This window comes from Domibacillus robiginosus (assembly GCF_000966195.1).
GTDB lineage: Bacteria > Bacillota > Bacilli > Bacillales > Domibacillaceae > Domibacillus > Domibacillus robiginosus.
This window is the reverse complement of the sequence record NZ_LAHL01000004.1, coordinates 1-57671: the sequence shown is the minus strand read 5'-3', so window position 1 is coordinate 57671 and position 57671 is coordinate 1. Positions and strand designations below refer to the sequence as shown.

The window sequence follows — 57671 nt, the reverse complement described above, 5'->3', positions numbered from 1 at the left end:
CCGTTCAACATATTCCCTATTCAGCTCCAGTAAATGCTCATACTCTGCTTCTGACAGCCCGTTTAACCCGGCACCTTTTTGCTCACTTTCGGAAAAAGAGGTTACTTTTTTTCTCGTTCCTAAATGGGGATGAGCTTGAATGAGATTCATTTTTTCGTCTTCACTCGCTGCTTGAATAACCGCAGCGATTTTTTCATGAAGGTTTTCACGAGAATTAAATGGTCTTTGTTTTTCTGCTCTTTCAATCACCCAGGGAGAATGCTCCACCAGTTCTTTTAATTTTTCTACAAACGCTAACTTCGACATTTCATTTAACGTACTGATGGTTACCATTTATCCATACCGTCCTTTTCTTTTCTTATGACACCCGTGCATTGCCCGCTTCGTTTTGATGAGCAGTGCCGGGAGCTGAAATATCTCGAAAATTAAAAAATATATTTAAAAAAATAGCTGTCAGGCTGCCGGTAATGACGCCGTCACTTACTAAAATGCGCAGGGCATGCGGCAGCTGGCTGAACAATTCAGGTACTACAGTGGCCCCCAGACCTAATGAAACCGAGCAGGCGATAATAAGTGCATTCTGCTGATTGCTGAAATCGACTGATCCCAGCATTTTGATGCCGGAAGATACAACCATTCCAAATAGGACAACTGTGGCACCGCCAAGTACAGGTGCTGGAATAATTGTCGCCAGAGCGGCTACTTTCGGAATTAACCCAAGGAAAACGAGAATAAATCCTGCTGCTACGACCACATTTGTAGATTTATTGCGTGATAGCTGCACAAGTCCTACGTTTTGGGCGAACGTATTGTATGGGAAAGCATTAAAAATACCACCAATCATAATCGCCAGACCTTCTGCCCGGTATCCACGAGTAAGGTCTGCCTGCGTAACGGGCCGATCGCAAATTTTACCTAAAGCGAAAAACACACCTGTTGATTCCACAATGATTACCAGGCCGACAATGAGCATTGTTAGAATTGGTCCTATTTCAAAAGTAGGCATGCCGAAGTAAAAGGGCTGCGGTAAATGAAACCAGGAAGCTTCTGCTACTTCCTCAAAATGAACTCTCCCCATAACCGTTGCAGCCAGTGTGCCCGCCATAATACCAAGGAGCACAGACAGGGAGCGAACATACCCTTTGAAAAAACGGTTCGCCACAATAATGACGGCGATCACACCCATAGACAGCATTAAATTCTCCAGGCTTCCAAAATCAGGGTTTCCTGCACCGCCGGCCATGTTTCGGATGCCGGATGGAATGAGGGATAAGCCAATAATCGTGACAACCGTTCCTGTTACAACAGGCGGGAACAGCTTAACCAGCTTCCCCAGATAGCGGGCAAAGATGAGAATAAAAAGCCCAGCTGCTATAATGGCGCCGTAAACGGCCGGAATGCCATACTCAGATCCGATTGCAATCATCGGTGACAGAGCCACAAAAGATGCGCCCAGTACGACCGGCAGACCGATGCCAAAGTATTTGTTTTGCCATGCCTGAAGCAGTGTAGCAATCCCGCACGTTAATAAGTCAATTGCGACCAGGTAAGCTAATTGCTCTGCGGAAAGGTTTAGAGCTCTTCCGACAAGCAGCGGAACGAGGATAGCTCCTGCATACATCGCCATTACATGCTGAAATCCTAATGAAACCACTTTTGAATTCATGTTTACTCCCCTTTTCTATAAAAAAAGCCGCAGAAAAAGAAGAGTAACTCTTCTTTTTCTGCGGCTCTTATATGACGTATAACGACATGTAAGCTTCCGGCTCTTTCAACGTAAACAGTTGAAGGAAAAATGATCAATCATCTTCCCTCCAGCAGTCACGCTGCTCATATTATGAATCAAGCGGCTCCTGCACATAAATGACTGTACAGGCATGCTGGCTTGAAGCATCGTAGTCTTTGAAAATGGCTGTCACTGTCAGCCCAAACTGCTCTTCCACATGCTCTTTTAACCGGCGTTTGTACTCCATGGCCAGCGCCCCGTCAACGGACAGCGTCAGTTCTGGATACCGTTTTCCTAAAACAGAAATTAAAGGAGAACGCTTTGTTTCGGCAAAAATAACGATGCGGTTTTCTGCAATATCAATTTTTTGCTTGCTCACGCCTATGCTGTAAATCTCTTGATTGACTTCATTGTACAGCTGAGACAGCTGTTTTTTAAAAGAAGCATTCACTGTTTGCTCACCTGCTGTTCATTCTTTCATCCATCGTATAAAAATTCCGATAATTCGTCATCCTGCTTGTTAGAAAATCTAACATATTATTTTCCGCATGATCGCTGAAACAGGGGAAACCAGATGAAAAATAAGGCTCATCGTGTATATCCCACAAAGGATAAAGAAATCATGAAATTAATGGATTATTTTATACGAGCAGCGTGATCGTGGAAAAAAGGATCAGCTGATTTAAATAAAGGATGTGCTTAATGTGGATTTTTTTCACAGACAGGAAACGCTTTCTCTCATTGAATGGATGCTCCGGGCAGCTGTTACTTTTTTCTTTTTAGTAGCGGTTGCAAAAGCTTTAGGACAGCGGGCTATCTCCCAATTAAGGGTTATAGACTTCGCAATCGTCCTCGTGATTGGGAATATCGTGGCTCACCCTTTGTCAGATGAAGGGTTGGGGCTAAAAGGTTCCTTTGTTACGACACTGGTGATGTTGTTCTTCTACCTGGCGAGTGTTTTTATGATTTTAAAATGGCCATGGTTTAGAAAGCTGGTAAGTCACGCTCCTATTACCGTTGTTCAAAATGGAGAAATTCTTTATGCGGGGCTGAAAAAAGCAAGAATCTCCCTTGATGTGTTATTAGAGGAGCTTCGAGAAAAAAAAGTCGATGATATAAATAAGGTCGCCCTGGCTATTTGGGAAGCAGATGGAAAAATCTCATTTTTTCTAGATCCTAAATATGAACCACTTACACCCGGATCTCTTCAAATGAAAACAGAGCCTTTTGATTTACCGAGAACAATTGTGAAAGAAGGTAAAATAAATACCGAGGAATTAAAACACCTTTCCAAAGACGAAAGCTGGGTCGCGTCTCAGCTGGCAGCTTCGTTTCAAACGGACATAAAAAATGTCCTGCTTGCTACCCTTGATACAAAAGATAACCTGAAGGTTTTTTTGTACAAATAGATGCGTAAAAGAGGCTGGGACAGAACCAGCCTCTTTCTTTATAGTTATTTAAACGGTTAGATTCTTCTTGGATCCCTTTAATTTACTCTGATTCCAGCTGCTTCAGCTCAACCCGGTACAGGTCACGGCGCCGGTCACGCAGCTGCCGGACGGATCCAGCGTTTCGGGAGCGTCTTAGCTTTTCAAGGTCAACATCTCCCACTACAACTGTATCGACGTTTGCGTCGCACTCTCCTACAATGCCATCTCTTGCAAATCCAAAATCTGATGGAGAGAAAATCGCTGACTGGGCGTACTGGATATCCATATTTTCCACATGAGTCAGGTTGCCAACTGTTCCTGCGATGCAAATGTAAGCCTGATTTTCAACAGCCCGCGCCTGAGCACAATAACGGACCCGCAGATACCCCTGGCGATCATCTGTACAAAACGGAACAAAAATAATATTGGCTCCCTGGTCAACCGCAATGCGGGCAAGCTCAGGAAATTCAATATCGTAGCAAATTTGGATCGCAATTTTACCACAGTCTGTGTCAAACACTTCAATTTTATTTCCTTCTGCAATCCCCCACCACTTTTGTTCATTTGGTGTGGCATGAATTTTTTCCTGCTTTTCAATCGTGCCGTCGCGGCGGAATAAATATGCTACATTGAAAACATTCCCTTCGCTTTCGACAAAATGGGAGCCTCCGATAATGTTAACGTTATACCGTACTGCCAGCTCCGTAAACAATTCGATGTACTGGTCTGTGTATGTAGCAAGACGGCGTACAGCACGGTCTGGCCGCTTTTCTTCAAGAAAAGACATCAATTGTGTTGTAAACAGCTCAGGAAAAACAGCGAAATCAGAGCCGAAATCAGCGGCGACATCTACGTAGTACTCTACCTGGCGGGCAAAATCCTCGAAGGAATCAATTTTTTTCATCATGTACTGAATGGCGCAAATTCTCACCGGGAAAGAAGCACGGTATACACGTCGTGACTTCGCTAAATAATCAATATTGTTCCATTCCATTAATGTGGCAAAAGAATCGGATGCTGCATCGTCTGGCAAGTAGCGCGTATTAATACGCTTAATCGTAAATCCTTCAAGCAGCTGGAAGGATAAAACAGGATCATAAATGCTGTGCTTCTCAACAGCCGCTACATACTCACGCGGTGTCATATCGGTTTTGTATTTATGATAATTTGGAATTCGTCCTCCAATAATGATACTTTGAAGATTTAACTGGCGGGCGAGCTCTTTCCGCGCTTCATAAAGACGGTGTCCGATTTTCATCCGGCGGTATTCGGGGTCAACCATTACTTCAATTCCATATAAGTTGAATCCGTCGGGATCGTGGTTCGTGATATATCCATTGTCAGTAATCGTGTTCCACGTGTGCTGGTCGTCGTACTCATCAAAATTGACGATCAGGCTTGAGCAGGAGCCGACAATTTTATCTTCATATTCTACACAAAACTGCCCTTCAGGAAAAATGCGGATGTGGCTTTCCAGCTGATCCCGCTTCCACGGCTCCATACCCGGAAAGCAGCGGCCCCATAGCTGCATAATTTCATCAATATCTTCAAAGCGTATATTTCGAACAATGATTTTTTTCTCGTATTTTGACATATCGGTCTCTGACACGTTTCCACGTCCTTTTTCAGTCTATAACGCTTGTAAGCCTGTCCTTGATTGAGTAAAATAGGCCTGTCTTTACCTACCCTCTTTTCTGTGGACATAAACTTATATTCTCTTCGGTTTTCACAAGGGAATTTACGCTAAAAGAGACTGACAGCCCACTCTTTTCTTTTCTCCGTCCTCCCTTTCCATCCCTTCTCTTTTGAGCAAACTATTTTCCTTTCGCCTGTTCATTATTTATACTGATCATCATCATAATTCATTCACCCCCGGGCACAATACGTGGGTAAAAAACATGCTATAAAAAGGAGTATTCAAGTATATGAGCCATTCTTCTATTACCCATCAGGACATTTTAAAGGCTTTCGAATTTAGACATGCAACAAAAGAATTTGATCCAACGAAAAAAATCAAAAAAGAAGATTTTGAGCTGATTTTAGAAGCAGGCAGACTTTCACCAAGCTCTGTCGGATATGAGCCTTGGAAATTTTTAGTGATCCAAAATCCGGAGCTGCGTGAAAAACTGCGTGAAGTTTCCTGGGGAGCGCAAGGGCAACTGCCGACCGCAAGCCACTTTGTCGTGATTTTGGCAAGAACGATCAAAGATACAAAGTATGATTCAGACTATGTAAAGAATCAAATGCTGAACGTAAAAAAATTTCCCCCTGAGCTCTTTGACAAAATTAAAGAGCGATATAAATCTTTTCAGGAAGAAGATCTAAATCTTTTAGAAAACGACCGCACCATGCTCGACTGGGCTGGGAAACAAACGTATATTGCCCTGGCCAATATGATGACAACGGCCGCCCTGATCGGGGTTGACTCCTGTCCGATTGAAGGCTTTCATTTTGAAAAAGTACAAAAGCTGCTCGAAGAAGAGAATCTGCTTGAAGACGGGCATTTAGCTGTTTCCGTTATGGCTGCCTTCGGTTACCGACAAAAAGAGCCGCGTCCGAAAACGAGAAAAGAGATGAATGATATCGTTCAATGGATTGAATAAACGTAAACCGCTTGAAGGTTTTTGCTTCAAGCGGCTTATTGTTTTTGCGCTCTCGTGTTCTTTTTACAGGCTGGAAGCTGCCTTTAAAAACAACGCGCTTTTTTATTCAGCTTTGAATAAACATTGATGTGCTTCCTCACAATAAGTTATCTACACGCTTTGTAAGAATGAGGATGCTTTTAAAAATAATGTGGTGAAAGGAGGGATAAGTATGGCTGTAGACCTTGGCCTATTGATTATTCGCCTCGTCATTGGACTGACCTTCGTGGGACATGGTGCTCAAAAGCTTTTTGGCTGGTTTGGGGGTACAGGAATCGCGGGAACCGGCAGCTTGCTCGAGTCTATCGGTATTAAAGAAGGCGCGAAAGTCTGGGCAACGCTGGCAGGACTATTTGAATTCATCGGCGGTCTTCTTTTTGCTGCCGGCGTTCTTACCCGGATCGGCGCAATCATGATTGTCATCGTGATGATCGACGCGATTTTTACGGTTCATGGTAAAAACGGCTACTGGGCAGACAGGGGCGGATTTGAGTACAATGCCGTTTTGATTGCTGTTGCCATTGGCGTAGCCTTGATTGGACCGGGCAAATTTGTATTGATTTATACACCATGATAAAAACAGCTGGGGATTTAAAAAGAGATATATTTTTTTGAGTGCTTTTCTCCAATTATGCCGGTTTTAGCAGCAGCAAAAAAATAATAGACGTAGAAGCGAACAAAAGATATACTATCTTCTTGTGGTCAAGTTACCCTGTGCAAAGAATAGTGGCAGCAAGTAAAAAAGGAAAGCACAATACATTAACTTCATTACCGTCCTTCAGGCAAGACTCCAGCGTATCCTTTTTACTTATTAAAACTTGCTGTTCTATTTCTATAGATGTCATCTACATACACTATCTTTTAATCGTCATTGAAACAATTGGTTGTTTCTATATGTCTAGTATTATGTACAAATACAGATCTTTCAGGAGAAAAAAGATGCGAAAAATACTCGTTGTTTTACTAACTATTCCAATTTTCTTTTTATTTATAATTGGTCTAGTTTTGTTTGACTATGTTTATTTTCCACTAATTAGCTCTAAAGCCGAAAAAGCTGCTGAAAAGCATCTTGAAGAAAAATATAATGAAGACTTTGTTATTGATGAGTCAAGCTTCTCAAAACCACTAGGCGATGACATGGGTACTTATCAGATTGATTCTCACCCTGTGAAAGACCCGAAATTAACTGTTCGTATTTCAGTTACTGAAGATATGCAGCCAATTTCCGATAATTACTTAGACATGAAATGGCGTGCGGAGCTTAACGAACAATTTGGTTCAATATATAAAAAGCTATATGAATCCCTTGAAAATTACTCATATATGGTCAATGTCTCATTTCCGGATGAAACTTATACTAAATACAACATCTCTAACACCTATCAAGAAATCATTGAAAGAGAGCATAAAGGAATTGGAAATATTATATTTGCCAATGTACTTCTTAACACTTCCAATGAAATGGACTACCAGCTAAATAAAGTTTACAAATTGATACAGTACTTGAAGAACCAAGAATTAGAGTACTTCACCATTAAAATTGAATACTTTAACGAAAACCTTGAACAAGAAATCTCTGACAAAGATAAAAAGCTTGATTACAACGATTTTTCAAACAAACACCTAAAAAGCAGAGACTATCTCTTTGATTTTTCCTATGATTCTAAAGATGAGTGGTCTAAAAAGAAGATGGAAGATATAAAATCCTCCGATGACCTAAAGCAATACTTACAAAAAGTAAAAGCTATGAATTAATTAGCTTACTAACACAAATGGTTGCTATGAAGATATTAAAATACTTACAAAGAGTCTTAATTTTGTTTCAAAGCTTATTGGGTCTCTTAATATAAGAAGCACTCTTATTTTCTAGGAATGATTTTTAATCCGTTAGTAAATATACGTACCATTCAAAAAAAGAGGAAATGATGCTTGTCACACTAAACCTATTGATAAAATTGAGGACAACTGAATGGGACAATACCACAAACCATTCGATGGGGGCTTTCCCCCCATCTTTTAAGGTCATCAATTACACAAGTGTAGAGCGTAAAAACAAATTATCTAGATACCCTGCCAGTAATTTCAATTAAAAAACTTCATTTACTTATGGTACGGTTCCCCGCGATTAATGCGAAAGCTCCGATACACCTGCTCGACTAAAATCAGCCTCATCAGCTGGTGTGGAAAAGTCATTGGAGAAAACGACAGCTTATCATCTGCCCGCCTGAGTACCATATCACTTAAGCCTAGTGAACCGCCGATGACAAAGGCGATTTTGCTTTTACCGTAGGTAGCGAGCCTGTCAAGATCGGCGGCGAGCTGTTCGGATGATTTCATTTTTCCATTGATGGCCAGAGCGATAACGTACGTGTCCTGTCCAATTTTAGCAAGAATCCGCTCGCCTTCTTTCTCCTTTACCTGTTTCATTTCCGCTTCGCTTAAAATTTCCGGCGCTTTTTCATCTGGTACTTCGATGATGTCGATTTTTGCATAAGCCGATAAGCGTTTTACATATTCATCGATACCTTGCTTTAAATATTTTTCTTTTAATTTTCCTACTGTTACGATCGAGATATTCACAATTTAACCCCACTTTGCAAACAATTTACAAACAGTTTATCCACAGAAGTTATCCACATATTAACAACCATTTTGTTTATATTTTACCATACTATCCACATGTTAATATTCAACCTTTGTCTGGATCTTTTTATATTTTCCGGGAAAAAAGAAGGAATTTTCCGTCTTTTTTGTTAACTTATTTTTCGCTTCATATTCCGTTAACAATCCCCTGCCAAAATAAAGAAGCAGTTTATTTTAGGAGGGATCTTGATGAAAAAAACAAAAATCGTTCCACTTTTTTTAGCTTCCGGCCTTTTATTACACTCACCCAATTTCCTGCCAGCCCCTGCACTGGCTGCTGAGCCTGTTTTACTGGAATCTTTTGATGCAGCCTCGCTGCCGGCTGGCTGGGAAGTGATTCAGGGGCAGGCTTCTGTTCAAAACGGCGCACTTGTGCTTTCATCGCCTTCTACGTCAAAGCCTGCACGCGTCCTCGCGCCTCAAGCTATTTCTAATGGCGATTATGTGATTGAAGCAGATATGACGTTCCTTTCCGCTGTTGAAGATACGCGCTGGGCCTCTATTATGTATCGTGTTCAGGGCGGCGACTATCCTTATTATCAAATGGCTGTCCGTCGCGGTGCTCAAGCCTTAAATGGCGTTGAATTTGCACTTCGGAATGCAAACAATCAATGGTCTGTGCTCAACAAAGCCCCGTACAGTGAAGCTTTTTCCTACAATAAATCGTACAAGCTGAAAATCGTTTCAAAAGGCAACCGGGTGCAGCAATACATAAACGGCCAACTTATGATTGATACCGATGCGGCATCGGCACTTACAGGAGGCCGAATTGGTTTTCAAGCAGCTGGTGCCACCGTTCAATTCGATAACATACGCGTGACTGAACAAACGGAAGAACTTCCATCTTTAGCCGAAACGGGTGCTTTTCTCGGTGATCAGCCTCAAACCAATCTGCTCAATGCTCCGACGATTATTTCAGCTGTGCCTCAGCTTGAACAAATAGACGGTGTTTCTTCTATGCTGCTTCGGCCCGAGACTGATTTGCAAGTACAGGGTATACCGCTTCGCACCTACCTGGCTGAAATGTCGGGTACAACAATTCCGGTTATTCAGCTTGAACAGCTGGAAACAGCCGAAAAAACAGCCGATCTGCTTCAAGAAATGTCCATTCAGGACGTACACATCGTTTCTACCCAGCCGAATGTACTGAAAAGGGTTCAGGAAACGATCCCATTTGCACGCGGCGCACTCGTTTATAATCGATCTTCACTTAATAAACATGACGTGAATCGCTTTATTCAATCAATTCACGCAGCCGGCGCTAAAACTGCCGTGCTGCCTCAAAAATTGCTTTCAGCTGATCTTATTCACGATTTTCATCGCCGGGCTGTTGCTGTATGGGGTGAGATAGAGAGCACTTCAGAACTCGATGCGCATACGCTTATTCATACCGGCGTCGATGGTATTATAGCCAGTGACACCAAACCAGTAACCACTGCCTTCAGTCGTTATCCAGAAAACACGCTTGTACAGCGGCCTATAGTCGCAGCACACCGCGGTATTCCCTCGCTGGCACCGGAGAACACAATGGCTGGCTATAGGCTGTCTTATGAGCTTGGCGCCGATTTGATTGAAACAGACGTTCAGCGTACAAAAGACGGCGAAATAATTATTATGCATGATTATACGGTTGATCGAACAACTGATGGAACCGGCAATGTAAAAGATTTAACGCTCGCGGAGATTCAATCTCTTGATGCCGGCTCCTATTTTAGTGAACAGTTCGCAGGTGAACAGGTACCAACATTCCGTGAATTTCTACAAGCATTCAAAGGGAAAGATGTGATACTGCTTGTTGAATTAAAAGCAGACGGCATCGCTGAAGACACCATTCGGATCATTCAGGAAGAAGGAATGACGGATCAAGTTGTACTGCAAAGCTTTCATTTAAACAGTGTCGCACAGTCGGTGGCTTCTGCCCCTCATATACCGTCCGGCTACTTGTATTCAGCATCCGTTGCAAGCGGGGAAACAGCGCGGCTTAGCGATGCAAGCAGCATGCTTCAATATGCAACGCGCCTGAATGCAACACTGAATTCAAGCTACAACAGCTTGTCACCGGAGTTTACATCTTATCTCCGCCAGCGCGGTATGATTAGTTTTCATTGGACCTTCCGTAATCAAGCCGATTTTGGAAGCCAGCTTCAAAACGGGATGATCGGGCCGATTACCGATTATACACAATGGCTGACAGACGCGCCAATCCGGATTGAAACACCGATTAAAAAACGACATCTACAGGTCGGACAAACAGCAGCTATTCAGGCGAAAGCGTTCCTGAATTACCGTACAAAGAAAAAGGAAAATATTGAAACTGCCCTTTTTTCTTCAAATGACGGTGTAACGATTAATGGGAACACGATTCAGGCAGTTGAAAAGGGCACTTCTTATGTATTTGCCCAGCATACATTCGACATGCTTGGACAGAAATGGACGATTGTTTCCCAGCCAATTGAAGTAGTGGTAAAATAAAGAAAAAAATTCCCGTTATCAACATGTTGATAACGGGAATTTTCTGACTTTATCCACATACCCACAGATTTCATCCACATTTTGCCCCTACTTATTCATTACCCACAACATATATAGCCGGATTCTGACAAAATTCGCAGGACGCAGCTTTTTCTATACTTTTCATAACTGGTGCTGTTTCCCATTCGTCTACTGCAATATCCAGGGCCAGCTCCACATGCTCAAGACAGCATGTTAATGTTTTTTTTTCCATTACAAATCACTTTCCGCGACAAGCGTCATTTTCGTTTCCCGCTGCTTTCCGTCACGATAGTACGTTACGGTCACTGCGTCGCCTTCACTTTTATTGTTATACATATATTTGCGTAAAGCGATCACATCCTGAACAGGTTCGCCATCAAGCGCTGTAATAACATCGTACTCCTGCAATCCTGCTTTGGCCGCCGGAGAGTTTGTCAACACCTGTTCGATAATCACGCCTTCTTTAACGTTCTCAGGTAGCTTTAATGTTTCCTGCTGATGGTAAGATGGAAGCTCACTCACATTTTGCAGCGTAACACCCATAGCCGGCCGTTTTACTTCGCCAAATGACTCAAGGTCTTTGATAATAGGCAGAGCTGTGTCGATTGGGATAGACAACCCGATTCCTTCCACAGCACTCTGGGCAATTTTCATAGAGTTAATCCCGATTACCTGTCCTGTAATATTTACAAGCGCACCGCCGCTGTTACCAGGATTGATGGCTGCATCAGTTTGCAGCACTTCTGCCTGCCAGTCGTTTACCATGTCGCCGTTTAAATCGACTGGAATGGCCCGCTCCAGTCCCGATACAACCCCTTGCGTAACAGATCCTGAAAATTCAAGGCCAAGTGGATTTCCAATGGCAATAACCGGTTCTCCAATTTTCAATGCGCCAGAGTCTCCAAACTCAGCCGTTTTCTTGACATTGTCTCCTTTAATCGTCAGAACAGCAAGATCTGTCCACACGTCACCACCCAGCAATTCAGCCGGCTCTTTTGTCCCATCTGCCAGTGTTACCTCCAGCTGCTGGGCACCCTCAATCACGTGGTAATTTGTCACAATAAATGCGGTATCGCCGCTTTTTTTATAAATAACGCCACTCCCGCTTCCAGCCTCCTGCGGATCGGATTCTGTGCCAAAAAAGTCCATTGATGCTTGAATATTGGTGATTCCTACTACCGCATCTTTTGCTCTTTCAACAGCCTGTGTAACATCAGTTGTTACATCGAGTGACACCTGCTCTGCATTACGGGCGGTTTCATTCTCTGAAACAGAAACACCTTCGTTTTTGTTTTGATAGTCTACAATCGTTGGAAGCGTCCCGACTACAAGTCCGGCTCCAATGACTACACCGGCAAGTCCTGATAAAAAGTAGCCGCCTTTGCCACTTCGCTTGTTTCTTCCTGTACGCCCTTCATCATAATAGCCCAATACCAATCATCCTTTCTGCCAACTTATTGTTTCACCATTTCTCTCATCTATTCTAAAAAATTATACGCTTTTGCCAAAAAGAAGGGCAACTCATATGCCGCGTATTATATGGGAATAACGACTAGAAAAAGCTGAAAACTGGCAGAAAAAAAGTCCGCAGCGTTCTGCTACGGACGTGAATTAAATCACCGTAAGCGGTGTTGGCACTTTCGGATCTGTATCATACAGATGAAACTGATATCCGATCCCTGCACCTTTTTGTTCAAGTGTCTGGGTAACACTCATTTTGGCAAGCTCCTTCATATTATTATCTGCACTTAAATGTGCCAGATAAATCCGCTTTGTACGGGGACCAATCACATCATTCATGGCCAGTGCTGCGTCTTCGTTTGATACATGCCCTACATCACTTAGTATACGCTGTTTAATGCTCCAGGGATAACGCCCCATTCGAAGCATGCCAACGTCATGATTGCTTTCAAATACGTACGCATCGGCATCTGAAATCAGGCCTTTCATCCGATCACTCACATATCCAGTGTCAGTGATCAAAACAAGCTTTTTACCGTCACTATGAAAAATATAAAACATCGGCTCGGCTGCATCATGTGAAACACCGAATGACTCAATATCTACAGAGCCGAATGTTTTCACTGTTTCTGTTTCAAAGACAAATTTTTGACTGTCGTCGATCGTGCCCGTTAGCCGGTCCATCGCCTGCCACGTTTTTTCATTTGCATAAACCGGCAGCTTGTATTTCCTCGCCAGCACACCCAGTCCTTTAATGTGATCGCTATGCTCGTGGGTAATAAAAATGCCGGATAAATCAGCGATCTTTCGCCCAATCGATGAAAAAAGCTCATCCATTTTTTTACCGGAAAGTCCGGCATCGACCAAAAAGGAATGGCCACCTGACTCCACAAAAATGGCATTGCCAGTGCTTCCACTTGCCAGTACACTAAATTGCATTGTCATGCTGTTCACTCCAGTTAAGTTGCTACGATTCTTTTTGAGGGGAATTAATAGATCCATTAAATGCGTTCACATACACTTCTTCGGTCTGATCTCCTTTTTTCAGCTGGAAATACCAGGTTGGAGACAACACCTGCTTTATTTCAGATTCGTTAATTTGTCCAATTTGTGCTTCGGGCTCTTCATCCCACTGTACAACTGTGTAGTAGCCCAGCTCCGCATTACTGATTTCACTGTCCAGCTGAATCAAGCCATTTTTATAAAGAGAATCAATCGCTTCAAGAGCGGGCAAAATCGTCTGCTCATCCAGATTCCCATTTATGTTTGAGAGCATCGTTTGAGAATATCCTGTAATCTCTTCCTCATCATTAAGCTGTACAGTCAGCATGCCCGATCCGTTTTCAAACAGCTTTTTACCTTCAATTTTTTGATAGTAAATGACGGTATTTGCTTCGCGGTTTCGTTTCCAATAGGCGTATTCTCCACCATGCAAAACATTGTTTTTAACAAAAGAATTTAGTTTGCTCCGCGCCGCTCCATCCGTTTCATACGGCTTTTCCAAAACACTGACGATTTCTGTATCATCATTTTGGATAGCCCCCTTTTGTTTTGTTAAAAAAAGCAAATCTTTTTCCGTAAACGTTCGAGGCTTCGTCACAATAGTGGAATGTTCTCCCGTATCGTCAGGCATCGCTTCGTATTGAACGCCGTCTTGCTGCAGTTTTTGTTCAATCGATGTTTTTTTAATTACCTCGTATGGTGACGCACTGTACTTATTAAAAAACATTACAGCGAGAAAAATATTCAGGACAAGAAACACGCCGATAAAAATGGTTTTAGTTTTATTCCAATCCATCGACTTGCCCTCCTTCATTTTTGGCGAGCTTATACCATTTACCGTTGGATTGATAGTACCAGAATGGTTCCATAGCTATAACTGGCGACTTCTGGTCCAGCGCCATTTCATATCCGATCCGCATATCCGTCAGCTGCGTTGGATCTATATTTTCCATCTGCAGTACCTGATCCAATGCTGCCTGGCCGTCTTTCAGCTTCACGGTTCCCGTTGAATCAATGATCGGCTGACCAATAATAAAAGAAGAACGTTCATATTGATAAATCCGCTCGCGTCCCCATATTTGTGACAGTTCTGCTATTCCTTCCTGCGGACTAAAGACAGGAAAATCATCTAAAAACAGTCGGTAGCTGATTTTTGAAGAGCCTGGATCTGCTTGAAACAAGCGGTAGCTGTCCACCCATCCGTTATGCTCGTTCACAAAATTAACGCTTTTATCAATCAGCTTATCAAGCGGCATTGTTTCAGTCACAACAGATGGGTTTACATATTTAACAGCCGCTGTCGTGACGTTTATCCGCATAAAACTCGTTCCATCAGTTATATATTCGTCACTTGCTGAGCTTGAGCTTCGCTGTACATAGCTTGGGTCATTGAATAGGGCACGCTTAAAGGTATCGGCATCAATTATTTTATTCAAATAGTAGCTTTGAACCGTTAATACAGGCGGTTGTTTACGTATATACAAAAGCGCTCCGTTTGGAACCTGATAAGAAAGATACGGCTCAAGCTGGTCATGGTCTTCTACATAACGCTGCTTAAATTCTTTTAACGATCTTGTTTGAATCTGGCTCCTGAATACAAGTCTTTCTTTCACAGAAACAAAATAAACAAATGCTTTATTTTTCTGCTCCGCTTCTGTAATAACGATACGGTCAAAGACCGCATTCGGAACTTTTTCATCCCTAAAGGTAACGAGCATCTTCAGCGTGTTAAAAGGCACGGAAGAAGAAAAAAACAACTCTACATGCTGGTCATCGGACAGCAGCTGGGAAAATTCCTTTTCATTCAAAGAGCTTGAGATGTTTTCAGGATCCAGGAATGTCCATTCTTCCATTTCCTTCATCACCCAGTCAAGCTCCTTTTCAGAAATGGTGCCATAGTGACTGCCGTCTTGATGAGCAATAATCCGCGATGGTTTTAGTAAATCGGAAATTTCTCGCTGCTGTCCAATTTTTACTTCATTAACGATATTGCTGTTTTCTCCGTCTGCAATGTTTTCATAAGACGGCTGATAGTTCCAAATACCCCACGTAAATGCAAGACTGATCAATACCAGCAGCGTAAGCACTGCTGATTTGATTGTTTCGTAGTTCATTCCCAATCATCCTCTTCGGAAAGATCCGCCGGCAGCGTAAAGAAAATCGTCGTTCCTTTCCCTTCCACACTCGTTGCCCAAATGTGGCCGCCGTGCGCGGTAATGAGTTCTTTTGCAATCGCAAGTCCAAGTCCAGTACCGCCCATTTTTCGTGAACGGGCCCGGTCTACCCGATAAAAGCGCTCGAAAATGCGCTCCAGGCTTTTTTTCGGAATGCCCATTCCCTGATCGCTGATGCTGACTTGAATTGTATCTCCATGTTCTTCGACTTTAAATGATACGAGGCCGCCGTCTGGTGAATATTTCAGCGCATTGGAAATAATATTATCAATGACCTGCGTTAATTTATCTTGATCGATCGTTACATAAATCGGATAGCGCGGCAGCTTCCGCCGGAACGTCACTTCACGCGACTTCGTCATTTCAAACCGGTCAATGATTTTATTGAAAAACTCAATAAAATCAGTGTCTTTTTTCGTTAAATTGTACTCCTGACTGTCAAACTTTGAAAGCTGCAGCAAATCATTTACGAGCCGGATCATCCGCTCGGTTTCTGTTTGCGTTACGTCAAGAAAATTAGGTGCAATGTCCGGATCCTGCCAGGCTCCATCCGCCAGCGCCTCTAGATAACTGCGCATTGTAGTGAGCGGTGTGCGCAGTTCATGTGAAACATTCGTGACAAATTCACGGCGCTCCATTTCGATTTTTTCCTGTTCCGTAATATCATGCAGCACAGTGATAAGCCCGTTCACAAAGCCCGTTTCTTTTTGAATCACAGAAAAATTCGCCCGCAGCACATAAGGACGGTCATGTGTACTGTAATCGAGAATCACGGATTCCTGTTCATTTAATAAATCATCAAATGAGTAGTCTTCCTCAAGATTCAATAATGAAACAATCGGCTGTGAAATAACTGTTTCACGTGAAACATTCAACATTTTGGATGCCGGCTCATTAATTAAGATAACCCGGCCGCGCCGGTCCGTCGCAATAACACCATCCGTCATATAAGAAAGGACAGACGATAGTTTGCGGCGTTCCCCTTCTGTCGTTGCCTGCGCTTCCTGAAGTCGTTTGGTTAAATTGTTGAACGTAACAGCCAGCTCCCCAATTTCATCCTGACCATACACTTTTACTTTGCGTGAAAAATTTCCTTTTCCAAGCGCTACAGCCTGCCGTCTCATGTCCGTAATAGGCCGGGTAATGGTCCGAGCGAGCGCAACTCCCAGGACAGCTGTAAGAGCCAATGCCAATATGGCTGCTGTAAACAAGATTTCATTAATATCATCCAGCTGGGCAAACACTTCTTCAATGTCGCTAACAAGGTAAATCGCACCTTTTACTTCACTACCGGATAAAATCGGTGTGGTCAGTACCCATACGCGCTTGCCATTGTCTACATACATTTCTTTTCCTACTCTTCCAGCTGACAGCGCCTGGGTTACCGGTAGTTCTACCGTCCGCTGGCCAACAACGCCGCGGTTATCGGTATCAGATGTCCCAATAATCCGGTTGTTTACATCAATGACTTTCACTTCAATAACGTCATCCGCCGAGGAAAAATCCCCCAGGATATCGCGCACGTCCTGCTCCAGCGTCTTCGAATCCGCATTTCGCTCTTTCACGATTTCTTCAAGCAGGTTATATTCAAGTAAATTCACTCTTTCCTCCAAGGACGCTTTAAAGTTTGAGGTAAATTTTTCTTCAAGTGAATTTACAAAATAAACGCTGATAATCTGCATAGCGAATAAAATCAGCAGCACGTAAATCAGCACAAACTTCATTTGAATCGAACGAAAAAATCCTACTCGCTTCATTCACGTTACTCCTGTTCAGGATTACGCAAATAGTAGCCAACACCTCTTCGCGTCACGATCCAGGATGGATGGCTCGGGTTATCTTCAATTTTCTCACGAAGGCGTCTGACTGTTACATCGACCGTTCTAACGTCTCCGTAGTAATCATACCCCCAGACCGTTTGCAGCAAGTGCTCACGTGTCATTACTTGTCCGATATGCTTGGCCAGGTAATGAAGCAGTTCAAATTCGCGATGAGTCAGCTCAATCGTTTCACCGCGCTTTGAAACGATATAAGCATCAGGATGAATCGTCAGTGCCCCTACGGTAATTTCATTGGTATCCACCACTTCGTCTTCCTGAGCAGGAATCGCTTGATGACGACGCAAATTGGCTTTTACACGTGCGATCAGTTCACGCGTGGAAAACGGCTTTGTTACATAATCATCTGCCCCAAGCTCCAGACCAAGTACTTTATCAATCTCGGAATCTTTTGCTGTTAGCATAATAATCGGCATTTCATGTTTTTTGCGCACTTCGCGGCATACTTCCATTCCGTCACGTCCTGGAAGCATAATGTCAAGCAATACAAGGTCCGGCTGCATATCCTCTACCATTTCAACTGCCTGGTCACCGTCATATGCACACTGAACGTCATATCCTTCTTTTTTTAAATTAAACTGCAAAATATCTGCAATGGGTCTTTCATCATCGACAACCAATATTTTCTTTTGCATCACATATGTCCCTCACTTTTATTTTCACAGAGTAAAAGATGGCTTCAAATATTATATTTTATCATATTTTCGCCTTTTTCGCTTTACTTAACTTTACCATGACAAAGGGGCTGCGACATCTGGCAATAGACGATAAAAATAACAAAAAGCACCACGGGAGCGAAATCACCGCGATGCTTTTTCTATGGCTCAGGACGGAATCGAACCGCCGACACAAGGATTTTCAGTCCTTTGCTCTACCAACTGAGCTACTGAGCCGGAGTTAAAACATTGTCTAACAAATAAATTGTTTTATTGTTATTGTGAAGAATAGTGCGTCAAGACGAAATTTTCAAAAAATACAGCGGCCGTTTTTTCGTGAAGGACAATTCAAAGACGCGGACGGCCGCCATCAAGAACATAACGATAGGTTAAAGTAAAAATGGCGGTCCGGACGGGACTCGAACCCGCGACCTCCTGCGTGACAGGCAGGCATTCTAACCAACTGAACTACCGGACCATTTTTTAATGCCGTTCTCCAGCAACATTGTTAATAGTATCACATGGGGTGAAGAGTGACAATACATTTTCTCCATATTTGTCGAAAAAAACGAACAAAACCAAGAAATTTCGACATTTTATTCCTGTTTCCAAACATTCTAAGGAAACAAAGTTAAAATACGGCATTTTTTCGTTTGCAGGGACGATCAGAAGGGACTATTAACTTAGAAAATAAGCGAAAGAAAATAAAAGAAAAAGAGAAAAAGCTGCCTTAGAAAAGGCAGCTTCTTTTTTATTCAGATTTAGCTCCACACACTGCGTACGACGTTTGTCTGATTGCGGTCTGGACCTACTGAGAAAACAGACAACGGAATACCTGTTAACTGTGATACACGCTCGATATAGTGACGGGCATTTGCCGGAAGCTCACTTAAATCCTTAACACCTGTAATATCTTCTGTCCAGCCTGGAAGCTCTTCATATACAGGCTCGCATTCTGCAAGTACGCGAAGGTTAGCCGGATATTCTGTAATCAGTTCGTCTTTGTAACGGTATGCCGTACAGATTTTCAATGTTTCAATTCCTGTTAATACATCAATTGAATTCAATGAAAGGTCTGTCAGTCCGCTTACACGGCGCGCATGGCGTACAACCACACTGTCAAACCAGCCAACACGGCGCGGACGTCCTGTTGTTGTACCATACTCGCGTCCTACTTCACGAATTTGATCACCAATTTCGTTATTCAGCTCTGTTGGGAACGGTCCATCACCCACACGTGTTGTGTAAGCTTTTGATACGCCTACAACGTGCGTGATTTTGGATGGGCCAACACCAGAACCGATCGTTACGCCACCTGCAACTGGGTTTGACGATGTAACAAATGGGTATGTTCCCTGATCGATATCAAGCATTACACCCTGAGCGCCTTCAAATAAAACACGACGGCCTTCATCGAGTGCGTCATTGAGTACAACCGATGTGTCGCAAACAAGGTCTTTGATTTGCTGCCCGTACTCGTAATACTCATCTAAAATATCTTCTACTTTAAAGCCTTCTGTTTCGTAGAAACGCTCAAGCAGGCGATTTTTTTCTGCAATATTGTGCGTTAATTTTTCTTCAAATGTTTCACGATCCAAAAGATCTGCCATGCGGATACCCATCCGTGCTGCTTTATCCATGTAAGCAGGGCCGATTCCTTTTTTCGTTGTACCGATTTTATTAGCGCCTTTGCGCTCTTCTTCGACTTCGTCAATTTTCAAGTGATATGGCAAAATCACATGCGCACGGTTTGAAATGCGCAGGTTATCTGTTGATACACCATGTCCATGTAAATATTCTAATTCTTTTACAAGCGCTTTCGGATCCACAACCATGCCGTTGCCGATTACGCAAATTTTATCTGAATAAAAAATACCAGATGGAATCAAGTGAAGTTTGTATGTAACACCGTTGAATTTAATTGTATGACCCGCATTATTTCCACCCTGGTAACGAGCTACGACTTCTGCATTCTCAGAAAGAAAATCGGTTACTTTCCCTTTTCCTTCATCGCCCCATTGTGTTCCTACTACCACTACTGATGACATTTTTTGCACCTCCGAAGGTTCATGAAAAACGTTTTATCAAACACATTTATTTTACCAGCAGAAAACCGAGCCGTCAAACAAAAAGACGAACATTTTTAACTTAATTCGATTTTTTCATTCGTTTTTACTAGAAAACCAGACAGAACCTTTGAGCAGAACAGAAGATTAAAAAGAAAAAAGCCAGCGATTTGCTGGCTTTTTACGCGCCGGGCGGCGCTCCCATTTCATCCATACGCCGTTCTACATTGACGAATTTATTGTATTCTTTCACGAAAGCAAGCTCTACCGTTCCAGTTGGGCCGTTCCGCTGCTTGGCAATGATAATTTCAATCATATTTTTGTTTTCGGATTCTTTGTCATAATAATCATCTCGATACAAAAAAGCTACAATATCGGCATCCTGCTCAATGGATCCCGATTCCCGAATATCAGACATCATCGGGCGCTTGTCCTGCCGCTGCTCAACACCGCGGGAAAGCTGAGAAAGCGCGATAACTGGCACTTCCAGCTCACGGGCAAGTGCTTTTAAAGAACGGGAGATTTCCGATACTTCCTGCTGACGGTTTTCGCCGGAGCGTCCGTTGCCTTGAATAAGCTGCAGGTAGTCGATCAAGATCATACCGAGGCCCTGCTCCTGCTTCAAGCGACGGCATTTTGAACGGATCTCTCCAATTCGCACACCCGGTGTATCATCAATGTAAATACCTGAATTGGATAAGCTGCCCATCGCCATCGTCAGCTTGCGCCAGTCTTCATCGGTCAAAGTGCCTGTCCGCAGGCTTTGCGCATTAATGTTTCCTTCTGCGCAGAGCATCCGCATCACTAGCTGCTCTGCCCCCATCTCGAGACTAAAAATCGCAACTGTTTCGTCCGTGTTCGTTGCTACGTTTTGTGCAATATTAAGAGCAAATGCCGTTTTCCCGACAGATGGACGTGCGGCAACAATAATTAAATCATTTCGCTGGAACCCTGCGGTCATCCGGTCCAGCTCTGCAAATCCGGTTGGAATGCCGGTTACATCCCCTTTTCGGTTATGAAGCAGTTCAATATTGTCATACGTGCGCACAAGCACATCTTTAATATTATGAAAAGCACCGGCGTTTTTCCGCTGGGCTACCTCCATAATGCTTTTTTCTGCTTCGCTCAGCAAACCTTCTACTTCGTTTTCACGCTCATACCCATCTGTTGCAATGGTTGTCGCTGTGCGAATCAACCGTCGCAGAAGCGATTTTTCTTCTACAATACGAGCGTAATATTCAATATTGGCTGCTGTTGGTACAGCCGCTGCCAGTTCACTTAAATATGAAATGCCGCCGACATCTTCAATCAGTTTATGCGCAGCCAGGTCCTCTGTAACTGTGACTACATCTACTGCTTTTCCGTGATCACCGAGCTTCAGCATTGTTAAATAAATTTGCTGGTGGGCATTCCGGTAAAAGTCTTCCGGAATTAATATTTCAGAAGCGACTGTTAACGCGGACGGTTCTAAAAAGATCGCCCCCAGCACAGCCTGTTCTGCTTCAATATTTTGCGGCGGTACACGGTCCGTTAATACATCGCTCATCGTTACCCTCCTCGCGAAAAAAATGTGATCAGAGAATTCCGATCACATGTCTTTTCTGATTATTTTTCTTCTGTTACATGTACCTTGAGTGTAGCTGTTACTTCATTATGCAGTTTGACAGGCACGTTTGTGTAGCCTAGACCACGTATACCGTCTGGAAGATCCATCTTCCGTTTATCAATTTTAATCTTATGCTTTTTATTTAATTCATCAGCCACTTGCTTAGCTGTTACAGATCCGAAAAGCCGGCCGCCTTCACCTGTTTTTGCATGCAGTTCAACTGTTAATGCCTCGACAGTTTCTTTTAGCCGCTTTGCATCCTCAAGCTCTTCTGCTGCAAGAGCCGCTTGTTTTTTCTTCTGAGCATCAAGCGCATTTTGATTGCCAGATGTCGCTTCTACGGCATAGCCATTTTTAATTAAAAAGTTATGTGCGTAGCCATCAGCTACGTTTTTCACATCACCTTTTTTGCCTTTGCCTTTTACGTCTTTTAAAAAGATTACCTTCATTCCTCATTTCCTCCTTCAGTTATTTCATCAATAACACGGCACAGTTCCATTTCAGCATCCTCTACAGAAGCATCCCGAATTTGCGTGGCAGCATTTGTTAAATGACCGCCTCCGTTCAATTGTTCCATAATGATCTGTACATTGACTTCACCAAGTGAGCGGGCACTGATGCCAATTGTTTCCTCTGAACGGCGCGCAATCACAAACGATGCCTGTACACCATTCATTGTTAAAATCGTGTCTGCTGCCTGAGCAATAAGAACCGAATCATATACATAGTCATCGCTGCCTTTAGCAATGGCAAGGCCTTCCTTATAAAAATAAACGGTTTCGATCAGCTGACTGCGCTGAATGTAAGTGTCGATATCTTCTTTTAAAAACTTTTGAACCAAAATCGTATCCGCACCGTTTGTACGCAAATAAGCCGCAGCATCAAACGTACGAGACCCCGTTCGAAGTGAAAAGCTTTTTGTATCTACAATTATACCAGCAAGCAGGGCAGTCGACTCAAGCATAGATATTTTTTTTGTTTTCGGCTGATATTCCAAAAGTTCAGTGACAAGCTCTGCAGTTGAAGATGCATAGGGCTCCATATAAACGAGAAGCGGGTTTTTAATAAATTCTTCTCCGCGCCGGTGATGATCGATAACGACGACCCGTTCAGCTTTTGAAAGCAGCCGCCCTTCAATCACGAGCGAAGGCTTATGGGTATCAACGATTACAAGGAGCGTCCGATTGGTCGCAATTTCAAGCGCTTCCTCCGGTGTAATGATCCTTGAATGAAGATCAGGGTTTTGTTCTTTCAGCTCGTTAAGCAGTCGTTTCACTGCTGTATCAATCTGTGAAGGGTCAACGACAATATAACCTTCTCGTCCATTTAATTCTGCAACATGGCGAATCCCCATTGAAGCACCGACTGCATCCATATCCGGATACTTGTGGCCCATCACGATCACTTTGTCACTCTCAGTCACGATGTCACGGAGCGCGTGTGAAATCACGCGTGCACGCACCCGTGTCCGTTTTTCGGTCGGGTTTGTTTTCCCCCCGTAAAACTTCACTTTTCCGTCTCCCTGCTTGATCGCGGCCTGATCGCCGCCGCGCCCGAGAGCCAAATCTAAACTGGATTGGGCCAAATCACCGAGCTCCGGCAATGAAACTCCTCCCTGACCGATTCCGATGCTTAATGTAAGCGGGGCGTAATGCTTGGCTGTTTCTTCACGTACCTCGTCCAAAATAGAAAATTTATCTTCTTCAAGCTTGGACAAAATCCGCTCGTTCATTACGGTAAAAAAGCGTTCAGATGATATTCGCTTTAAAAACATGCCATGCTTTTTTGCCCAGCCATTCAGCATAGAAGTAACCCGACTGTTTAAGCTGCTTCTCGTCTGGTCATCCATTCCCTGTGTTAAATCATCATAGTTATCAAGGAAGATAATGCTGAGCGCCGGCTTTTCTTCTTTAAACTGCCGGGCAATTCTCTCCTCTTTTGTCACATCAAAAAAGTAAAGAAGCCGTTCAGCCGGTTTGGACATCACCCGAAATGTTTTGTCATTCAAATCGAGCATCGCTTCCTTGTCACTTTTAATGGCTGAAAGTAAGGGTTCTGCCACTTCGTAAAGCGATTCACCAACAAGTGATTCTTCCCGGAAATACGAAGTTAAAAAAGCATTCGCCCATTCAACCGTGTACTCCTTATTATAAAGCAGAATGCCGATTGGCAGTTCCTGAAGCGTTTCTTCGCCGACTTTTTGAAGACGGTGAGACAAAGTGGATACATATTTCTGCACATCTTCATGTAATTTTCTTTCTGCCAGATATAAAAAGAGGAGCAGAAAAATCGTTAATGTGATTAAACCGGCGCCTGCAGCCCAATTGTAGGAGAAAAGCCAGGCCGACGCGGCCACAAGCACAAGCGCAATGATGATAAACGGTATTTGAATCATCCGCCTGTTATAATACGAAAGCATTCGCTTCAGCTCCTCGTTCTAAAGTTCCATCCCTTACATTCGATGGAACTGATTTTAAAAAGCATATTACGGCTTTTTTTGCATCCGTTGTCTTAAGTCGAACCCTAAATCAATTATACCTAATAATCGGATAAGATAAAGAAGCGGAATTAGAGGAATTGATAAAAGAGCCGCCAAAACTGGGATTGCTTTTGGCCATCTTTTGCTGTGGGCATAGAAAAAAACAAAGGACAAGCCTTGTATATATAAGCATGCCTGCAAAATAAACATCATGTTCACATAAATATCATACCAGCTTGTACCAGGAGCCGGCTTGACGAAAATAGCTCCTACCATAAAAAGAAGATAGTACCATAAAATTGTGCGAGGCAGACGCACAGTCCGAAATGGCTGAAGCGGCTTCACCTTCACACCGAGCCGTTTGGCAATTGGATAATTTGCGGTTCTTAAAAGCAAAACTGTTACAAACGCCACTACAACAAAAATCGCTGGTAAAATAGCAGTTATGTAGCTAATAAGCGTATTGATCTCCTCACCCGTGTAAGGAGCTTCCTGGCCAAGCATACGGCTTGTTTCTGCTACAGACTGCTTAAACGTACTGCTAAACTCGTCTGCAAATGAAATATCAAACAGCCAGACAGCAGCAGCATACTGGACAATCATATTCAAAAGAAACGCGATGCTTCCACCCATATAAACAATCCAGCCATCTGACTGCCTGCGGATTAATGTGCCCATTATCAGCCCCGTTGTTCCGTACATAATCGCTACAGGTACGGACACAATACCTCCTACCAGGAACGCCAGCAGCAGCGAAACGGCAAGCAGACTAAAAGCAGGTCCAGGTGGATATTTGGAGCTGTATACTAAAAAAGGGAGCAGTAAAAAAAGCGCGCCGATAATTGAAACAATCGGTACGTAAATGGAGACCGCCAGCAGGATCGCAAAGATGGCCAGCATCATCGCTCCTTCTGTTATGATTCTTGTTTTTTCCAATTTAACACTCCGTTCATTTACCGAGCAATTCGGCATTCTCCTTCCTTATTCTACATTCCTTTAGTCCCTCATTCAACTTTAAAACAAAAAAGCCCGAACAAAGGATCGGACTTTTCACGTATTTTTCATATTTGAAATTGGCGGATCGCCTGAATCAATTCGTTATTAAGCAAATCCAGCTGTTCAGAGGCAGCAGCTACACCTTCGATGGCCAGAAGCTGTGTTTTCGTTCTTTCCTGGGCTTCTTCACAGGAAAGGGCTGAAACTTTAGCTTCTTCTGCCAGCTGACCGGCTGTTTGAACAACGATATCTTTTTCCTGATCTGCTGTGTGAATACTTTTGACCATTTCTGCAATTGCTGCTTCCATTTTTTGTACTACTTCTTCCTGGTGCACAAATACCATTTCTGTTTCCTGCACGGCTTCTGTCTGCACGTTCATATGGCCGCCCGCTTCGCTTACTGCATTCATGGTCCGATCTGAGCCTTCTTGAACAGCCGCAATTTTTTTGTGTATCTCCCCAGCGGCTTTGCTCGACTGCTCAGCAAGCTTTCTTACTTCCTGAGCAACAACGGCAAAGCCTTTACCATGATGGCCTGCGCGTGCTGCTTCAATTGATGCATTTAATGCCAGGAGATTCGTTTGAGCGGAAATTCCTTCAATCACATGCACGATACTTTCAATCCCTTTAATGTCTTCTGCAAGCGTACGAATCGAGTCCATTATGGTATTCATTCGCTCGGCAGAGGCTGTAATGGATTCTGCCATGCCGGACACGTGTTTTGCGCCTGTTTCCGCCGCCTGCGCAGCGGTTCCAGCAAGCTTTGTCATGGCATTTGCTTCTCCCGATATGGAACTGACCAAGGTGCCCAGCTCTTGTGAACGATCTGCCGCTTTTTGTGCTCCGTTTGCTGACCGCTCTGTTCCATGTGTCAGCTCATTTAATGCTGTGGCCGCCATCGTTCCCGACTCATTGATTTCCTGTACAGCTATATTTAAATGCTGGATAGATTCCCTTACGTTTTTTGCAGCACTTTCTGTTACACCGACGATGCTGCGCATTTTCATGACCATCTCATTAAAGCTGTGGCCCAATTCCGCTACCTCGTCCCTGCCTGAAATATAAACATGGGTTTGTAAATTTCCCTGGGCTACTTGCTTAACTGATGTATTCAGCTTTTGAAGCGGCTTTGTGATACTGGACGCCAGCCAAAACACAACGATCATCACAATGGCCAGCACAGACAGTGCCGTAACAGCAAGGACTTTTTTCATTTCATCTGAAATGCTGAACAGGTTCTTTTTTTCGTAAACCGCCCCAATTTTCCAGCCGGTTTGCGCCACTGTGTCGTATACGATCAACTGGGCTCCTTTTTCTATGATACCGCTTTTTTCGCCATTTAATATTGTCTCCATCAACGGATCTTTGGATACATCTTTTCCTTTTTGTAACGGATGAACAAGTGCTTTTCCCTGCTCTGATAAAATAATCGGATATCCTTCATAGCCGACATTCAGCTTGTTCATTCGGTTGGTCATACTTGTTAAATTAATATCTACTCCAATAACCCCCAGCACTTCTGAGCCGCTCGTAATGGATTTTGAAACAGTGATGATATCATCCCCGGTTGTACTTTGATACGGTTCGCTCCATACAGGCTCATCGCTTGCGGCCGCCTGCTTATAAGATGGTTCCTCTAATGGATTGAATCCATCTGAAAGCGATGTGGCCGGCGCTTTTTTAAAGGTTCCATCTGCCGATGTATAATAAACGCTTAATGTGTCTTTGTAAATATCCGTATATCGGTTAAAAACCGCCTGCAGCTCCCTGTCCGCCTGTGCAGCGTCTCCGGCTGCTTCAGCATACCGGATCACCTGGGCACTTTCCGATAAAAGCTGAACACTTTCTTCATATTTTTGCAAAAAAGCATCCGCAGAGTTATTTAGCTCTTTTACAAATTCTTCTGTTTGAACAGCGGCATTTTTCTCGATTTGCTGTTCGGTTTTCCAACCTGTGAAAAAAATAATAAACACAAACGCACTCATTAAAATTATTGCAATGGGAAGCATAAATTTCATTCGAATTGATTTCATCTCACTACACCTTTCTCCCTATACACGCCCCTTTATTATAGTTTTATAGACCTAAAAATATATTAAGCTAATGTAAAATTTATGTAAAAAAAGGACACCGGCACTGGCCGGCATCCACTTTTACAATTTAAATTGATTAACCATTTCTTTTAAATCGGTACTTAATTCCATTAGTTGCTCTGATGAATCTGTTACGGTCCGGACTGCTCTTAATTGCTCTTCTGCAGAAGCGCTCACTTCCTCACTTGCAGCAGCAGACTGCTGGCTGGCAGCGGCAATGCCCGTCATCGTGTGAATTACTTCATCTTTTATGGTTCCCACTTCTTTGATTTCCTGATTAATGGCTGCAATAGATGAATCAATTGTGCTGACAAGAGTAGAAAGCTGATGGAAGACTTTGCTCGTTTCTTCTACCGCTTCTGTTTGCTCATTAAAATTGCTGCGTGTTTTTTTCATTTGCTCAACAGCAGTACGCGAACCAGATTGAATATCCAGAATCGTTTTTCTTACCTCGTCTGCTGCTTCGCTGGACTGTTCTGCCAATTTACGGACTTCTTCAGCTACCACAGCAAAACCTTTACCGTGTTCACCGGCTCTTGCTGCTTCAATTGATGCATTAAGCGCCAGCAGGTTTGTCTGGGCAGAAATATCGGTAATGGCTCCAATCACTGCTTCAATGGAGCTCATTTTTGATTCCAGCTCCTCGATCACCATCTGCATGCCGGAAATGTATGTTTTCGTTTCATTGTTTGACATACGAAGCTGTTCAATTTGCCCGGCTCCTTTTTGGTTAGCCTGCTCAGCTTCGGAAGCAGCCTGCGCCATGTCACCTGCTTTTCCTGTAATAGCATCAATTTGGCTGCCCAGGCTGTTTGAGCGCTCAGTCGCCTCAGCAGAGTCTTCTGCTGAACGGGAAGCCCCCAGAGTAATTTCATTGATCGCATAGGTCATTTGCTCACTGGATGCGCTTGTTTCTTCTGATACCGCGCTTAAATTTTCTGCGGATACTTTCACTTCCTGCACAGATTGATTGACTTTTTGCAAAATTGCTCTCATGTGTGCTGTCATTTTATTAAATGCTGCTGAAAGCTGTCCAACTTCGTCCTGTGTCGATACTGGTACCTGCACTGTCAAGTCACCTTCAGCTATTTGAGAAGCCGTGCGCTCTAAACGGCGAAGGGGCTTTACAATATTGGAAATCACAAACAACATAACGGCACTAATCAACAAAAGCAGCACAATACCGGTCCACAGAAGGGACTTACTGATTGACTGAGACAGACCAAGCAAATTTGCCCGGTCATAAACGGCCGCTACCGTCCAATTTACGCCTGGTACATTATTAAATACGATAATACGGTTTTCTCCATCCAGTTTGTAATATTTACTTCCAGACGGAGAGGAGTCATCAATGATACTTTTAATTACAGGAATCTTTGTTAAATCTTCTCCCTGGCTAGTCGGATGAACAATGCCCATGCCTGCAGTTGAAAAAACAGTTGGGTAGCCCTGATATCCAAGATCTGTTTGTTTCACTCGCTCTGTTAAAACGGTTAAATCAACATCAACTCCAATCACGCCAAGGAACCGGTCATTGTCGTCATAAACAGCTCTTGATACAGTCACTACTGAAGAACCGGTCGCCGTATCTTTATAAGGCTCGCTCCAAACTGACGTTTTTTTGTTCTCAGCTTGTGTGTACCAATCTCTTTCACGAGGATCGAAGTCTTCAGGCAGCTTAATTACCGGGGAAATAATCGTGGTTCCCTCTGCCGAGCCAAAGTAAATATTTAAAACATCTTCATATGTGTTTAAATAATCCATAAAAAGAGTTTCTGTCGGCTGACGGTCGACTTTGTCCTGAGCCAGCTCACTTGTTCCGTAAGATTGAATCGTATCATCAAAAGCAAGCAAGTCAATGCTTTTTTCATACTGGTCTAAAAATGCCTTTACTGTGCCGGATAAACTTTCGACTGTGCCTTCACTCTGATTAACGACACTTTTCTCCACATTGTTTTCTGTTTGCCAGCTAATAAATATAATAATAAAAGTAAACGCTAAAATAAGCGCTGCGATAATGGGGATAAGCAACTTTGTTTTAATTAATTTTATGCCTCTCACTTTATACCTCCTTGTATAGTAAAAATACCCTATGCTTATTGTACCTATTTGTCGATAAATATCTAGTATTTTCTTTATATTTTTATTATAAAACTTTATTAAAAAATTCCTTTTTTATCCATTTTAAATGCACAAAAAAAGTGCAATGCTGATAAAACAGCACTGCACTTTTTTCACCAATATAGTTCTTATCTTTCTTCTCCAACGAATGGAAGAAGTGCTACCTGCCGCGAACGTTTGATTGCAATTGTCAAACGACGTTGGTATTTAGCGCTTGTACCTGTCACACGACGTGGAAGAATTTTTCCACGTTCAGATACGAACTTTTTAAGCAAATCAACATCTTTGTAATCGATATGTGTAATACCGTTAGATGTGAAGTAACAAACCTTTTTACGCTTACGTCCACCTCTGCGTCCTGCCATGAGTTTCCCCTCCTTGTTTAATATTAGAATGGAAGATCGTCGTCTGAAATATCGATCGGCTGTCCGTTATCTGCAAACGGATCTTCATTCATTTTAGAATAACCGGCATTGTTATTGCCGCGCTGTTGATTCTGCTGCTGCTGGCCAAACGGAAAATCCTGATTGCTTTGCTGTTGGCCGCCATAACCGCCACCCTGCTGCTGAGGAGCGTTGCCATACTGCTGGCCGCCTCCACCTCCGCCGGATTTTGGTTCAAGAAACTGGACACTATCTGCCTGGACTTCTGTCACGTAAACGCGCTTTCCATCCTGGCCTTCATAATTACGAGTTTGAATACGTCCTTCCACGCCGGCAAGGCTTCCTTTTTTCAAGAAGTTTGCCACGTTTTCAGCCGGACGGCGCCAAATCACACAATTAATAAAATCCGCTTCCCGGTCACCTTGCTGATTCGTATACGCGCGGTTTACCGCAAGCGTAAACGTCGCAACAGCTGCACCAGCTGGCGTATAGCGAAGTTCAGGATCTTTCGTTAAACGACCCACTAAAACCACTCGGTTTATCATCAGAATCAACTCCTTTTCTTTTAAAATGTTTCAGCTTGAAACATGATGAAAGGGATGTATATTTAGTGCATTTCGATTACTTTTCTTCTTCTTTAACAACGATATGACGGATAATGTCATCGCTGATTTTCGCAAGACGGTCAAATTCATTTACTGCAGCTGCATCTTCAGCTTTAGCATGAATAAGTTGGTAGAAACCTTCGCGGAAATCGTTGATTTCGTACGCTAAACGGCGTTTACCCCATTCTTTTGAATCGATGATTTCAGCACCGTTTGAAGTAAGGATGTTGTCAAAACGCTCAACTAGCGCTTTTTTCGCCTCGTCTTCAATGTTCGGGCGGATAATGTACATGAATTCGTACTTTCTCATCTTCGTTCACCTCCTCGTGGACTATGCGGCTGTCGACGTTCCCTTACGGGGCTCGACAGCAAGGAGCAAATTTTCATTACTCACAAGTTGAAATTATAACATGAATCTCTCAACAGCGCAATATTTTTCACAATAACCGGAAATAAAAGGAGCTGATGGCCGTATAGGTGGATACTTCTTTATTATAGAACATACGTTTGAAACATGCAAGATTAAAACATTCTTTGCTTAAAAAAAGCTTGGTAGGTAAGAAAACAGACAATCATGGCTGTAATAGCGGTGTTCCCAAAAGTAGTGAGCGCGATAACGAGCTGATATTTTACAGCAACAACAGGTGACGCACCTGCGATAATAGCTCCTGTCATCATGCCTGGAAGCTGGACAAGGCCAATTGTTTTCATGCCTTCCATACTTGGAATAAGCGCTGCTTTAACTGTAGCTTCAATCAATTCCTGCGATGCCTGGCGGCGCGTAGCACCAAGCGCAAGTTTTCCCATAATCAATTCTTTTGTTGAATCAAATTCACGCTTCAGCCGGTCAAACACAAGGCTGACAGCTACCATGGAACTGCCGATAATCATTCCGCTCATTGGTAGAATATATTGTGCTTCAAAATCGACAATATCAAAAACGACCCACACTGTAACAGAAGCGGCTTCTGCTGTCACCAGAGCAGCAAATGCAATCCAAAACGAATGGTGAAAAGCTTCCCCTCGCTTAGCAGAGGTACGGGAAGCGATCATGATCATAATAAAAATAATAAATAAAAACAGAAGGGGTGTTTGAATGGAAAAAACAAAGGTAATGATGTATCCGATAATGGTCAGTTGAACAAATGCCCGCATGGAGGCAATCAACATCTCTTTTGAAATACCTAGCTTTTGCTTGTAAGACAGCCAGAACGGGATAAGCATAAATAGAAAAGCCGCCAGCAGCGCTACATAACTGATATCTTTCATTTTGAACACCTCTCATGAAAAAACTCCACCGTTATATGGTGGAGTCGCTTATAAATGCTATATCAAACGTTAAAACGGAAGTGAACAACATCTCCGTCTTTCATTACGTACTCTTTTCCTTCCAGACGAACTTTACCGGCTTCTTTTGCTGCTGTCATAGAGCCATTTTCAACAAGGTCATCATATGAAACCGTTTCGGCACGGATGAAGCCCCGCTCAAAATCCGAGTGAATGATACCGGCGCATTGTGGTGCTTTCATCCCTTTACGGAATGTCCAGGCACGAACTTCCTGTACGCCCGCTGTAAAGTACGTTGCAAGCCCTAAAAGAGAATATGCCGCTGTAATCAATTGATCCAGTCCAGACTGTTCAATGCCCAGCTCTTCAAGGAACATTGCTTTTTCATCGTCATCAAGCTCTGCGATTTCTTCTTCTACTTTCGCACTGATCACAATCACTTCTGAGCCTTCTCCAGCCGCATAGTCACGTACTTTTTGCACGTGCTCATTATTGGACGGGTCTGCGATTTCTTCTTCGCTCACATTTGCCACATACAGCATTGGCTTTGCTGTCAATAAGTGAAGCTGCTTGACGATCTTTTGCTGTTCTTCTGTAAATTCTACAGAACGGGCGGGCTTGTCAGATTCGAGAGCTTCTTTCACCATCACAAGTACATCATGCTCGGCAACTGCTTCTTTGTCCTTTTGTTTGGCAAGCTTGGCCACACGTGCAAGACGTTTGTCCACAGATTCAAGATCCGCCAAAATAAGCTCGAGGTTAATGACCTCAATATCATCAATCGGATCCACTTTTCCGGATACATGGGTAATATTTTCATCGTCAAAGCAGCGAACGACCTGACAGATCGCATCTACTTCACGAATGTGGGACAGGAACTTGTTCCCCAGTCCTTCTCCTTTGCTGGCGCCTTTTACAATACCGGCAATGTCCGTAAATTCAAAAGCTGTTGGAATGGTTTTTTTGGGCGTGACCATTTCCGTTAATTTCGCCAGGCGCTCATCCGGTACTTCTACGATTCCGACATTTGGATCAATCGTACAGAACGGGTAGTTGGCTGATTCAGCACCTGCTTTTGTAATTGCGTTAAATAAGGTCGATTTTCCGACGTTTGGAAGACCGACAATTCCTGCTGTTAATGCCATATTATTGGTTCACTCCTTGTTTTCTGTAAAAACGTACATGGTATTCTAAACCTTTCCCCATTATATGGACTACAACGAAAAAAGGCAACGCAAGAAAAGCATAAGCCAGCTATTCAAGCCCGGCGGACATCTAAATTTGTTCAAAAAAAGAGCGGCTCAATCGCCGCTCTCTGTTACTACCCGTTTCATTTTTTTTGTAAATTCACGCCGCGGCAGCATCACGCTGTGCCCGCACCCTTCACATTTGATTCGAATGTCCATGCCAAGGCGAATAATTTTCCAGCGATTTGTTCCACAAGGATGGGCTTTTTTCATTTCTACTACATCATGTAACGCAAACTGTTTTTCTTCCATTTATGCCGTTCCCCCGCTTTTTGCTTGTTTTGAGCCTGCTTGTGCTTCTTGATCCGTTCGTGAAAACATCACCATACGCGGATAAGGAATCTCAATTCCGTTTGCATCGAGGCATTCCTTAATATCTTTACGCATCATTCGGGCAACGTACCAATGGTTCATTGGTGTTGTTTCGGCTGTGATTCGAAGTGTCACATCAGAAGGAGCAAGCGTTTGAATACCGAGCAGTTTCGGCGTATCAACAATTTCCGGGTATTTGTCTTTAAGCGTCTCTAACAGCTCATTAATCACTTGTTCCGCTTTTTCTATATTTTCTTCATATGCAATTCCAATATCGACTACCGCCACACTATTATGAATCGAGAAATTGGTCACTTCTATAATACTTCCGTTCGGTACAATGTGAATTTCACCCGTCCATACCTTTAGCTTTGTCGTACGCAGGCCAATTTCCTCGACGGTCCCTTCAAATTGGCCGATCCGGACAAAGTCGCCTACTGAAAATTGGTCTTCAAAGATGATAAAGAATCCTGTAATCACATCTTTCACCAAGCTTTGAGCACCAAAACCAATGGCAAGTCCGAGTACCCCTGCCCCGGCAATTAACCCTTTAACATCAAAGGTCAAAACCCCAAGTATATTGACAAGTGCGATAAAGTAAACCACATAAGCCAGTACATTTTCAATCAATTTTAAAAGTGTGTTTTCACGCCGCTCAGAAAACGTGAGCGGTGCTTTTGAACGAAGAACGAAAAAATTGCGGATTGCAATTTTCCCAACTTTTACAATCAGCCACGCTACCAGAATCGTCAGGGTAATTTTAATGGCTCCTTCGCCGAACATAAGCCACGTTTCTTCATTAGTGAATTTTCGCCACAATGATTCGAGGGCGCGCTGATAGGTTGATAACGACTGTTCTTCCAAAAAAAGCCCTCCTTCTGCTGGTTACATAAGTCGTTTCCATTTTAACAGGAGAAGAGCTTTTTTCACAGAAAATTGAATTATGTGTGTTTTTGTTTATAGTATGTGAGTGCCAGCGCGAAAGCCAGCACAGATCCTTTTACAATGTCCATCGCATAATAAGGGACCGACATCATAACAAGTCCATTTTGCAATATACCGATCAAAACAGCCCCGACAAATGTGCCGAGCGCATTCGGCTTACCGGCTCCAAGCACAGATAATCCAATAAACGCGGCTGCTACTGCATCCATTAAATAAGGGCCGCCTGCATTGATTTCTGCTGTCATAACGCGGGAAGCCAGCACTATACCGCCAAGCGCCGCTAAAAGAGCAGACAGAATGTAAGCTGCCACTTTATATTTATTGACAGGAATACCCGATAAACGGGCAGCTTCCTGATTGCCGCCAATCATATACATAAAACGCCCGTGCTTTGTCAGCGACAAAAAGCCTTGAACCACCAGTACAACGGCAACCATAATCACAATAATCCATGGAAGCTGGCCCAGCTTCGCAAAAACGGGACTGATCACACCTTCTGCATACGATCCATCGGATATGACCATGTTTTCTGAAATAGTCGCTCCTTTTGTATAAGTTAAGGCGACACCCTGAATGATAAACATCATTGCTAATGTGGCAAGCATATCTGGAATTTTTAGCTTTACAATCATAATCGAGTTTAAAATACCGATGAGAATAGCACTGAGGAATGCTGCCAGCAGTGCAACAACAAGATTTTGTGAAAACCAGACGAACATGGAGATTACCACTGCACTGGCAAGAGAGGCAGACGAGCCAACGGATAAGTCAAATCCGTTTATCGAAAGCGACACCGTTACACCTACCGCAATAATTGTGACAATGGAAATGGACCTTAAAATATTTAACAGGTTATCACTGCTGATAAAAGCAGGGTTCAAAGCCGTAAAAACAGCAATTAACACGACAATGGTTAAAATTGTGCCGTACTTATAAAAGAAGTCAAACAACTGAAACGATTTTTTCTGAGACACCTTATTTTCCTCCTGTCGAATAATACATCACTTCTTCTTCCGTTGTGCCGGATGTTTCTTTTTCCAGCACAGCTTGTCCATCATAAATCACATACAGCCGGTCTGTCATGCCGAATATTTCCGTCATTTCACTTGAAGCATACAAAATACCCTTCCCGCGCGCAGCCAGCTCGGCAATCAATTCAAAAATCTCTCGCTTCGCTCCGACATCGATTCCTTTTGTCGGCTCATCGAAGATATACACATCGGCTTCGGCCAGCAGCCATTTTCCGATGGCGATCTTTTGCTGATTACCGCCTGACAGGTGGCGCACTTTCGCTTCTTGGGACGGTGTTCGTACGTCCAGCCGATCAATAATGGAGGCAGCTCTTTCTCTTTCTTTTTTAAAATCAATCAAAACCCCTGCTTTAAGCATAGATGTCAGTGTCGTCACGGTAATATTCGAGAGAACAGACTCTGACACAAACACACCCTCACGGCGTCGCTCTTCAGGGACAAGCACGAGACCATGTCGGACAGCATCATAGGGCGAACGAAATAAAACAGACTTTCCGTTTAATTGAATTTCTCCTGCTTCCAATTTGGATTCACCAAACAACGCTTTGCATATTTCTGATTTTCCGGCGCCGACAAGCCCTGTTAATCCAACCACTTCTCCCGCATGAATCCTTATATTTACACCGTTGACACCTGAAGCGGACAGGGCAGATGCTTGAAGCAGCACTCTTCCTTTTTGGAATGTACGTGTTGGAAACTGTTCGTCCATTTTCCGACCCAGCATTCTTTCTACCACTTCGTTTTGAGTGGTATCAGCGATAAGATTTTTTGAAACCAGCTCTCCGTTACGCATAATTGTAATATCATCACAAATAGCAAATAATTCTGGAAGGCGGTGTGAAATAAAAATAATACTTACATCCTCTTCCTTCAGCTGGCGGACAATCCGAAATAGTTCATCGGTTTCGGTCTGGCTGAGCGGAGCAGTCGGCTCATCCAAAATCAAAAAACGGCAGTCATTTGAAATGGCTCTTGCGATCAGCACCATCTGCTTTTCTGCCAGCGTTAATTCACTTATCTGCTTGGTTGGAGAAAGAGACAGATTCATTTTTCGGAGCAGGGCTGCTGCTTCTTCACGAAGCTGTCTCCATCGAATCCACCCTTTTTCCTGTCTGCCATTAATAAGCTGATCCATCATAATATTTTCCCCGACTGTTAAGTGAGGAATAAGCGCTGTATCCACTTCTTGATACACCATTTGAATCCCATGCTTTTTTGCATCAGCTGGCTGCCGGATGTGTACAGGCTCACCATTTATTGACATATCTCCTTCATAATGGCCATAAGCACCGGATAAAATCTTCATTAACGTCGATTTCCCGGCTCCGTTTGCTCCAATCAGCGCATGAACCCGGCCTGTTTGTGCTTGAAAATCCACATTGCTTAATGCTTTTACGCCAGGAAAGGAAATTGAAATGTTTTTCATATCAAGTATTGTATTCATTATGCGTCTTCCTTTCGACTACAGAAAAGGAGGAAATCTCTTGAAAAGAGATTTCCTCAAATTCCGTTCTTATTTTGCATGATGTTCTTTTAGCGTTTTCATCCAGTCTTCTGTGAATTCACCTGACTGTCCCCATCCTTCCACAACATTGGATAGGCTTTCCATATTCACCGCACCATCAGCGTCCTGTAAATCTTCTTTTGAAATAAGCGATGCTTCTAGCGCATATTCCTGCGGCGTTTCTTCACCGGCTATTTTTTTCGCTAGGATACGCATGTCGATCGAACCAATTAGTGCCGGATCTACAGCAGCTGTGTACTGCCAAGGACTTTTCGGATCTTGAATTTCCTGCAGGTCTGCATTTGAAACGTCAATGCCATAAATTTTCACATCATCCCGTCCTGCTTCCTGCACTGCACGTGCCGCTCCGATTGCGAAAGCATCCCATGTTGCAAAAATAGCATCTAGCTTTCCTTCCGGATACTTTTTCAGCATCGCCTGCACCGCATTTTGGGTTTGAACGGTTGTGTCTGCAGCGGCTACACCGAAACGGTCTACTTCCTTAATACCCGGGTTTTCACTTAGCTTTTGCTCATAAACTGCATTCCGGCGTACCATAGGCGGGAAGCCATCTACCCATAAATAAGCGATGTTTGCTTTTCCATTTGTATCTTTAATCAACTGATCAAGAGCCAGTGTAGCAAGTGCTTCATCGTCTTGAGAAGTGAGTGTAACGCCTTTTACACTTTTTAGCTCTTCATTGGAATCAAATGTCACAACACTTTTCCCTGCTTCAACAAGCTTTTTCACTTCGTTGACTGTTGCTGCATCGTCGCCGTGTGAAATAATAAAGCCGTCGTAATCCTGTGTGAGTCCTTGATTAATCGCATCATGAAATTTAGCAGAGTCACCATTAGCCGTAAATGTATCTACCTGAAAGCCAAGCGACTCTCCTTCTTTTTGAGCACCTGCTAAAAACTGAGCGGTATGGTCGTCACCACCAATTTTACGAATAACTTTAATTTTAACCTGTTCTTCTCCATTTACCTGTTCAGGTACGTTTTCGACAGGTGTACTGCTGCCGCCTGATGAAGCATTTTCACCGCCGCATCCTGATAAAAAAAGTGAAAGTGCTACAGCCGACAGGCCTAACGTTTGTTTTAACTTCATTGACTCCGCACAGAATAGTCTGTGCTGCCCCCTTTCCTTTAATAACCTTATAATTCTTATATAATAACTAGGATTATTACATGTGAATGAATGAGTGTCAACGAGTTTTTAGAAAAATGAAAAAAGCTCCTTCGAAAAGGAGCTTATGGCCAAACTGTAACAAAAAGAGCAACAAAGGCAATGGCTGGGAGGAGATTGGCAATACGAATGTTTGTAATTTGAAGCAAATTTAGCCCAATCGCAAAAATCATAATGCCGCCGGCTGCCGTCATTTCTAAAATAAAAGCATTCATCCATTCCTGTGAAACGAACCGATCAATTTGTGTAGCGAACAGCGCAATCAGCCCCTCATAAATAAAAACAGGCACAGCAGAAAATAAAACACCAATGCCAAGTGTAGTCGTTAAAATAAGGGCCGTAATCCCGTCAATCAGTGATTTTGTAAACAGCACCTCATGATTTCCACGAATACCGCTATCAAGCGCTCCAATAATACCCATTGCCCCAATCACGAAAATAAGAGTCGCCGTTACAAATCCCTCTGAAATGCTGCCGTTTCCTCTTGAGCCCACTTTCTGTTCAAGCCAGTGGCCAAGATCATTCAACCGTTCATCAATTTTGAGCAGTTCACCTACTACGGCGCCGGCTGCAAGACTTAAAATAACGAGCAGAAAATTTTCGCCCTTCAATCCCATTTGTAAGCCAAGCACTACTACTGCCAGTCCAATTGCATGCATGACTGTTCCTTTTATTCCTTCTGGAATCCGCGCCATTAAAGCGCCGAGCAATGCACCGGCGCCAATCGCGATTCCATTTACAAGTGAACCTGTTATAAACATACTTTACCCTCTGCTATCAAGCATTTCTAAAATGCGATTTAAATCTTCCGTCGACATATATTCAATTTCAATTTTACCTTTTTTACCATTTTTAGACTGCCGGATTTGTACGGCTGTGCCGAATCGCTCTCGAAGAACTTCTTCTTGATCCAAAATAAAAATGTCTTTTTTCACCGGCTTTGTTTCACGTGAAACCTTTTCTTTTTCTTCACGAATCCAATTTTCAAGCTGGCGGACGGTCCAATTTTCTGCCGCTGTTTTTTCCGCTGCTTTCAACTGCTTTGCTTTCGGTTTTACACCGAGGAGCGCCCGAGCATGTCCCATAGATAGTTTTTCTTCGGCAATCATTCCTTGAATCTCACTAGGCAAGTCAAGCAGGCGGACATAATTGGAAATGTGAGGCCGGCTTTTTCCGATTCTCGTTGCAAGCTCGGACTGTGTAACATTGAGCTTGTCCATAATCAACTGGTACGCTGCTGCTTCTTCCATCACAGTTAAGTCTTCACGCTGCAGGTTTTCGAGCAGCGCAAGCTCCATCATTTGTGCTTCTGTTAATTCTTTAATAATGGCCGGCACGGCTTTTAAACCAGCTGCTTTGGCAGCCCGATAGCGCCGTTCTCCCGCTACAATTTCGTATCCTTTAATGCTTTTTCGAAGTACGATTGGCTGTAGGATGCCGTGTGATTGAATGGACTGCTTTAATTCTTCAAGCGCTTCTTCCTTAAATGTTTTCCGCGGCTGATGAGGATTTGGCCGAATATCTTTAACGGAAATCTCCTGTACGGTGCTATTTTGATCATCAGAACCTATATCTTTAAAAAGTGCATCCAAGCCTCTGCCAAGCCCTTTAGCCATGTGCTGCCACCTCTTTCGCAAAATCAAGATACACTTCCGCACCGCGTGAACGGGCATCATAAAGTAAAACCGGTTTACCATGGCTTGGTGCTTCACTTAAACGAACGTTGCGCGGTATGACAGATTGGTACACCTTGTCATGAAAATATTTTTTCACTTCTTCCGCCACTTGAATACTTAAATTTGTCCGGGCATCAAACATCGTTAACAAAACACCTTCTATGTAAAGGTCTTTATTTAAATGCTTTTGAACGAGCCGTACCGTATTTAACAGCTGATTTAATCCTTCCAGCGCATAATATTCACACTGAACCGGAATCAAAACCGAATCGGCCGCTGTCAGTGCATTGATAGTTAATAAGCCAAGGGATGGCGGGCAGTCGATAATAATATAATCAAAGCTTTCACGAAGCGGTTCAAGGGCCCGTTTCAACCGGAGCTCACGGGAAATAGCCGAGACAAGTTCGATTTCCGCCCCTGCAAGCGCGATCGTTGCCGGTGCAACAAACATGCCTTCCGATGTAGAGGGTTTAATTACATCTGCCAATTCCATATCGTCTACAATCACATCATATATACATTGGTTTACGCTTTTTTTTTCGACCCCGGCACCACTTGTTGCATTGCCCTGCGGATCGATATCAAGAAGAAGAACCTTCTTCCCAAGAGAGGCCAGTGACGCCCCTAAATTCACAGAGGTTGTTGTTTTTCCAACGCCGCCTTTTTGATTGGCGATCGCCATTACTTTTCCCAAAAGAAGCCACCTGCTTTCGTCTGTCGGTGTTATCTACTTTTATTTTATCAAAATTGGCGCGTTTTGGCTTTTACGCCGTAAAAAAAAAGCCGCTTTTTATTAAAACGGCATTTTTTATGATTGCTTTGGTTTTTTCGGAATTTGAATCGTAATCCGATAGAAATCTTCATTGTCTTCCTCAGACTGCTCCACATGGATACCGCTTTTTTCTACAAGAACGAGCGACTGGCGAATCGTGTTTAACGCAATACGAATGTCACGGCTGATTGCTTTTGTCCGTGGTCGCGGCGGTTCTTTTTCAAGCATTTTAACGACGCGGTCTTCTGTCTGCTTTACATTCAATCCCCTATCAAGCACAATACGCAGAAGTTCACACTGCCATTCAGGCTTTTTCAGCGGCAGTAGTGCCCGGGCATGGCGTTCAGTAATTCGTTTTTCTGCAACGGCCTGCTGTACTTCTTCCGGCAGCTTTAACAGCCGCAGCTTATTAGCAATAAACGACTGGCTTTTCCCGACCATTTCGGCAAGGGACTGCTGGGTGGTATTGTTTATATGAAGCAGGCTTTGATACGCACCTGCTTCTTCAATCGGAGACAGCTCTTCCCTCTGTATGTTTTCAATCAAAGCAGCTGAAGCTGTTTGCTCATCCGTAAACTGCCGGACAATTACTGGAACTGTTTCGTGTCCAAGGCTTTTTGCTGCCCGAAAACGACGTTCTCCTGCTATGATCTCAAATCTTTCTTCCTCAATCTCCCTCACAACAATCGGCTGAATAATACCATGAACGGCAATGGTTGATGCAAGTTCAGCTATTTTCTCTTCTTGAAAAACAAAACGTGGCTGAAATTGATTGGGCTCTAGACATTCTACTGCTATTTCTTTTACTTCATCTACGGGAAACATCATGGCTGTTTCACTTTTTCCGGCAAACAAACGGGAAAAAGGACGCTTCATGTTTACACCACCTTTTCATTCTCCATTCTGATAGTATTCGCCATGAGGCGCCCTGTTCCTGCTTAAGAACTATTCGATTGGTGTTTTATTCGGTGTACCCGGTTTGCGCGGGTACTTTTTCGGTGTTTCTTTTTCTTTTCGAACCACGATAATCGTTCGTTCACTGTTTTCAATCGGAAGACGGAAAGAGAAAACCTCTTCTTTTTTCCCGCCAAGTGTCCCGATTGCTTTTGCAGCTGCTTCCATTTCATCCGCTGCACTCGCTGCTTTCATGGCGACGAATGTACCACCCGTTTTTACAAACGGCAGACAAAGCTCAGACAGGACAGACATGCGTGCAACGGCGCGTGCCGTTACCATGTCATACTGCTCCCGGTGCTCCGGTTTCCGTCCCATTTCTTCTGCCCGTCCATGAACAAATTGAACATGTTCAAGCTTCAGCTCAGATGCCAGGTGATTCAAAAAAGTAATGCGCTTGTTTAATGAATCGATAATCGTGATATCTAACTGTGGAAAAGCAATTTTTAATGGAATACTTGGAAAACCCGCGCCGGCACCGATATCACAAATTCGGATCGGTTTTGTTAAATCGACGTACATACCGGCTGTGAGCGAGTCGTAAAAGTGCTTCATATACACTTCTTCCTGCTCGGTAATTGCAGTGAGATTCATTTTTTCGTTCCACTCTACAAGCAATTCAAAATAACGCTGAAACTGTCCAAGCTGTTCTTCAGATAATACAATGCCGTTTTTGGCGAGTTCGGATTGAAATTGGTCGAGGTTCATGTTTTTGTTCCTTTCTTATTCGCTGCTGGTCCGTGCAACACGGCCCTGCTCAATGTAAACAAGCAAAATGGAGATATCAGCCGGGTTCACGCCTGAAATACGTGAAGCCTGTGCAATGGAAAGCGGCCGGACTTCTTTTAAGTTTGTCCGTGCTTCATTTGCAATACCACTGATTGCATCGTAATCAATATCAACCGGTATTTTTTTGTTTTCCATCTTTTTCATTCGGTCGACCTGCTGAAGGGATTTTTCGATATACCCTTCATATTTAATTTGGATTTCTACCTGTTCTTCCACTTCTTCATCAAGTGTAGCGTCTGCCGGGATCAGCTGCTTGATCGCTTCATATGTCATTTCCGGACGGCGAAGAAGATCCGCTCCGCGAATGCCGTCTTTCAGCTCGCTTCCACCCGCTTCACGAATTAACGCCTGTGTTTTTTCATCTGGTTTAATAATCGTTGCCTTTAACCGCTCAATTTCAGCGGCAATCGCTTCTTTTTTCGTCGTAAAAGCCGCATAGCGTTCTTCAGAAATCGTACCGATGTTGTAGCCGATTTCTGTTAAGCGAAGATCTGCATTATCATGGCGAAGAAGGAGGCGATATTCCGCACGAGAAGTTAATAAACGGTATGGTTCACTTGTTCCTTTCGTTACAAGGTCGTCAATCATAACCCCAATATAAGCGTCTGAACGACTTAATACTACTTCTTCCTTGCCAAGTACACGGCATGCCGCATTAATACCAGCCATTAAACCTTGCCCCGCTGCTTCCTCATAACCCGATGTACCGTTAATCTGCCCGGCTGTGTATAAGTTTTTCACTCGTTTTGTTTCTAATGTCGGCCATAGCTGTGTCGGCACTACTGCATCGTACTCAATCGCATATCCTGCACGCATAAGCTGTGCTTTTTCAAGACCTGGAATGGTACGAAGCATGCGATATTGTACATCCTCCGGCAAGCTTGTAGAAAAGCCCTGAACGTATACTTCTTCGGTTTTCCGCCCTTCTGGTTCAAGGAAAATCTGATGGCGTGGCTTATCATTAAAACGAACGACTTTGTCTTCAATAGATGGACAGTAGCGTGGTCCGCGTCCTTTAATGACACCCGAATACATTGGAGAGCGATGCAGGTTTTCACCAATAATATTATGTGTTTCTTCATTTGTATAAGTCAGCCAGCACGGCAGCTGATCGGTAATATATTCTTTTGTTTCATAGCTGAATGCGCGAGGAACATCATCACCCGGCTGAATTTCTGTTTTTGAGTAATCAATCGTCCGGCTGTTTACGCGCGGAGGTGTGCCTGTTTTAAAGCGGACAAGCTCAAACCCGAGTTCTTCTAAATGCTCGGATAACTTTATGGAAGGCTGCTGATTGTTCGGACCGCTGGAATATTTTAAATCACCGAGAATAATCTCTCCGCGCATAAAGGTTCCACTTGTAATAATAACGGCTTTGGAACGATACACCGCACCTGTTTGTGTAATGATACCGCGGCATTCTCCATCTTCTACGATTAAACGCTCGGCCATCCCTTGAATAAGCGTTAAGTTCGGCTCGTTTTCCATCGTTTCTTTCATTTCCTGCTGATATAGTACTTTGTCTGCCTGCGCGCGAAGTGCCCGCACGGCTGGTCCTTTTCCTGTATTCAGCATTCTCATTTGAATATGTGTTTTATCAATATTTTTTGCCATTTCACCGCCAAGCGCGTCGATTTCCCGAACGACAATTCCTTTTGCCGGGCCGCCGACAGACGGGTTACATGGCATATAAGCGATCATATCAAGGTTAATCGTAATCATTAGCGTATTGGCACCTGTCCGTGCAGAAGCAAGGCCTGCTTCTACGCCAGCGTGGCCTGCTCCAATGACAATCACTTCATATTCGCCTGCTTCATAATAATTCATGCTGCTTTTATTCCTTTCCGTTGCTTATTTTCCAAGGCAAAATTGTGAAAACAGCTGATCAATTAAACTTTCGTGGACACTTTCGCCGATAATTTCGCCGAGCAGCTCCCATGTTCTCGTTAAATCAATTTGAACAATGTCAATAGGCACGCCTGCTTCTACTCCGTTGATCGCATCTGTGATTGAACGGCTTGCTTGATTTAGTAAGGCAATATGACGTGAATTTGATACATATGTCATATCCTGCGCACCAACTGCACCTGAGAAAAACAAGCCGGCAATGGCTTCTTCAAGCTCATCAATCCCTTTTTCCTCAAGCAGTGAGGTTGTTACAAGACGGCTGCTGCCAGCCAGTTCCCGCACGCGCCCCATATTTATTTTCGGTTCAAGATCCGTTTTGTTCACAATAACAATTACATCCATACCGGCGGCTGCTTCGAACAGCTTTTCATCCTCCGGCGTTAAATCATCTGAATAATTCAGAACCAGTAAAATAAGATCCGCTTCTTTTAATACTTTTCTTGAACGCTCCACACCAATTCGCTCTACAATATCTTCTGTTTCCCGGATGCCTGCTGTATCCACAAGACGAAGCGGTACACCGCGCACATTCACATATTCCTCAATGACATCCCGTGTTGTGCCGGGAATGTCTGTGACAATCGCTTTGTTTTCTTGCACGAGTGCATTTAAAAGTGAAGATTTACCAACATTCGGACGTCCGATAATGACTGTCGACAGCCCTTCACGCAAAATCTTCCCTTGTTCAGCTGTCCGAAGCAGTTTTTCAATTTCGGATTGAACGAACTGTGATTTTTCAAGAAGCACGCGGTGGGTCATTTCCTCTACATCGTCGTATTCGGGGTAGTCAATATTTACTTCCACGTGCGCCAATGTTTCAAGAATCTCCTGACGAAGCCCTGCAATCAGCCGGGACAGCCGCCCTTCCACTTGATTTAAAGCAACGTTCATTGCTTTATCTGTTTTGGCACGAATCAAATCCATTACGGCTTCTGCTTGTGATAAATCAATGCGGCCATTTAAAAATGCTCGCTTCGTGAATTCTCCTGGTTCTGCAAGACGCGCTCCTTCATTTAGTACAAGCTGAAGCACACGATTAACTGCTGTAATACCTCCGTGACAGTTGATTTCGACTACATCTTCGCGCGTGAACGTTTTTGGCCCTTTCATTAAAGAGACCATTACTTCCTCGGCAATGCGTCCTGTGGATGGCTCGATCAGATGACCGTAGTGAATGGTATGACTCGGTACTGTGGACAATTGCTTTTCTCCAGGGGCACGAAAAACTTTATCTGCAATTGAAATAGCCTCACTGCCGCTTAATCGGACGATTGCAATAGCTCCTTCCCCAGGGGGAGTTGAAATAGCCGCAATTGTATCAAATTCCACTTTGTTCACCTCTTTCATATAACTGTTCATATATGTGATTGCCTATTGGCTTTTATTTGATTCCCTAAATAAATAGAATACCACAGCCAGGCTGTGAAAAAAAGGATCAGATTCATCCACATGTTGATAACTTTTTCGTCTGCTTATACCATTTAATTTGGAAAATCAGTCCTTTTTTTAAACAAAAAAAGACATTACTCGTAAAGAGCAATGTCTTTTTTCTTCTACCATTACATCCCTGCATCCTGCACTGGTTTGTTTCTGCCAATAAGCAATGTTTGAATAATCATAAAAATACTGCCGACTACCCAATACAAAGCAAGTGCCGATGGAAGGGTAATCCCAAACACAATAATCATGACCGGCATCAGATAAAGCATCATTTTCATTTGCGGATTATCACTTGCAGGTCCTGACATCATTAGTTTTTGCTGGATGAAGGTAAAAACACCAGCTAAAACAGATAAAATAATATCCGGTGAGCCCAAATCAAACCATAAGAAAGTATGGTTTTTAATTTCGCCCGTCCGCATAATAGCCTGGTAAAGACCGATAATAATCGGCATTTGCACTAAAATTGGGAAACAGCCGGCCAGTGGGTTTACCCCATGCTTTTGAAATAGCGCCATCGTTTCCTGCTGCAGCTTTTGCTGCGTCTGTGCATCTTTTGATTTGTATTTTTCTTGAATTTTCTTAATTTCAGGTTGAATCTCCTGCATCGCTTTAGCACTTTTTGTCTGCTTGATCATAAGCGGCAAAATAATGATCCGAATAATAATCGTGACAACGATAATACCAGGACCGTAGCCGCCCACGAGATCAGATGTAGCGGTAATAAACTGAGAAAGTGGATAAATAACGTATTCGTTCCAGAACCCTTCACTTTCTGCTGTGATTTCCTGGTTTACTTCCGTACATCCTGCCAGCAGGACGGAAAAAAGAGCCACGATCAGGAATGAAAGCGTTCTTTTATTCAAGCGGTTGCGCCCCCTGTCATTGGCTTAATTCTTTCTTATTCATTTAATTATTTTCGCTGAAGTGCCCGCGCCAGCTTTAATACGTGTACAAGACTTTCCTTTACTTGTGCGCAAGACATGTCCACTGCCGGCTTTCGGGCAATAATAATAAAATCCCAGCCGGGTTTAATATCTTCTTTTAATTCTGTAAAGCTTTGTCTTATACAGCGCTTGATACGGTTGCGTACAACAGCATTACCCAGCTTTTTGCTGACAGACAAGCCGATCCGAAACGGAACATTTTGTTCTTTTTTATACATGTACACAACAAACTGGCGATTTGCGAACGACTTCCCTTTGCTGAAGACCGTTTGAAAATCATTGTTTTTTTTAATGCGAAATGATTTTTTCATTTATGCCACCTGCCGGCTTTTCATTCATATAGAACAAAGGCGGATCTCGCAGCTTTTCGCTGCGACGCCTTTGTAGACCGCTTCCTGTAATCCTAAAAAAAGACCACTGAAATGGTCAGTGGTCTTATGCAGATAGTACTTTTCTGCCTTTAGCACGGCGGCTTGCTAAAACACGGCGGCCGTTTTTAGAACTCATACGTGCACGGAAACCATGAACTTTGCTTCTTTTACGTTTGTTAGGCTGATACGTTCTTTTCATATTAAAACACCTCCCTGAGGTTTTCAAATTCATATTTTCAAAACAGTCTTTGTTAATTATAAGGACCAGGGGCCATCCTGTCAACCATCTTTTAAAGAGCTTAAGGATCAGAATTATTTTACTGTCTTTTTGATAAGGAATGAAGGTTATACAAAAGATGTCTTTTACCGTTCATTTTTCATTTGTGGACAGCAATCGACGGCATTTTTGATTATCCACAGCTTCTTCTATGATTCCTTCACAAGTCCTCACCCTGTGGACAATCATTTTCACAGAGGGAAAAAGCCTGTGGATAATCCATTGAAGTCATTGCAACCTCTCACTTTTTCTGCTATTATTATTTTGTTTTCACTCTGGATAACTAAATTCGACATATTATATATCCACAACTGTGGATAATGTGTGGAAAAATAATAAACAGGGTGTTTTTATTTTTATCCACAACCTGTAGATTTTGTCGAAAAACTAGTTTTATCTTATTATATATTTACTAACAAACATTGTCATGCATAATTATGAATACTTAACTAATTGGGTTATACAAACGTTAAACAAACTGCACTGACAGTCAGTAAGGAGGGGCCAATGGAGAACATCGATGATTTATGGAATAAAGTGCTGGAGCGTATTCAAACGCGGATTAGCAAGCCGAGCTACGAAACATGGGTCAAGTCTACTAAAGCGCATTCTCTCCATGGAGATGCAATTGTAGTAGCAGCACCTAACTTTTTTAATCGCGATTGGCTCGAAGGACATTATACGCATTTAACCTCTGAAATTATTGATGAATTAACAGGCGAAAAGCTTGATGTTTACTTTATTTCGCCGGATGTTCATGACATGGAATCGTATGTACCGCCCTCGCAGCGTGCCGGGCAGCCAGCACCACCGCCTAAACCAAGCGGTGAAGCGACTATTCAAAGTATGCTGAATCCGAAATATACGTTTGATACGTTTGTCATCGGATCCGGCAACCGATTTGCCCATGCAGCGTCTCTTGCTGTAGCAGAAGCACCAGCAAAAGCTTATAACCCTCTTTTTATTTATGGAGGAGTAGGGCTGGGCAAAACCCATTTAATGCATGCAATCGGGCACTATGTGCTGGAGCATAACCCGGATGCTAAAGTTGTATATTTATCATCCGAAAAGTTCACAAACGAATTCATTAATTCTATCCGAGACAACAAAGCAGTAGAATTTCGCAACAAATATCGGAATGTTGATGTGCTGCTTATTGATGATATTCAGTTTTTGGCTGGAAAAGAACAAACACAGGAAGAATTTTTCCATACATTCAATACGCTGCATGAAGAAAGCAAGCAGATTATTATTTCTAGTGACCGGCCGCCAAAAGAAATCCCGACTCTTGAAGACCGGCTGCGTTCCCGCTTTGAATGGGGACTGATCACTGACATTACGCCACCCGATCTTGAAACACGGATTGCCATTTTGCGCAAAAAAGCCCGCGCTGAAAACCTTGATGTGCCAAATGAAGTGATGCTGTATATCGCCAATCAAATTGACACAAATATTCGTGAGCTTGAAGGGGCATTGATCCGTGTTGTTGCCTATTCTTCTTTAATTAACAAAGAAGTGAACGCAACAGTAGCAGCAGATGCTTTAAAAGATATTATTCCAGGGGCCCGTCCGAAATCCGTGACCATTCCGGATATTCAGCGGGTAGTTGGAGAGCAGTACGGAATCCGCCTGGAGGACTTTACAGCAAGAAAGCGGACAAAATCGGTTGCTTTTCCGAGGCAGGTCGCTATGTATTTGTCGCGTGAATTAACTGATTTTTCACTTCCTAAAATTGGCGAGGAGTTTGGAGGGCGCGATCACACGACTGTTATTCATGCCCATGAGAAAATCTCAAAGCTCATGGAAACAGATCCTGCTGCCGCTCAAAAAATAAATGAAATTATCACCATTTTAAAAGCTTAATAAACTGTGAATAAAAAAGGGCGCTCATCAACAGTCTGTCCACATGTGGATAGGCTGTTATTTCTTCATTTTTATATACTTATCCACAAATCAACAGCGCCTACTACTACGTCTATTATTTTTTTAATATAAAAATATTAAATTCGCCAATAAGCGAGTTGCTATCTTAAAATAATTTCGGAGGGATCCCTATGAAATTTTCCATACAAAAAGACCGGCTTGCTGCCGGCGTACAAGATGTCCTGAAAGCAGTAAGTTCAAGAACAACCATTCCCATTTTGACGGGTATTAAAATTCATGCGTCAGACGAGGGAATCACCTTAACGGGAAGCGACTCCGATATTTCCATTGAATCGTTTATTCCAAGTGAAGAAGGGGATGTATCCATTGCTTCGATCGAGCAAACGGGAGGGGTAGTTTTAAACGCCCGTTTTTTCAATGAGATTGTCCGCAAGCTGCCGGCTTCGACGATTGAGTTTGAAACATCTGCTTCTTTTCAAACGATCATTCGTTCAGGACATGCGGAATTCAGCTTGAACGGTCAGGATGCCGATGAGTATCCTCACTTGCCGCAAATTGAAGATGAAAATGTCTTTAAACTGCCGGCTGATCTTGTTAAAACATTGATCCGTCAGACGGTATTTGCTGTATCAACTTCAGAAACACGGCCGATTTTAACGGGTGTAAACTGGAAGATTGAAAATGGTACGCTTATTTGTACAGCTACCGACAGCCATCGTCTGGCTCTTCGCAAAACAACGGCAGAAGGGCTTCCAGCAGGGGAATACAACGTCGTGATTCCTGGAAAAAGTTTAACGGAATTAAGCAAAATTTTAGATGACACAAATGAGCCGGTTGAAATCGTCATGACAGAAAATCAGGTCTTGTTCCGTTCAAAGCATGTATTATTTTTTTCGCGACTGCTTGACGGCAACTATCCTGACACAACCCGCTTGATTCCTGATGAGTACAAAACAAAAATTGATTTAAATACAAAAGAATATCTTCAAGCCGTAGACCGCGCTTCTCTTTTGGCACGTGAAGGGAGAAATAATGTGGTGAAAATGAGCAGCGAGGACAGTGGAATGGTTGAAATTTCATCGAACTCACCAGAGATTGGAAAAGTAACCGAGCAGGTGAACAGCTTGTCGTCTGAAGGAGAAGAATTAAAAATCTCATTCAGCGCAAAATATATGATGGATGCACTCAAAGCGATTGAAGGGAACGAAATTGAAATTCAATTTACAGGCGCAATGCGTCCATTTGTGATTCGTCCGCTTCATGATGATTCAACACTTCAGTTGATCTTGCCGGTGCGAACGTATTAATTCAAACTCCGGAAAAGCGGGGCATATTTGCGCCGCTTTTTTTGTATTTATGTTAAAATAAAGTACTAAGATGTTTACGGAGGAAACCACATTATGATGACAAAAAAAGCTGAAAACGAGGAATTTATCACCCTTGGCCAATTTTTAAAATTAGCCGGTATTATTCAAACCGGTGGTCAGGCAAAATGGTATCTAAGTGAACATGAAGTATACGTTAACGGAGAGCTTGATGATCGAAGAGGAAGAAAGCTATATGAAGGGGATGAAGTGGAAATTCCTGGAGATGGCGTATATGAAGTGGGATTTGGAACAGAAGAAGAAAGTGATTAAGGGCCGTCGAAAGGTGTTTTTGCATGCACATTGAACAACTGGCTTTAGAGAATTACCGAAATTATGAATCACTCCTCGTTGAATTTGATAATACTGTAAATGTCATCATTGGCGAAAATGCCCAGGGGAAAACCAATATCATCGAGTCCATTTATGTGCTGGCCATGGCTAAATCGCATCGGACTTCGAATGATAAAGATTTAATTCGTTGGGAAGCGGAATATGCTAAAATAAAGGGACGAGTGCAAAAAAAGCACCAATCACTCCCGATTGAGCTTCTGATCTCCAAAAAAGGCAAAAAAGCCAGGGTTAACCACTTGGAGCAGACGCGTCTTAGCCAATATATCGGCAATATGAATGTCGTCATGTTTGCCCCGGAAGATTTAACACTAGTAAAAGGCAGTCCCCAGGTAAGGAGGCGGTTTATTGACATGGAAATCGGTCAAGTATCGCCTGTGTATCTGCATGACTTAAGCCTTTATCATAAAGTGCTGCAGCAGCGGAATCACTACTTAAAACAGCTGCAGACAAAAAAAGCATCTGACTTTACAATGCTTGAGGTTCTAACCGAACAGCTTGTGGAGTTGGCGGTAAAAGTAACAAAAAAGCGCTTTGAGTTTATTCATCTGCTTCAAAAGTGGGCTGGTCCGCTTCATGCCGGTATTTCAAGAGGGGTTGAAGAGCTGGCCATTGTGTATGAGCCGGCCGCTGGAATAAAAGAGGAGCAGAGTGACGAGCAGATAAGGTCAGCTTTGCTGGATCTTTTCCAGAGAAGCCGGACGAGAGAAGTGGATCGGGGTGTGACGTTAACCGGTCCGCATCGTGACGACCTCCTCTTTTACGTGAACGGAAAAAATATTCAAACGTTTGGATCACAAGGGCAGCAGCGGACGACGGCGCTTGCTGTAAAGCTTGCTGAAATCGAGTTGATTCAGTCAGAAATAGGTGAATACCCCATTTTGCTGCTGGATGATGTACTGTCTGAGCTTGACGATTACCGCCAGTCACATTTGCTGAATACGATTCACGGAAAAGTGCAAACGTTTGTTACGACAACAAACACGGACGGCATTGAACATGACACTCTAAATGCTGCCTCTGCCTACAGCGTCACCGCTGGGGCTGTAACAAAAATAAAGTAAGATCATTTTACCGAAAGAGAAGGTGACTGGATTTGACTATGGACCCGCAAAATACGACACCTTCCTATGATGAAAATCAAATACAGGTGCTCGAAGGACTGGAAGCTGTCCGAAAACGTCCTGGTATGTACATTGGCTCTACAAGTGCAAGAGGACTGCACCATCTCGTCTGGGAAATTGTTGATAACAGTATCGATGAAGCCCTGGCCGGGTATTGCGATGAAATTAATGTCATCATAGAAGAAGACAATAGCATTACTGTAAAAGACAACGGACGTGGTATTCCAGTTGGAATTCATGAAAAAATGGGAAGACCGGCTGTAGAAGTTATTTTAACTGTCCTGCATGCCGGCGGTAAGTTTGGCGGCGGCGGCTATAAAGTATCCGGCGGTCTTCATGGTGTTGGTGCTTCTGTTGTAAATGCACTTTCTACACTTCTAGAAGTATATGTGCACCGTGAAGGAAAGATTCATTACCAAGCATTTAAACGAGGTGTGCCACAGGCGGACTTAAAGGTAGTAGGTGAAACAGATATTACCGGCACACACATTCATTTCCGGCCGGATGGTGAGATTTTTACGGAAACACTCGTATATGATTACGATACGCTTGCTCAGCGGCTTCGGGAACTGGCTTTTTTAAACCGTGGCATTAAAATCACACTTGAAGATAAGCGGGAGGACGGCAAGAAAAACGAATATCATTATGAAGGCGGAATTAAATCGTATGTCGAACATTTAAACCGTTCAAAAGAAGTGCTTCATGAAGAAGCGATTTTTATGGAGGGCGAGCGCGAAGGAATCCATGTGGAAGTGGCCCTTCAATACAATGACGGCTATACGAGCAATATTTATTCGTTTGCCAATAACATCAGCACACATGAAGGCGGGACGCATGAGTCCGGTTTTAAAACAGCGCTGACGCGTGTGATCAATGACTATGCGCGAAAAAATGGCCTTGCAAAAGAAGTAGATGCCAATTTATCCGGTGAAGATGTCCGTGAAGGATTAACCGCTATTATTTCTGTGAAACATCCTGATCCGCAGTTTGAAGGACAAACAAAAACAAAGCTTGGAAACTCAGAAGCGAGAACCGTAACAGACAACATTTTTGCCGGACGGTTTGAAACATTCATGCTTGAAAATCCAAACACGGCCCGGAAAATTGTTGAAAAAGGCATGATGGCGGCCCGAGCAAGAATGGCTGCGAAAAAAGCACGGGAGCTGACACGCCGCAAAAGTGCGCTTGAAGTATCCAGCCTTCCCGGTAAGCTTGCCGACTGCTCATCACGCGATCCGAAAATCAGTGAATTGTACATTGTAGAAGGAGACTCTGCCGGCGGATCAGCGAAGCAAGGACGTGACCGTCACTTCCAGGCGATCCTGCCGCTGCGCGGTAAAATTCTAAATGTAGAAAAAGCACGGCTTGATAAAATTTTGTCTAACAATGAGGTTCGAGCCATGATCACAGCGCTTGGCACAGGAATTAGCGAAGAGTTTGACCTGGAAAAAGCGCGCTATCACAAATTAGTGATCATGACCGATGCGGACGTCGATGGCGCCCACATTCGCACCCTATTATTAACGTTCTTTTTCCGGTATATGCGTCCGTTGATTGAAGCGGGCTATGTATATATTGCCCAGCCGCCGCTTTATAAAGTGCAGCAGGGCAAAAATATCAGCTATGCGTACAACGATCATGAGCTTGATGAAATTATGAAGGATATCCCGGCAAACGCAAAACCAAGTTTGCAGCGTTATAAAGGCCTTGGAGAAATGAATCCAGCACAGCTATGGGAAACAACAATGGATCCGGCCACGCGCACACTGCTTCAGGTAACGTTAACAGATGCAATGGAAGCGGATGAAACATTTGAAATTTTAATGGGCGATAAAGTAGAACCACGCCGTAATTTCATTCAGGATAATGCCCGATACGTTAAGAATCTTGATATATAAGTTGAGAAAGCGCCCGTACGCTGCGGGCGCTCCCGCTTTTTAATAACATCCATTTTCAGGCGCCAGTCGGCTCAAAAAACAGTATGTAAGCTGTAAGGGAAGCTTTTTAACGCTTATCCACCGATAAGTGGGCGCCTTGTACTTTTCTTAAAGGGAGGACTTTTCATGGCTGACACGCCAAGCTCTAACGTAAAAGAGATTAATATAAGCCAGGAAATGCGGTCATCGTTTCTTGATTATGCGATGAGTGTTATCGTATCGCGGGCACTTCCAGACGTCCGTGATGGCTTAAAGCCGGTGCACCGCCGTATTTTATACGCGATGAATGATCTCGGCATGACAGCCGATAAAGCATACAAAAAATCTGCCCGGATTGTCGGGGATGTTATCGGTAAGTATCACCCGCACGGAGATTCAGCTGTGTACGAAACGATGGTGCGGATGGCGCAGGATTTTAACTACCGCCATATGCTCGTTGATGGACATGGAAATTTCGGCTCAGTCGATGGCGATGCCGCCGCGGCGATGCGCTATACAGAAGCTCGCATGTCTAAGATCGCGATGGAAATTACGCGCGACTTGAACAAAGACACAATCGATTACAAGGATAACTATGATGGTTCTGAAAGAGAGCCGGTTGTGCTGCCGGCCCGTTTCCCGAATCTGCTTGTAAACGGCGCTTCCGGTATTGCGGTTGGTATGGCAACAAATATTCCTCCTCACCATCTTGGTGAAGTGATTGATGCGCTGCTTGCGGTCAGCAAAAACCCGGATTTGTCTGTTCTTGAATTAATGGATTATATCCCGGGGCCTGACTTTCCAACAGCCGGTATTTTAATGGGCCGCAGCGGCATTCGTCGTGCTTATGAAACAGGCCGCGGCTCTATTATTTTACGCGCGCGGACAGAAATTGAAGAAAAAGCAAACGGTAAAGAAACGATCATCGTGACAGAGATCCCATATCAGGTAAATAAAGCAAAGCTTATTGAACGTATTGCTGAACTCGTTCGTGATAAAAAGATCGATGGTATTACCGACCTTCGCGATGAATCAGACCGCGAAGGTATGCGGATTGTGATGGAAATTCGTCGTGACGCTAATGCCAGTGTTGTGTTAAATAACTTATACAAGTACACGGCGATGCAGACAAGCTTTGGAATCAATATGCTGGCACTGGTAGATGGCCATCCAAAAGTGCTGAGTTTAAAAGAGTGTTTAACACACTATTTAGCGCATCAGCAGGAGATTATCCGCCGGCGTACACAGTTTGACTTAAACAAAGCTGAAGCACGTGCTCATATTCTAGAAGGTCTACGTATTGCTTTGGATCACATTGATCGCATTATTGCGTTAATCCGTGGTTCGCAAACAACAGAAATGGCGCGCGAAGGCCTGATGGAGCAGTTCGGATTGTCTGAGAAACAGGCCCAAGCCATTTTGGACATGCGTTTACAGCGTTTAACTGGTCTTGAGCGTGAAAAAATCGAGGAAGAGTATCAAAACCTTCTCGCGGTAATTAGAGAGTTAAAAGCGATTTTAGCGGACGAAGAAAAGATTCTTGAAATTATTCGCGAAGAGCTGCTTGAAATTAAAAACCGGTACGATGACAAACGTCGCACAGAAATTACCGATGGAGCACCTGGTGATTTGCTGGATGAAGATTTAATTCCGGTAGAAAAGATTATTATTACATTAACCCATAAAGGATATATTAAACGTCAGCCGATATCGACTTACCGGAGCCAGCGCCGTGGAGGACGCGGTATTCAGGGGATGGGCACCAATGAAAATGATTTTGTTGAACAACTTTTAACAACATCAACCCATGATACAATCCTTTTCTTTACGAACAAAGGAAAAGTATATCGATTAAAAGGCTATCAAATTCCGGAGTTCAGCCGGACGGCTAAAGGCATTCCGCTTGTAAACCTGCTTGGTGTAGAGCAGGATGAGTGGGTGAACTCTATGCTGTTTGTTGAAGAATTCACAGAGGACTCATTCCTTTTCTTCGCAACGAAGCAGGGAATCGTGAAGCGCACCCCGTTAATGGACTACGCCAATATTCGAACAAATGGCTTGATCGCTCTGAATATTCGGGATGAAGACGAACTTATTTCTGTCCGATTAACAAATGGTGAAAAACATATTGTAATGGGAACCCACGATGGAATGCTTATTCGTTTTCCGGAAGATAATGTTCGTTCTATGGGGCGTACATCAACTGGCGTAAAAGGAATCACCTTATCTGAAGGGGATTATGCTGTTGGAATGGAGCTTGTAGAAGAAAATGATTATATTTTAATCGTCACAGAAAATGGATATGGGAAGCTGACGTCTGAATCAGAATATCGTATGCAGACACGTGGTGGAAAAGGTCTTAAAACACTAAATATTACTGGTAAAAACGGAGCCCTCATTGCGGTTAAGACTGTTACCGGTGAAGAAGACCTTATGCTGATCACCATGGGTGGTGTAATGATCCGGATGGATATTGCTACTATCTCTATTACCGGCCGAAACACACAGGGCGTAAAACTAATTCGTCTTGGTGAAAACGAAACAGTAGCTACAGTAGCAAAAGTAGAAAAAGAAGATGAAGAGCCGCTTGAAGAAGAGGAAGAAACAGAAGAATAAAAAAAAGCGCAGGTATTCCCAAATACCTGCGCTTTTTTATCTATCATTTATACGTTGATTTCTTTATAATTAGGTATAAAGAATCAATGGAGGGCACGAGATGCACGTGAAAATTGAAGACATCAAGCCGGGGTATCAGGTGAAAGAAGCTATCATGGCTGCAACAGCTACTCCTATTATTGCGGCCGGAACGATTTTAACAGAGCAGCATATTCGATTTTTAAATGCTTTTTCCATTCAATCAGTGGATGTAATTGTACAAGAAGAACAGTTGGTATTACTGAACCCGTCAGCCATATCAACTCGTTCCTTGTCGGGTGCTGAACGAATGGAACAGCTTTATTTTAAAACGTTAAATAGTGTGAAGGCAGAGTTTCAACGCTGGCAATCCGGAATGAATGTGGAAATTGCCCGTGTACGCACAATCATTTTACCGATATTAGAATATATATTAGAACAGCCGCAGCAGTTTGAAAAAATGTCAGCCTACGCTAGAAAAGACGAATATTTGTATCATCATACATTAGCAGTCAGCTTGCTGAGCGGGCTGATGGCCCAAAAACTTAATTATGACAAAGGGCTGATTGTTCAAGCAGCACTAGCAGGTTTTTTAGCAGAATGCGGGATGTCTAAAATCACCATGTCCTTACTAAGTAAAAAAACAGCTTTAACCGAAAGTGAGTATAAAGAAATACAAAATCATCCAGTAGTGAGCTACAAAATGATAAAGGATCTAAAGCTTCTTAAGCCAGAAGCAAAGCTGGCGGTTTATCAGCATCATGAGCGAATGGACGGCTCTGGTTATCCAGCTGGTACGAAAGGGAATTCGGTCCATATACTTTCCCAATTAATCGGCCTGGCTGATACGTATCATGCTTTAACAACAGATCGACTGTTCCGAGCAAGAAAGTCTGTTTTTAAAGCTGTGGAAATCATTCAGCAGGATTTGTTCGGTCAATTCGATCTTTCTGTTACAGAAGCATTGTTTTCGCTTGTAGCTGAACTATCGCAGAATATGCAGGTAACATTATCAGATGGAAGTACAGGGAAAGTAATTTTTATTTCTCCTGTAAATAAAACGAGACCGCTGGTTCAGCTTGTAAATGGAGAAGTCATTGATTTGGTTCAAAGAAGAGATTTATGCATTGAAACAGCAGAGAAAAAAACAGCCTATTAAAAACGGCTGTTTTTTTATAAAAAAGCTTGCTCTTTATTTTTATACATGGTATATTATTTAAGTCGTCAGGTGATGACGATAAACAAAAGGTAAATTGAACATTGAAAACTGAACAAAATCAATAAAAACGTCAACGTTTTATATTTTTATCTTTCATTAAAAACACCCCGTGTTTTA

The 57671-nt window shown here is 43.2% G+C and carries 51 protein-coding genes and 2 tRNA genes (1 of these 53 running past the window's edge); 12 read left to right on the top strand and 41 right to left on the bottom strand.

Translation table 11 applies throughout. The features are described 5' to 3' along the window. The 3 genes from uraD to VP97_RS03290 all read right to left on the bottom strand — a co-directional run. Positions 1–333: the 5' portion of a 2-oxo-4-hydroxy-4-carboxy-5-ureidoimidazoline decarboxylase gene (gene uraD / locus VP97_RS03300; RefSeq protein ID WP_050180258.1), read on the bottom strand. It extends 174 nt beyond the left edge of the window; the window shows 333 of its 507 coding nt (coding positions 1–333); the start codon lies at positions 331–333; its stop codon lies off the left edge, out of view. Between the two features lie 25 nt (positions 334–358). Continuing rightward, positions 359–1666 (bottom strand): nucleobase:cation symporter-2 family protein, encoded by a 1308-nt coding sequence (locus tag VP97_RS03295; protein ID WP_050180257.1) that lies wholly within the window; start codon positions 1664–1666, stop codon positions 359–361. A 169-nt stretch (positions 1667–1835) separates the two neighbouring features. Next, positions 1836–2177 carry a Na-translocating system protein MpsC family protein gene (locus VP97_RS03290; protein ID WP_050180256.1) on the bottom strand — a complete coding sequence of 114 codons (342 nt, stop codon included), beginning with the start codon at positions 2175–2177 and terminating at the stop codon, positions 1836–1838. Positions 2178–2430: 253 nt separating this feature from the next. On the opposite strand from VP97_RS03290, the gene VP97_RS03285 reads away from it, so the two are divergent. Continuing rightward, positions 2431–3135 carry a DUF421 domain-containing protein gene (locus tag VP97_RS03285; RefSeq protein ID WP_050180255.1) on the top strand — a complete coding sequence of 235 codons (705 nt, stop codon included), beginning with the start codon at positions 2431–2433 and terminating at the stop codon, positions 3133–3135. Between the two features lie 82 nt (positions 3136–3217). On the opposite strand, the gene VP97_RS03280 is transcribed toward VP97_RS03285, so the two are convergent. Further along, positions 3218–4765 carry a bifunctional GNAT family N-acetyltransferase/carbon-nitrogen hydrolase family protein gene (locus tag VP97_RS03280; RefSeq protein ID WP_050180254.1) on the bottom strand — a complete coding sequence of 516 codons (1548 nt, stop codon included), beginning with the start codon at positions 4763–4765 and terminating at the stop codon, positions 3218–3220. A gap of 316 nt (positions 4766–5081) precedes the next feature. Between VP97_RS03280 and VP97_RS03275 the strand changes: the two genes are divergently transcribed. From VP97_RS03275 to VP97_RS03265, 3 genes are all read left to right on the top strand, one after another. Further along, positions 5082–5759 carry an NAD(P)H-dependent oxidoreductase gene (locus VP97_RS03275; protein ID WP_050180253.1) on the top strand — a complete coding sequence of 226 codons (678 nt, stop codon included), beginning with the start codon at positions 5082–5084 and terminating at the stop codon, positions 5757–5759. 211 nt (positions 5760–5970) lie between these two features. Beyond that, positions 5971–6372, top strand: coding sequence for a DoxX family protein (locus tag VP97_RS03270; protein ID WP_050180252.1), 402 nt, complete (start codon positions 5971–5973; stop codon positions 6370–6372). 365 nt (positions 6373–6737) lie between these two features. Continuing rightward, positions 6738–7553, top strand: coding sequence for a hypothetical protein (locus VP97_RS03265; RefSeq protein ID WP_050180251.1), 816 nt, complete (start codon positions 6738–6740; stop codon positions 7551–7553). 345 nt (positions 7554–7898) lie between these two features. On the opposite strand, the gene rlmH is transcribed toward VP97_RS03265, so the two are convergent. Continuing rightward, positions 7899–8378, bottom strand: a complete 480-nt coding sequence (rlmH, locus tag VP97_RS03260) for a 23S rRNA (pseudouridine(1915)-N(3))-methyltransferase RlmH (RefSeq protein WP_050180250.1) — start codon at positions 8376–8378, stop codon at positions 7899–7901. 252 nt (positions 8379–8630) lie between these two features. On the opposite strand from rlmH, the gene VP97_RS03255 reads away from it, so the two are divergent. Then, positions 8631–10913, top strand: a complete 2283-nt coding sequence (locus tag VP97_RS03255) for a glycerophosphodiester phosphodiesterase family protein (protein ID WP_050180249.1) — start codon at positions 8631–8633, stop codon at positions 10911–10913. Between the two features lie 91 nt (positions 10914–11004). On the opposite strand, the gene VP97_RS23140 is transcribed toward VP97_RS03255, so the two are convergent. The 36 genes from VP97_RS23140 to rpmH all read right to left on the bottom strand — a co-directional run bounded on the left by VP97_RS23140 (position 11005) and on the right by rpmH (position 46984). Beyond that, positions 11005–11166: a CxxH/CxxC protein gene (locus VP97_RS23140; protein WP_082220210.1), complete on the bottom strand. Its 162-nt coding sequence runs from the start codon at positions 11164–11166 to the stop codon at positions 11005–11007. Then, positions 11166–12365, bottom strand: a complete 1200-nt coding sequence (locus VP97_RS03250; protein ID WP_050180248.1) for a S1C family serine protease — start codon at positions 12363–12365, stop codon at positions 11166–11168. The genes VP97_RS23140 and VP97_RS03250 overlap by 1 nt, the downstream gene beginning before the upstream one ends. Before the next feature lie 180 nt (positions 12366–12545). After that, positions 12546–13340 carry an MBL fold metallo-hydrolase gene (locus VP97_RS03245; protein ID WP_050180247.1) on the bottom strand — a complete coding sequence of 265 codons (795 nt, stop codon included), beginning with the start codon at positions 13338–13340 and terminating at the stop codon, positions 12546–12548. 22 nt (positions 13341–13362) lie between these two features. Then, the gene (locus VP97_RS03240; RefSeq protein ID WP_050180246.1) at positions 13363–14193 is read right to left on the bottom strand and encodes a two-component system regulatory protein YycI; all 831 of its coding nucleotides are present in this window, start codon (positions 14191–14193) and stop codon (positions 13363–13365) included. Continuing rightward, positions 14180–15511 (bottom strand): YycH family regulatory protein, encoded by a 1332-nt coding sequence (locus VP97_RS03235; RefSeq protein WP_050180245.1) that lies wholly within the window; start codon positions 15509–15511, stop codon positions 14180–14182. The genes VP97_RS03240 and VP97_RS03235 overlap by 14 nt, the downstream gene beginning before the upstream one ends. After that, positions 15508–17328, bottom strand: a complete 1821-nt coding sequence (gene walK / locus VP97_RS03230; RefSeq protein WP_050180244.1) for a cell wall metabolism sensor histidine kinase WalK — start codon at positions 17326–17328, stop codon at positions 15508–15510. Before walK ends, VP97_RS03235 begins: the two co-directional genes overlap by 4 nt. A gap of 5 nt (positions 17329–17333) precedes the next feature. Beyond that, a complete protein-coding gene (gene yycF, locus VP97_RS03225) occupies positions 17334–18044 on the bottom strand; it encodes a response regulator YycF (protein WP_050180243.1) in 711 nt (236 codons plus the stop codon). 185 nt (positions 18045–18229) lie between these two features. Next, positions 18230–18302 (bottom strand) — tRNA-Phe (locus VP97_RS03220). A 164-nt stretch (positions 18303–18466) separates the two neighbouring features. Further along, positions 18467–18543: transfer RNA gene (locus tag VP97_RS03215), tRNA-Asp, on the bottom strand. 283 nt (positions 18544–18826) lie between these two features. Then, positions 18827–20113 (bottom strand): adenylosuccinate synthase, encoded by a 1287-nt coding sequence (locus VP97_RS03210; protein ID WP_050180242.1) that lies wholly within the window; start codon positions 20111–20113, stop codon positions 18827–18829. A 199-nt stretch (positions 20114–20312) separates the two neighbouring features. Then, positions 20313–21677, bottom strand: a complete 1365-nt coding sequence (dnaB, locus tag VP97_RS03205) for a replicative DNA helicase (RefSeq protein WP_050180241.1) — start codon at positions 21675–21677, stop codon at positions 20313–20315. Between the two features lie 59 nt (positions 21678–21736). Continuing rightward, positions 21737–22186, bottom strand: coding sequence for a 50S ribosomal protein L9 (gene rplI, locus VP97_RS03200; RefSeq protein WP_050180240.1), 450 nt, complete (start codon positions 22184–22186; stop codon positions 21737–21739). Continuing rightward, entirely contained in the window at positions 22183–24156 is a 1974-nt protein-coding gene (locus VP97_RS03195) for a DHH family phosphoesterase (protein ID WP_050180239.1), read from the bottom strand. Before VP97_RS03195 ends, rplI begins: the two co-directional genes overlap by 4 nt. Positions 24157–24222: 66 nt before the next feature. After that, complete coding sequence (locus VP97_RS03190) at positions 24223–25152, bottom strand: YybS family protein (RefSeq protein ID WP_172656732.1); 930 nt, start codon at positions 25150–25152, stop codon at positions 24223–24225. Positions 25153–25277: 125 nt separating this feature from the next. Then, positions 25278–27245 carry a methyl-accepting chemotaxis protein gene (locus VP97_RS03185; RefSeq protein ID WP_050180237.1) on the bottom strand — a complete coding sequence of 656 codons (1968 nt, stop codon included), beginning with the start codon at positions 27243–27245 and terminating at the stop codon, positions 25278–25280. A 120-nt stretch (positions 27246–27365) separates the two neighbouring features. Next, positions 27366–29366 (bottom strand): methyl-accepting chemotaxis protein, encoded by a 2001-nt coding sequence (locus tag VP97_RS03180; RefSeq protein ID WP_050180236.1) that lies wholly within the window; start codon positions 29364–29366, stop codon positions 27366–27368. 188 nt (positions 29367–29554) lie between these two features. Next, positions 29555–29791: a 30S ribosomal protein S18 gene (gene rpsR, locus VP97_RS03175; RefSeq protein WP_045852641.1), complete on the bottom strand. Its 237-nt coding sequence runs from the start codon at positions 29789–29791 to the stop codon at positions 29555–29557. Positions 29792–29814: 23 nt separating this feature from the next. Continuing rightward, positions 29815–30354 carry a single-stranded DNA-binding protein gene (gene ssb, locus VP97_RS03170; protein ID WP_050180235.1) on the bottom strand — a complete coding sequence of 180 codons (540 nt, stop codon included), beginning with the start codon at positions 30352–30354 and terminating at the stop codon, positions 29815–29817. A gap of 76 nt (positions 30355–30430) precedes the next feature. Continuing rightward, on the bottom strand, positions 30431–30724 hold the full coding sequence (gene rpsF / locus VP97_RS03165) for a 30S ribosomal protein S6 (RefSeq protein WP_050180234.1): 294 nt from the start codon (positions 30722–30724) through the stop codon (positions 30431–30433). A gap of 212 nt (positions 30725–30936) precedes the next feature. Continuing rightward, positions 30937–31683, bottom strand: a complete 747-nt coding sequence (locus VP97_RS03160; RefSeq protein WP_050180233.1) for an ABC transporter permease — start codon at positions 31681–31683, stop codon at positions 30937–30939. Positions 31684–31745: 62 nt separating this feature from the next. Further along, a complete protein-coding gene (gene ychF, locus VP97_RS03155; RefSeq protein ID WP_050180232.1) occupies positions 31746–32846 on the bottom strand; it encodes a redox-regulated ATPase YchF in 1101 nt (366 codons plus the stop codon). Positions 32847–33002: 156 nt separating this feature from the next. Further along, positions 33003–33200, bottom strand: coding sequence for a DUF951 domain-containing protein (locus tag VP97_RS03150; protein WP_050180231.1), 198 nt, complete (start codon positions 33198–33200; stop codon positions 33003–33005). After that, the gene (locus VP97_RS03145; protein WP_050180230.1) at positions 33201–34124 is read right to left on the bottom strand and encodes a mechanosensitive ion channel family protein; all 924 of its coding nucleotides are present in this window, start codon (positions 34122–34124) and stop codon (positions 33201–33203) included. 77 nt (positions 34125–34201) lie between these two features. Beyond that, complete coding sequence (locus tag VP97_RS03140) at positions 34202–35179, bottom strand: ABC transporter permease (RefSeq protein ID WP_245629819.1); 978 nt, start codon at positions 35177–35179, stop codon at positions 34202–34204. A gap of 1 nt (position 35180) precedes the next feature. Continuing rightward, a complete protein-coding gene (locus tag VP97_RS03135; protein ID WP_050180228.1) occupies positions 35181–36680 on the bottom strand; it encodes a sugar ABC transporter ATP-binding protein in 1500 nt (499 codons plus the stop codon). 69 nt (positions 36681–36749) lie between these two features. Further along, positions 36750–37850, bottom strand: a complete 1101-nt coding sequence (locus VP97_RS03130) for a sugar ABC transporter substrate-binding protein (protein ID WP_050180227.1) — start codon at positions 37848–37850, stop codon at positions 36750–36752. 143 nt (positions 37851–37993) lie between these two features. Beyond that, positions 37994–38689 carry a DUF554 domain-containing protein gene (locus VP97_RS03125; RefSeq protein WP_050180226.1) on the bottom strand — a complete coding sequence of 232 codons (696 nt, stop codon included), beginning with the start codon at positions 38687–38689 and terminating at the stop codon, positions 37994–37996. A 3-nt stretch (positions 38690–38692) separates the two neighbouring features. After that, on the bottom strand, positions 38693–39544 hold the full coding sequence (locus VP97_RS03120; protein ID WP_050180225.1) for a ParB/RepB/Spo0J family partition protein: 852 nt from the start codon (positions 39542–39544) through the stop codon (positions 38693–38695). Further along, the gene (locus VP97_RS03115; protein ID WP_050180224.1) at positions 39537–40298 is read right to left on the bottom strand and encodes a ParA family protein; all 762 of its coding nucleotides are present in this window, start codon (positions 40296–40298) and stop codon (positions 39537–39539) included. Before VP97_RS03115 ends, VP97_RS03120 begins: the two co-directional genes overlap by 8 nt. Positions 40299–40412: 114 nt before the next feature. Continuing rightward, positions 40413–41252 (bottom strand): nucleoid occlusion protein, encoded by an 840-nt coding sequence (noc, locus tag VP97_RS03110; protein ID WP_050180223.1) that lies wholly within the window; start codon positions 41250–41252, stop codon positions 40413–40415. 69 nt (positions 41253–41321) lie between these two features. After that, complete coding sequence (gene rsmG / locus VP97_RS03105; protein ID WP_050180222.1) at positions 41322–42038, bottom strand: 16S rRNA (guanine(527)-N(7))-methyltransferase RsmG; 717 nt, start codon at positions 42036–42038, stop codon at positions 41322–41324. A 15-nt stretch (positions 42039–42053) separates the two neighbouring features. Further along, positions 42054–43946, bottom strand: coding sequence for a tRNA uridine-5-carboxymethylaminomethyl(34) synthesis enzyme MnmG (mnmG, locus tag VP97_RS03100; RefSeq protein ID WP_050180221.1), 1893 nt, complete (start codon positions 43944–43946; stop codon positions 42054–42056). A 24-nt stretch (positions 43947–43970) separates the two neighbouring features. Then, positions 43971–45356, bottom strand: a complete 1386-nt coding sequence (gene mnmE, locus VP97_RS03095) for a tRNA uridine-5-carboxymethylaminomethyl(34) synthesis GTPase MnmE (protein WP_050180220.1) — start codon at positions 45354–45356, stop codon at positions 43971–43973. A 230-nt stretch (positions 45357–45586) separates the two neighbouring features. Next, positions 45587–46333 carry a YidC family membrane integrase SpoIIIJ gene (spoIIIJ, locus tag VP97_RS03090; protein WP_050180219.1) on the bottom strand — a complete coding sequence of 249 codons (747 nt, stop codon included), beginning with the start codon at positions 46331–46333 and terminating at the stop codon, positions 45587–45589. Positions 46334–46380: 47 nt separating this feature from the next. Continuing rightward, on the bottom strand, positions 46381–46725 hold the full coding sequence (gene rnpA / locus VP97_RS03085) for a ribonuclease P protein component (RefSeq protein WP_050180218.1): 345 nt from the start codon (positions 46723–46725) through the stop codon (positions 46381–46383). Positions 46726–46849: 124 nt separating this feature from the next. After that, positions 46850–46984 carry a 50S ribosomal protein L34 gene (rpmH, locus tag VP97_RS03080; RefSeq protein ID WP_046180646.1) on the bottom strand — a complete coding sequence of 45 codons (135 nt, stop codon included), beginning with the start codon at positions 46982–46984 and terminating at the stop codon, positions 46850–46852. A gap of 585 nt (positions 46985–47569) precedes the next feature. Between rpmH and dnaA the strand changes: the two genes are divergently transcribed. The 7 genes from dnaA to VP97_RS03045 all read left to right on the top strand — a co-directional run bounded on the left by dnaA (position 47570) and on the right by VP97_RS03045 (position 57494). Then, a complete protein-coding gene (gene dnaA / locus VP97_RS03075; protein WP_050180217.1) occupies positions 47570–48925 on the top strand; it encodes a chromosomal replication initiator protein DnaA in 1356 nt (451 codons plus the stop codon). A 191-nt stretch (positions 48926–49116) separates the two neighbouring features. Further along, positions 49117–50253, top strand: coding sequence for a DNA polymerase III subunit beta (gene dnaN / locus VP97_RS03070; RefSeq protein ID WP_050180216.1), 1137 nt, complete (start codon positions 49117–49119; stop codon positions 50251–50253). 93 nt (positions 50254–50346) lie between these two features. After that, positions 50347–50583 (top strand): S4 domain-containing protein YaaA, encoded by a 237-nt coding sequence (gene yaaA / locus VP97_RS03065; RefSeq protein WP_050180215.1) that lies wholly within the window; start codon positions 50347–50349, stop codon positions 50581–50583. A gap of 23 nt (positions 50584–50606) precedes the next feature. Continuing rightward, positions 50607–51725 (top strand): DNA replication/repair protein RecF, encoded by a 1119-nt coding sequence (gene recF, locus VP97_RS03060; protein WP_050180214.1) that lies wholly within the window; start codon positions 50607–50609, stop codon positions 51723–51725. 38 nt (positions 51726–51763) lie between these two features. Beyond that, a complete protein-coding gene (gyrB, locus tag VP97_RS03055) occupies positions 51764–53683 on the top strand; it encodes a DNA topoisomerase (ATP-hydrolyzing) subunit B (protein WP_050180213.1) in 1920 nt (639 codons plus the stop codon). Between the two features lie 165 nt (positions 53684–53848). After that, on the top strand, positions 53849–56317 hold the full coding sequence (gyrA, locus tag VP97_RS03050; RefSeq protein WP_050180212.1) for a DNA gyrase subunit A: 2469 nt from the start codon (positions 53849–53851) through the stop codon (positions 56315–56317). A gap of 100 nt (positions 56318–56417) precedes the next feature. Further along, positions 56418–57494: an HD-GYP domain-containing protein gene (locus tag VP97_RS03045; RefSeq protein WP_050180211.1), complete on the top strand. Its 1077-nt coding sequence runs from the start codon at positions 56418–56420 to the stop codon at positions 57492–57494. Positions 57495–57671 lie beyond the last annotated feature (177 nt).

Coding starts and splice junctions, on each gene's coding strand:
- dnaA (WP_050180217.1), top strand. CDS start 47,570: ATGGAGAACATCGATGATTTATGGAATAAAGTGCTGGAGCGTATTCAA.
- VP97_RS03275 (WP_050180253.1), top strand. CDS start 5,082: ATGAGCCATTCTTCTATTACCCATCAGGACATTTTAAAGGCTTTCGAA.
- noc (WP_050180223.1), bottom strand. CDS start 41,252: ATGAAGCGTCCTTTTTCCCGTTTGTTTGCCGGAAAAAGTGAAACAGCC.
- recF (WP_050180214.1), top strand. CDS start 50,607: ATGCACATTGAACAACTGGCTTTAGAGAATTACCGAAATTATGAATCA.
- dnaN (WP_050180216.1), top strand. CDS start 49,117: ATGAAATTTTCCATACAAAAAGACCGGCTTGCTGCCGGCGTACAAGAT.
- VP97_RS03210 (WP_050180242.1), bottom strand. CDS start 20,113: ATGTCATCAGTAGTGGTAGTAGGAACACAATGGGGCGATGAAGGAAAA.
- yycF (WP_050180243.1), bottom strand. CDS start 18,044: ATGCAAAAGAAAATATTGGTTGTCGATGATGAAAGACCCATTGCAGAT.
- rnpA (WP_050180218.1), bottom strand. CDS start 46,725: ATGAAAAAATCATTTCGCATTAAAAAAAACAATGATTTTCAAACGGTC.
- rpmH (WP_046180646.1), bottom strand. CDS start 46,984: ATGAAAAGAACGTATCAGCCTAACAAACGTAAAAGAAGCAAAGTTCAT.
- VP97_RS03160 (WP_050180233.1), bottom strand. CDS start 31,683: ATGAAAGATATCAGTTATGTAGCGCTGCTGGCGGCTTTTCTATTTATG.
- VP97_RS03245 (WP_050180247.1), bottom strand. CDS start 13,340: ATGACAATGCAATTTAGTGTACTGGCAAGTGGAAGCACTGGCAATGCC.
- VP97_RS03195 (WP_050180239.1), bottom strand. CDS start 24,156: ATGCTTTCGTATTATAACAGGCGGATGATTCAAATACCGTTTATCATC.
- walK (WP_050180244.1), bottom strand. CDS start 17,328: ATGAAGCGAGTAGGATTTTTTCGTTCGATTCAAATGAAGTTTGTGCTG.
- VP97_RS03270 (WP_050180252.1), top strand. CDS start 5,971: ATGGCTGTAGACCTTGGCCTATTGATTATTCGCCTCGTCATTGGACTG.
- VP97_RS03255 (WP_050180249.1), top strand. CDS start 8,631: ATGAAAAAAACAAAAATCGTTCCACTTTTTTTAGCTTCCGGCCTTTTA.
- VP97_RS03045 (WP_050180211.1), top strand. CDS start 56,418: ATGCACGTGAAAATTGAAGACATCAAGCCGGGGTATCAGGTGAAAGAA.
- VP97_RS03265 (WP_050180251.1), top strand. CDS start 6,738: ATGCGAAAAATACTCGTTGTTTTACTAACTATTCCAATTTTCTTTTTA.
- VP97_RS03120 (WP_050180225.1), bottom strand. CDS start 39,544: ATGGCTAAAGGGCTTGGCAGAGGCTTGGATGCACTTTTTAAAGATATA.
- VP97_RS03135 (WP_050180228.1), bottom strand. CDS start 36,680: ATGAATACAATACTTGATATGAAAAACATTTCAATTTCCTTTCCTGGC.
- VP97_RS23140 (WP_082220210.1), bottom strand. CDS start 11,166: ATGGAAAAAAAAACATTAACATGCTGTCTTGAGCATGTGGAGCTGGCC.
- ssb (WP_050180235.1), bottom strand. CDS start 30,354: ATGATAAACCGAGTGGTTTTAGTGGGTCGTTTAACGAAAGATCCTGAA.
- mnmG (WP_050180221.1), bottom strand. CDS start 43,946: ATGAATTATTATGAAGCAGGCGAATATGAAGTGATTGTCATTGGAGCA.
- gyrB (WP_050180213.1), top strand. CDS start 51,764: ATGGACCCGCAAAATACGACACCTTCCTATGATGAAAATCAAATACAG.
- VP97_RS03240 (WP_050180246.1), bottom strand. CDS start 14,193: ATGGATTGGAATAAAACTAAAACCATTTTTATCGGCGTGTTTCTTGTC.
- VP97_RS03130 (WP_050180227.1), bottom strand. CDS start 37,850: ATGAAGTTAAAACAAACGTTAGGCCTGTCGGCTGTAGCACTTTCACTT.
- ychF (WP_050180232.1), bottom strand. CDS start 32,846: ATGGCATTAACAGCAGGAATTGTCGGTCTTCCAAACGTCGGAAAATCG.
- dnaB (WP_050180241.1), bottom strand. CDS start 21,677: ATGAGCGATGTATTAACGGACCGTGTACCGCCGCAAAATATTGAAGCA.
- yaaA (WP_050180215.1), top strand. CDS start 50,347: ATGATGACAAAAAAAGCTGAAAACGAGGAATTTATCACCCTTGGCCAA.
- gyrA (WP_050180212.1), top strand. CDS start 53,849: ATGGCTGACACGCCAAGCTCTAACGTAAAAGAGATTAATATAAGCCAG.
- VP97_RS03150 (WP_050180231.1), bottom strand. CDS start 33,200: ATGGAAGAAAAACAGTTTGCGTTACATGATGTAGTAGAAATGAAAAAA.
- rpsR (WP_045852641.1), bottom strand. CDS start 29,791: ATGGCAGGACGCAGAGGTGGACGTAAGCGTAAAAAGGTTTGTTACTTC.
- VP97_RS03185 (WP_050180237.1), bottom strand. CDS start 27,245: ATGAAATCAATTCGAATGAAATTTATGCTTCCCATTGCAATAATTTTA.
- VP97_RS03235 (WP_050180245.1), bottom strand. CDS start 15,511: ATGAACTACGAAACAATCAAATCAGCAGTGCTTACGCTGCTGGTATTG.
- rplI (WP_050180240.1), bottom strand. CDS start 22,186: ATGAAGGTAATCTTTTTAAAAGACGTAAAAGGCAAAGGCAAAAAAGGT.
- VP97_RS03125 (WP_050180226.1), bottom strand. CDS start 38,689: ATGTTTATAACAGGTTCACTTGTAAATGGAATCGCGATTGGCGCCGGT.
- VP97_RS03295 (WP_050180257.1), bottom strand. CDS start 1,666: ATGAATTCAAAAGTGGTTTCATTAGGATTTCAGCATGTAATGGCGATG.
- rsmG (WP_050180222.1), bottom strand. CDS start 42,038: ATGAACCTCGACCAATTTCAATCCGAACTCGCCAAAAACGGCATTGTA.
- rpsF (WP_050180234.1), bottom strand. CDS start 30,724: ATGAGAAAGTACGAATTCATGTACATTATCCGCCCGAACATTGAAGAC.